Raw genomic sequence first — 43,100 nt, forward strand, 5'->3', positions numbered from 1 at the left:
ACCACATTTTCAACGGGAACGGTTGGCACAAAAATCTGTTTATCCTGATATTGAACTGTTGCACCAAGTGAGCCTTGTTTGACTACGATAGTTTCGATGCCATATTGAGCAAGGCGGGTAAGGGTCGCTTGCTCGTTCGCATCGCTCCAAAGCAGATGTTCATCATCAAAGGTAACAAGGGCTAAATCGACTAAGGAAAGTAAGTTAGCATAATGCTGTTGAGCGGTCTCAGCACTTTCCCACAGTTTAGGGCGATAGTTACTGTCAAAAGCGATTTTCACTCCTTGCTTTTTCAGCTCACGAAGTTGTTCGACAAGCTGAATGCGGTCATTTTCAGGCAAAATCGCCAATGAAATACCGCTCAGATAAACCATATCCGTTTCCGCCATTGCGTGTAGAGCTTTTGGATAATCAGCGTGCTGCAACAGATGACGAGCAGCGGATTGATTTCGCCAGTAGAGGAACGTCCGCTCTCCCTGATTATCTAGCTGAATGAGATAAAGCCCCGGCTGGCGTTGTTCATCACGCAAGACAAACTCCGTATTGATATTATCCTCCTGCCACGCTTCCAACATACCTTGACTGAGTTTATCCGTACCAAGAGCAGAGATATAACGTACCTCAATCTGCTCAGGCGATGTTACCCGAGCCAGATAAGTAGCGGTATTGAGTGAATCACCGCCATAAGTTTGACGCATATTCCCAAACGGCTCACCATTTAACTCAATCATACATTCGCCGATGATGGAGAGTTTTTTCATTGTTATCTCCTATTTGAAATAACGCTTAGCATTGCCGTAACAGATGTCTTTCACCATATTACCTAATAAATTTAGGTCGTTTGGTGCTTCACCTTTTTCTACCCAACTACCGATTAGCTCGCAAAGAATGCGGCGGAAGTATTCGTGGCGAGTATAGGATAGGAAACTACGAGAATCAGTGAGCATTCCAACAAATTGGCTGAGTAAGCCTAATTGTGAAAGTTGCTGTAATTGGCGTTCCATTCCATCTTTTTGGTCATTGAACCACCAGCCTGAACCGAATTGGATTTTGCCTGCAACGCCGCCTGTTTGGAAATTGCCGATCATACTGCCTAACATTTCGTTATCACGAGGATTTAAACAGTACAAAATGGTTTTTGGTAATTGGTCGGTTTGATCCATACTATCCAATAAGCGAGAGAGTGCTTCGGCAAATGGACGATCGCCGATGGAATCAAAGCCGGCATCTGCACCCAATAATTGGAACATTCTCGTATTATTGTTACGGATTGCCCCAATGTGCATTTGCATTACCCAATTTCGTTTATGATATTCTGTACCTAACCAAACTAATAAAGCGGTACTAAATTGAGCAATTTCCTCTTCTGCAAGCGGTTGATTTTGTAATCTTTTTTGCAAGATGTGATCGAGAGTTTTTTCATCAGGGATAGGTGCAAAAGGGACGATTTCAATACCGTGATCGGCCGATTTACAGCCCTGTTGATCAAAATGCTCAATGCGTTTTAGTAAGGCTTGTTTTAATTTATCAAAGGTATTGATCTCAATATCGGCCACTTTACCTAGCTGTTCAAGATAGTCATTGAATAATGGTAACTCGATTTTGAATGCTCGATCTGGTCGGAAACTTGGCACGACTTCAATATCAAACGTGTTGTCTTGGGCAATCGCTTTGTGGTGTTCTAGTGAATCAATAGGGTCATCAGTTGTTCCTACTAATTTCACATTCATCTGCTGCATAATGCCACGAGCTGAAAATTCAGGTTGTTGCAGTAATTCTTTGCCTTGATGCCAAATTTTTTCTGCTGTTTCGGGCGAGAAAAGCGTGTTTGTAATGCCAAATGGACGGCGTAATTCTAAGTGTGTCCAGTGATAAATTGGGTTACCGATACATTTTGGCATAGTGCTTGCAAACGCTAAGTATTTACTGTATTTGTCGGCATCGCCCGTGATTAAACGCTCTTCAATGCCTGCCGAACGCATTGCCCGCCATTTATAGTGATCACCCTCTAACCAAATTTCGGCTAAATCGTTGAATTGACGATTTTCTGCAATCTCTTTTGGATTAAGGTGGCAGTGATAGTCAAAGATGGGTTGATCTTTTGCATAATCGTGATAGAGCTTTTGAGCGGTTGGCGTTGAAAGCAAAAAATCTTCACATAAAAATGGTTTCATAAAGACCTCGCTTAGTTATACGCCGCTATAGGCAGAGAACCCACCATCAACAGGTACAATCACTCCATTGACGAAACTTGAATATTGGCTATCCACCAAAAATAGTAATGCACCTAATAATTCTTCTGGTTCACCAAAACGCCCCATAGGCGTATTAGTTAAAATTTTATTCGCACGGGCAGTAGGATTGCCTTCGCTGTCAAAGAGTAGTCCACGATTTTGATTGCTCACTAAGAAACCCGGTGCAATCGCATTACAACGAATTCCCACTTTAGAGAAGTAAACGGCAAGCCATTGCGTAAAGTTACTAATCGCCGCTTTTGCACCCGAATAAGCCGGAATTTTGGTTAATGGGGTGAAGGCATTCATACTTGAAATGTTAATGATGTTAGCTCCCTCTTTACCAATCATATCTTTGGCAAAAATTTGGGTAGGGAGTAACGTGCCTAAGTAATTTAAGTTAAACACAAACTCAATACCGCTTTTATCTAATTCAAAGAATGATTTGGTATTTTCCGGTAAATCTACCTCGTGAAATTCATTGTCGGTAGTCGCTTTCGGATTATTGCCGCCAGCCCCGTTGATTAAAATATCGCAAGTTCCGAAATCAGCCGTAACTTGGTCGCGTACGGCTTTAATATTATCTAATTCTAGAACGTTTGTTTGGTAAGCTTTAGCAATTCCGCCCTCAGAAGAGATTTCATCTGCTATTTTTTGTGCAGCTTCTAAATTTAAATCAAGCAAAGCAATTTTTGCTTTCGTTTTAGCTAATTCTTTGGCTAAGAAAGCACATAAAACACCGCCAGCACCTGTAACAACAATAACTTTATCTTTTAAATTGTGATTCTGTGCAATATTCATTAATTTATCCTCTCTATTTATTTTTTATAAAAATCTATTGCTACCTTTGGTAGCAATAGATTTATGCTTGTTTTGAATTATTTAGCTGTTGGAGCTAAAGCATCAATTTTTTCGATTAAGCCACCAATTACAGGATTCGCTTTTGCTTCATCTTTCATTGGTTTAGTTGCATCAATAAACGGTTGTTTTTCAACTGTGATGAATTTAACGCCCATTTGTTCTTGTGCTTTTTTCTTCTCCTCCTCAATCATTTTTGCCCATAAATCTTTATGCGACATCATTGAGTTATCAGCAGCTATTTTGATTGCTTTTTGTTGTTCAGGTGTTAATTTAGCCCACGTTTTTTCACTGATTAATAACACATCTGGGATCATTGTATGTTCATCTTGGCTAAAGATTTTTGACACCTCGCCGTGACGAGCAAGTGTTAATGCGGTTTCATTGTTTTCTGCCGCATCAACCACTTTTTGTTGTAAAGCGGTATAAAGCTCACCGTATGCTAAAGGTGTTGCTGAGCCGCCAAGAAGCTCCATCATTTTTACCGCACTTGGGCTTGGTTGAACACGAACTTTTAAGCCTTTTAAATCAGCCGGTGTTCTGATTTCTTTATTTGCATAGAAACTACGAGCACCACCATCATAATAGGTTAAACCTAAGAAACCTTTTCCTTTAGAAGCTTCTAAGATTTTTTGACCTACTTCAGGATCTTTTAATGCGGTGTAGTAGTGATCTACGTTATGGAATAAGTAAGGAATATTAAATGCTCCATAGGTTGGTTCGAATGATTCCATTTCACTTGCGTTTGATTTTGCCATATCTAGTGAACCTGCTTGTAGTAATTCGATAGACTCACGTTGTGTACCTAATTGGCTATTTGGATAAACACGAATGACGACTTCTCCATTGGTTAATTCTTTGACTTCATCTGCCATTTTTTGCATAGAAATATGGACTGGGTGAGTTTTATCATTATTATGATTTAACTTTAATGTTGTTCTTGCTGAAGCAGAAAATGCTAGACCTAAAGATAAAGCTGTTGCTAAAGAAGCTGAAAGAAGTGTTTTTTTAGTGAGCATATTGAGTTCTCCTAGATAAATATAAAATTTCAAAATCTACAACAAATCTACAATTCATGAATGTACCTATTTGCTGAATTGTTGAACTATCATACAAATCTATTTTGGACATATCAAACCAAAATTTTCAAATTGGTGATCCAGATCACAAAATTAATAATTAATTATTGCAAAAAACAATCAAATTTATCAAAATTGGTTTACCAATTATTTTGGTATCACTACATTTTAAAAGAGGGTTGTATGGATAATTTTGTATCTAAGATTGATAAAGTCTTATCTGCCTTATGTGTAATCATCAGTATTCTTCTTGTTGTGTGTGTTGTTTGGCAAGTATTTTCGCGCTTCGTTTTACAAGATCCGAGTGTGTATACCGATGAATTAGCTCGTTTTTCATTTATTTGGGTAGGTTTAATTGGGGCAGCTTATGCGTTCGGTCAGAAAAAGCATTTGGCTATTGATTTATTGGCAACGAAATTAGAATCTTCACCAGATAAATTAAGACGATTAAATTTTGTTGTGAACTTAATTAGTTTATGTTTCATTGCGCTGGTTATGTGCTATGGAGGTATTAAATTAGTTAATAGCACAATAGATGCTGGACAAGTTTCACCTGTCCTTGGTATTGAAATGGGATTAGTTTACAGCGCTATTCCTCTCAGTGGTTTTTTCATGGTGATTTATGTTATTCGCGATCTATTTGCATTAGCTAAATCAGAATCTTCGTCAAATTAATACAGGAGAACATATTATGGAATGGTCCGTTGTACTTGTTCTTTGTTCCACATTCTTTCTTTTCCTTTTTATTGGTGTACCAATTTCATTTTCGATTGGTCTAGCATCCCTTATTACGGTGATGATGTCTATTCCGTTTGATGCTGCTATTACAGTAATTACTCAAAAAATGGCTTCAGGTTTAGATAGCTTCTCATTACTTGCTATCCCATTCTTTATTCTTGCAGGTAATATTATGAATAGAGGGGGTATTGCTTTACGTTTAATTGAATTTGCTAAAGTGATTGGTGGTCGTTTGCCAGGTTCTTTAGCTCACGTAAACGTTCTGGCAAATATGATGTTCGGCTCAATATCTGGTTCTGCAGTTGCTTCTGGTGCTGCGATGGGAGGCATTATGGCTCCTTTACAAAAGAAAGAAGGCTATGATCCTGCATTTTCCGCAGCGGTGAATATCTCATCTTGTCCTACAGGCTTATTAATTCCACCAAGTAATACGTTTATTGTTTATTCTTTGGTAACAGGTGGTACATCAATTGGGGCTCTATTTTTAGCTGGATATATTCCTGGCATCATCATGGGATTATCTATTATGTTGATTGTTGGATATATAGCTAAAAAGCGTAATTACCCTGTTTCTCCGAAGGCAAAGACATCAGAAGTTGTGAAGAAAACATTAGATGCTTTACCAAGTCTTGGACTAATTGTCGTTGTTATGGGCGGAATTATTGGTGGTGTATTTACAGAAACAGAAGCTTCAGCATTTGCGGTTGTTTATACCTTAATTCTCGCAGTACTAATTTACAGAGAAGTATCTATTAAAGAATTACCAAAAGTGATTTTAGAGTCTGTGGTAACGACAGCAATTGTTCTTCTTTTAATTGGAACATCAATGGGGATGTCTTGGGTAATGGCAAATGCGGATATCCCTTATATGATCAGTGATGGTTTACTTGCAGTATCAGATAACCCTATTGTTATTCTATTAATCATCAATATTATTTTATTAATTGTTGGTGTGTTTATGGATATGACCCCAGCATTGCTTATCTTTACTCCAATTTTCTTCCCTATTGTTACTGATTTAGGTATAGACCCAGTTCACTTTGGTATTTTAATGGCATTTAATTTATCAATCGGTATCTGTACACCTCCAGTTGGTAGTGCTCTATTTATAGGTTGCTCGGTAGGTGGAGTGAAAATTAATCAAGTGATTAAGCCACTATTACCATTCTATTTTGCATTAATTTTTGCTTTATTGCTTGTTACTTATGTTCCAGCAATCAGCCTGACATTACCAAAATTAATTTTAGGATATTAATTTAAGGATGACTCAATGAAAACATTAAAAAACTGGAAGTTTATCAAAAGTAAAAATAATCGAGTGGATATTCAATGTGAACGTGATGTTGGATTACATATTTTTGTTCTGGAAGAGGATATTTTCCGTATAGCCTTTGCTCGTGATAATGAGTTTAAAGTTCCTGCAACTTGGGCAGTTAGCCCTAATGCCGATGATGTGCAATGGGAAGGTAGAGATAAGTGGTCTGTAGAAGGTTTTTCATTACCAGATTACAGTATAAGTGAATTTGCAAATTCTTTAGAAATTTCGACCACTTGTTTAAAAGTGATTGTTCATCAGCCCCTTTATTTAGAATGGCAACATAAAGTGGATGGGGAATGGAAAACCTTTGCATCAGATAGAAAAACAGGTGCTTACCTATTCGGTATTTCTAAAACTAATGTTACGCATTATTTAAATCGTAGTGTGAATGAACAATATTATGGTTTAGGGGAAAAAACAGGGAATTTAAATCGACACGGTCGCCGTTTTGAAATGCGTAATATTGATGCAATGGGCTATAACGCAGAACATATGGATCCGCTTTATAAACATATTCCGTTTTATATTACCCATTCAGAAGAAGCGAGTTACGGTATTTATTACGATAACTTAGCTCCTTGTTGGTTTGTTTTAGGTAGCGAGATTGATAACTACCACGCCTATTATCGTAACTATAAAGCGGAAGATGGCGATCTAGATTACTATATGATTTTAGGCCCACAAATTTTAGAAGTAACTAAAAAATATGCCAAATTAACAGGTGGTACAATTTTTGGTCCTCGTTGGAGCTTAGGCTATAGCGGTTCAACGATGAGTTATACTGATGCTCCAGATGCTCAAGAACAGCTGAAAAAATTTGTTGATTTATGTCGTGAGCATAATATTCCGTGCGATTCATTCCAATTATCGTCAGGCTATACCTCTATTAATGGTAAGCGTTATGTATTCAACTGGAATTATGACAAAGTTCCTCAGCCTAAATTAATGAGTAAATACTTCTTAGATGCTGGAATGAATTTGGCGGCGAATATTAAGCCTTGTTTATTGCAAGATCATCCTCGTTATAATGAAGTAGCGGAAAAAGGCTTATTTATTCAAGATTCAGAATCTGATAATCCAGAGCGTTCAATGTTTGGGATGATGAAGGTTCGCACTTAGATTTCACTAACCCCGCAACGGTAGATTGGTGGAAATCTAATGTGAAAACTCAATTAATAGAAATGGGTATTGGTTCAACGTGGAATGATAATAATGAGTACGAGGTTTGGGACGATTATGCTAAATGTCATTTCTTTGGTAAAGGGCTACCGATTAAACTTATTCGCCCACTTCAGCCATTGTTAATGATGAAATCGTCCTTTGAGGCTCAGAAAGAGTTTGCTCCAAATATCCGGCCTTATTTGATCTCTCGTTCCGGCTCATCAGGAATGAACCGTTATGTTCAAACGTGGTCTGGCGATAATCGTACTAGCTGGCATACATTGAAATACAACATCAAAATGGGCTTAGGTATGAGCTTGTCGGCTTTATATAATGTTGGACACGATGTGGGTGGTTTCTCTGGCAATAAACCTGAGCCAGAACTATTTGTACGTTGGGTTCAAAATGGCGTAATGCAACCACGTTTTACAATCCACTCTTGGAATGATGATAAAACAGTAAATGAGCCGTGGATGTATCCTGAAGTCACGAATATTATTCGTGACACTATTCAGCTTCGTTATCGCTTAATGCCTTATATCTACAATTTGCTATGGCAAGCACATACACAAGCAGAGCCAATGCTACGTCCGACATTCCTAGATCACGAACAGGATAAAAATACCTTTGCTGAAAATGATGATTACCTATTCGGTAGGGATTTATTAGTTGCTTCTGTGGTAGAAGAAGGGCAACGTAAACGTGATGTTTATTTACCTCGTAACTATGCAGGTTGGTATGATTTTTATACACATCAATGGTATTATGGCGGCGAGACTATCACAGTTGATGCACCTTTAGAGCGTATCCCGTTATTCCTAAGAGCAGGTTCGATTATTCCTCTTAGCTCAAAAGGACGCTCTAATACATTAACAGATAATTATCGTGAATTATTCATTATGCCGTTTATTGATCAAGGTAAAACCACTTCCTCTATTTTTGATGATGATGGAGCAAGTTTTGACTATCTAAACGGCAAACACTTAACTTTAGACATTGAGTTAGATTGTTCAAATACCGCAATTAAAGTCAATTTAACGAAAACAGGTCAGTATGAGCCGCAATATAAAGAACTTGTCTTTAGCTTGCCTCATACGGAAAAACGTCAATTCATTGTGAATGGCAAACCTGTTGAAAATGGCTATAAGTTATCTATTTCAGATATTTAATTAGAGGCACTATTAGACACATTATGGCACCTGAAGAGCTACGTTCTTATAAAAAAATTGGACAAGAGTTAAAAGCAGAATTATTAAGTGGAGCTTATAAAGTAGGCGATAAATTACCTGCAGAGCGTGATTTATCGAATTACTTTAATGTAAGTCGCACCGTTATTCGTGAAGCACTGATTATGCTTGAACTGGAAAATTTAGTCGAAGTTCGTAAAGGTTCGGGTGTTTATGTGACTCATTTGCCAAAAGCAAATATTGAAGAAACAGATGATTTACCTGATGTTGGGCCGTTTGAATTGTTACAAGCAAGACAATTATTGGAAAGTAGCATTGCCGAATTTGCAGCAATTCAAGCAACTAGAGCAGATGTTTTACATCTGAAAGAAATTTTAGAGCGTGAGCGTAAGACATTGGAACACGGTGATGTAGATTATGTTGCAGATGAGGATTTTCATAAAGCGATTGCGGAAATTACGCAAAATGAAGTGATTATTCGTATGCAAAAAGATCTGTGGGAATATAGAACAAATAGCCCGATGTGGAAAGGCTTACATGCTCATATTCCTGATCAAAGCTACCGCTATTTATGGTTGAAAGATCACGAAAATATTATCGCCGCTATACAGCGAAAAGATCCTGTAATGGCGAGAAAAATGATGTGGCAGCATTTGGAAAATGTTAAGCAAAAGCTATTTGAATTATCGGATTTAGATGATCCAAACTTTGATGGATACTTGTTTAATGTGAGTCCATTAGCTGTCAATTTTTAATATAACGAGGAGTTTACTATGGAACAAGCATGGCGTTGGTATGGACCAAATGATCCTGTCTCTTTAGATGATGTAAGACAAGCGGGGGCAACAGGTATTGTGACTGCATTGCACCACATTCCAAACGGGCAGGTTTGGTCGATAGAGGAAATCAATAAGCGTAAGGCTTTGTTGGAAGAAAAAGGGCTGGTTTGGTCGGTGGTTGAGAGCGTGCCTGTTCACGAAGAAATCAAAACGCAAACGGGCAATTTCCAGCAGTGGATTGATAACTACAAGCAAACGTTGCGTAACCTTGCTGAGTGTGGCATTGATACGGTCTGCTACAATTTTATGCCTGTGCTGGATTGGACGAGAACCGATCTTGAATACGAAATGCCAGACGGCTCAAAAGCCCTGCGTTTTGACCAAGTTGCCTTTGCTGCCTTTGAGCTTTATATCTTAAAACGCCCAGGAGCAGAAGAGACCTATTCAGCGGCGGAGCGAGAAGAAGCGAAGGCTTATTTTGATAAGATGAGTGAAGCCGATATTACGAAACTCACGAAAAACATTATTGCCGGTTTACCGGGGTCGGAAGAGGGTTATACGCTCGAAGAATTCCAAGCTCAGCTTGATCGCTATAAAGGCATTTCTGCTGAGAAATTCCGCACTCACTTAGCCTATTTCTTAAATGAAATTGTACCGGTGGCTCAGGAAGTGGGTATTCGTATGGCAATTCACCCTGACGATCCACCACGCCCGATTTTAGGCTTGCCACGCATTGTTTCAACCATTGAAGATATGCAATGGTTTGTGGAAACTCAACCGCTTGCAGCCAATGGTTTTACGTTCTGTACAGGTTCATACGGTGTGTTGGCGGAGAACGATTTAGTCAAAATGGCAGAAACTTTTGCTGATCGTATTTACTTTACCCATTTGCGTGCCACACAGCGTGAAGACAATCCAAAAAGTTTCCACGAAGCCGATCACTTAGCGGGTGATGTGGATATGTTCGGGGTGGTTAAAGTGATTTTAGCTGAAGAACATCGCCGTAAGGCCAATGGCGATCACCGCTTAATTCCAATGCGTCCTGATCACGGTCATCAAATGTTAGATGACCTCAAGAAAAAGACCAATCCGGGCTACTCTGCGATTGGGCGTTTAAGAGGTTTGGCGGAAATTCGTGGTTTAGAATTAGCATTGAAAAGAGTTTATTTTAATGACTAAACTTTGTTGATCTAAAGGTTCTCTTTATTGAGAGAACCTTTTTCATTAGACGAAAAATATGTTTAAAAAACACTTCGGAGAAATAATCCTTTTCCTCGTAACTTTCATCGCAGCTTCAGGTTGGTTTTTCTCTAAAAATGCGTTAGCTGGCTTTCCGCCTATTGGTTTTATGGGAGTTCGTTTCCTTTTCGCGGCTGTGATTATGTTGCCATTTTCTTATAAGCAACTAAAAACACTCAATAAAACTCAATTCAAATATTCTGCTATTACTGGCGGAACTTATGGTATTTATATTATTTGCTGGGTGTTAGGGCTGGCGTTTAGCACGGTTTTTGGTGAAGGGGCATTTTTAGTTAGTCTTGCAATGCTTATTGCTCCTTTATTGTCTTGGATTATCTTTAAACACACACCTGCCAAAATATTTTGGATTGCGTTACCCATTGCCTTAGCTGGGCTTTATTGCCTTTCTATAGATAAAGACATATTCCGCTTTTCATTAGGCAGTTCCATTTTTCTCCTTTCTTCATTATCAGGTGCTTTGTATTTTGTGCTGAATAACCAATATGCGAAGCAAGTGAAATTATTGCCTTTAACGACGGTTCAACTGGCAATGGTAGGGATTATTTGCAGTATTTATTCTTTAATAATGGAAACTTGGACTTTCCCTATTCCCAATAGCGTTTGGATATGGTTTTTTGCTAGTGTACTCATTTCTACCAATTTGCGTTTTTTACTACAAACCATCGGGCAGAAGCATTGCCAGATTGCAACTTCATCACTCATTATGTTACTTGAACCGGTCTGGACATTATTGCTGAGCATTATAATTTTGGGAGAACAACTCAGTGCTATAAAATGGTTAGGCTGTAGTCTAATTTTGGGAGCGTTGATTATTTATCGATTACCTGCTATTTGGACAAGAAGAAAACCGTTTACCAGATGAACCTCACTCTTTAATAAGATATACAAGCGGTCGTTTTTGCAAAAAATCTCGCAAAATGACCGCTTGTTGTCTTACATCTTCCTAATCTATGTTAAAATTCTCTGTTTTTATGATATGAGAGAGAAATAAAGTGGAACAAAATTTAGTCGAATTTTTAACAAAAACCTTAGATGATTTAAAGGCAAAAGATATTCTAGCCATTGATGTGAAAGGTAAATCAAGCATTACGGATACAATGATTTTAGCGACAGGAACATCAAGTCGCCACGTGGCTTCAACAGCAGATCGTTTGATTAGTGAAGCGAAACAAGCGGGTTTTGAAGTGTTTGGCGATGAAGGTAAAGCAGTGGCAGATTGGATTGTGGTGGATTTCGGGCAAGCGATTGTTCACTTACTGCAAGAAGAGAGTCGTGAGATCTATCAATTAGAGAAACTTTGGGCGTAATTCTTGTTTAAATCACACTGCAAGCGGTTATTTTTGGTTGGTTTTTTGCAAATTTCTCGAAAAATGTAACCGCTTGCGAGCATCAGAAAAATGAAAATTCAATTAATTGCAGTTGGCACAAAAATGCCAGCTTGGGTAACAACGGGGTTTGAAGAGTATCAACGCCGTTTTCCGAAAGATATGTCCTTTGAACTCATTGAAATCCCCGCAGGAAAGCGAGGCAAGAATGCCGATACCAAACGCATTTTAGAGCTTGAAGGCAAAGCAATGTTGGCGGCGGCAGGAAAAGCAAAAATTGTTACTTTAGATATTCCGGGTAAGGCTTGGACAACCGAGCAGTTAGCCTCCCAGCTAGAAGGTTGGAAAAACGATGGGCGAGATGTTGCTTTGTTAATTGGCGGCCCGGAAGGATTATCCCCTGAGTGCAAAGCAGCTGCGGAGCAGAGTTGGTCGTTATCGCCTTTAACATTACCACACCCGCTTGTGCGTGTGGTGGTGGCAGAAAGTTTGTATCGGGCGTGGTCAGTAACCATTAATCACCCCTATCATCGAGAATAGTTATTAGAGATATGTTTGGCAAATTAGCAAAATTCACTTCATCAAATCAGCGAGAAAAGGTACGAGACGGGCAGGCAGAAAGCAATCTGTATGCCCGCCGTGCCTTAGTTGCGTTTGTGGGGGTGCTTGCCTTAACGGGCGTGTTGTTAGCTAATCTGTATCATTTACAAGTGGTTAATTATGATGACTACCAAACACGCTCAAATGGCAACCGTATTAAATTATTACCAGTGCCACCAGCTCGAGGCTTAATTTATGACCGTAATGGCAAAGTATTAGCAGAAAATCTGACCTATTTTGGGCTGTTTATCGTGCCGGAAAAAACAGAGAATATTGAGCAGACATTGGAAGAACTCAAGGAAGTGGTTGGGCTAACAGACGAAGATATCGAGAACTACAATAAAGAGAAAAAACGTACCTCTCGTTATACGCCGATTATGCTCAAAGGTAACTTGAATGAAACCCAAATGGCACGTTTTGCGGTAAACCAGTATCGTTTTCCAAGTTTAGATGTGCAGGCATATTACAAGCGTAATTATCCTTATGGTGAATTATTAACCCATATTATCGGTTATGTAGCGAAAATTAACGAAAATGATAAGAAAAAGCTGCAAGAAGAAGGGAAATTCGGTAATTATGCAGGTTCGCACGATATGGGAAAACTCGGTATTGAGAAATTCTACGAAGACCAGTTACACGGTGTAACAGGTTTTGAGGAAGTAGAAATTAACAATCGAGGTAAAGTAATCCGTAAATTGCGTGACCAACCGGGTATTGCTGGCAGTAGCATTCGCTTAAGTATTGATGTGGAATTGCAACAATATGTGATGTCATTAATTTCCGATCATAAAGGTGCGGTTGTAGTGCTAGATCCTCGTGATAGCAGCATTTTGGCGATGGTGTCTAACCCAAGTTATGACAATAATTTATTTGTTGGCGGCATTTCAAGTAAAGATTACAAAGCCTTGCTTGATGACCCTGACAGACCGCTTTATAGCCGTGTAACACAAGGGACTTATCCACCAGCATCGACTATCAAAGCATTTATGGCGGTAGCTGGTTTGGAAGAGGGGCTGATTACGCCAACCACCACGATTTCTGATCCCGGCTATTGGATTTTACCCGGCACAACTCAACGCTATCGAGACTGGAAACGCAGCGGACACGGTGCAACCAATGTGAATAAAGCGATTACTGAATCGTCAGATACTTTCTTCTATCAGTTAGCATATAAAATGGGGATTGATAAAATGTCGGATTGGATGAAGAAATTCGGCTTTGGGGTAAAAACAGGTATTGATATTTTTGAAGAGTCGGCAGGCATAATGCCAACCCGTGAATGGAAGCAAAAACGCTATAAAAAACCTTGGGTGCAAGGCGATACCATTCCGGTTGGAATTGGGCAAGGTTATTGGATTTCAACCCCATTGCAGCTAGCAAAAGCAACCGCAGTGTTAATTAATAATGGACGAGTGAACACCCCCCATTTAATGCTTGAAGTACAAAGCAGTAATTCCGTTACGCCTTATAAAGACCCATTACTCTACGAGGATATTAAAGGTGTGCCGGATTCTTACTGGAACTTAGCAAAACTTGGAATGTATAACGTAAACCACGCTTCAAACGGCACAGCTCGCAAAGTGTTTGCCAGTGCATTTTACCACTCAGCAGGGAAAACAGGAACAGCCCAGGTATTCAACCTAAATGGTAAAAACTACGACAAGAATGCAATTAAAAAAGAGTTGCACGATCACGCTTGGTATATCGGCTACGCACCTTATGAGAATCCGCAAATGGTGGTGGCGTTAATTTTAGAAAACGCCGGCGGAGGCGGTAGTGCAGCTGCGCCTGTTGCCCGAAAAATTATGGATTATGTGTTAAGAAAGGGCGTTGATGCAAAAACGGATTTGCAAAATGCAGAACAAAATAGACCGCTTGTAACAGAGGAAAATAATGAATAACAGAGTTAAAAAACTTTTTTGGAAGATTTTTTCGCTCGATCTTCTTTTATTAATCGGGTTATTAGCGGTTACGGGCTACGGTTTATTGGTACTGTACAGTGCAAGTGGAGGAAGCGAGAAAATGTTTACAAGCCGAGTGGTGCAAGTCTCACTTGGTTTGGGCTTAATGCTGGTGATGGCAATGTTTCCACCACGTTTTTATCAAAAAGTGTCGCCTTATTTGTATGTTTTTTGCTTAATATTATTGATTTTGGTGGACTTAGTTGGCGAAACCAGTAAAGGGGCTCAGCGTTGGTTAAATTTAGGCTTTGTTCGCTTTCAGCCTTCTGAAATTGCGAAGCTTGCCGTGCCGTTAATGGTTGCTACTTATTTAAGTAAGCGACCACTTCCGCCAAGCTTTAAAGATACCTTTATCGCTCTAGCAATTATTATTGTGCCAACCCTATTAGTGGCGATTCAGCCTGACTTAGGTACTTCTATTTTGGTTTGTTCGGCAGGGCTTTTTGTGCTGTTTTTAGCAGGACTGAGCTGGAAATTGATTGGTGCTGGCGTGGTGTTTTTGGCAGGCTTTATTCCGATAATGTGGTTTTTCTTGATGCACGATTACCAAAAAACAAGGGTAATGACGCTCATTGACCCCGATAAAGACCCGCTCGGGGCAGGCTATCATATTATCCAATCGAAAATTGCAATAGGCTCCGGTGGTATTAACGGTAAAGGTTGGATGGAAGGCACGCAATCGCAACTGGAATTTTTGCCTGAACCGCACACTGATTTTATTTTTGCCGTTTTAAGTGAAGAACATGGTATGATAGGCGTCTTGATTTTGCTGGCTATCTATTTGTTTATTATTGCTAGAGGCTTAATGATTGGTACAAAATCAGATTCCGCCTTTGGGCGTATATTATCGGGCGGTACAGCCCTATTGTTCTTTGTTTACGTTTTTGTAAATATTGGAATGGTAAGTGGTATTTTACCCGTAGTCGGTGTACCATTACCGCTCTTTAGCTATGGTGGAACATCTTATGTTACTCTGATGGCTGCGTTTGGCTTGATGATGTCTACCTATGTGCATCGTAAACGTACAGGGAGTAATAACCCTTACGACAAGCTGAAATAAATAGGGTATCAACGCCCTGAACTTTTGCTTTTTTGTGGTATCAAAAAGCAGTGAAACTATCATCGTTACAAACAATAGCGACATCCACATAGAGGAAAAACTTATATGAGATTAGGTAAAATTGTAACCCTGTTGTTAGCTGGACTTCTGACTTTTAGTTCATTAAATGCTTTGGCTGCGACAAAGAATACAAAGGCTAAGTCGAGTATCTCAACAAAGAAGCAAACAGCTTCTAAAGCAACAAAAAAGACGGCAAAAACTGCCAAAAAAGTAACGGCTAAAGCCGTAAAAAAAGAGACAGCAGCGATTAAAAAACAATCGCCAAAGAATCTCCATAAACAGGTTACCAGTAAACATTTTCAAACAGGTGTAGCGAGCTATTATGCGAATAAATTTAATGGACGCCGCACAGCAAACGGGGAAATCTTTAGCAATGCAAAATTAACAGCAGCACATAAAACATTACCTTTTGGTACATTAATTGAAGTAACCAATATACGTAATGGGCGTTCTGTTATTGTGCGTGTAAATGATAGAGGTCCGTATGCTCACGCTAGAGTAGTGGATTTATCTTCTGCAGCAGCTAAAAAAATTGGTATGCACCATTCAGGTATAGCTAAAGTGAAGATTGCAGTAGTAAATAAAAATGCAAATTTAACCAAAGACCTTTATGCTCTGTATTAATTGAAGAGGAATTTAGACGAATTTATGAAAAAAACATTAGTGAAAGCCATCAGTGTTGTTAGCCTTGCAGTATCAAGCATTGCTTACGCTGATTTGAATACAGACTTTAACCTACAAGCTCCACAAATTAATGCACAAACTTATATTTTGATGGATTATACTTCTGGAGAAGTATTAGCGAGCTTAAACCCTGACCAACGCCAATACCCTGCATCATTGACAAAAATGATGACGAGCTATGTAGTGGGCGAAGCATTAAGGGAAGGGAAGATCAGCAATAGCGATATGGTTACAGTAACGGAAAACTCTTGGGCACAAAAGTTTCCAGGTTCGTCATTAATGTTCTTAGAGTTGAACACGAAAGTATCTGTTGCAGATCTAATGAAAGGCTTGATTATCGTATCAGGTAATGACGCTTCTGTAGCGCTTGCTGAACATGTTTCTGGTTCAGAAGCCGCATTCATTAATGAAATGAACAAATATGTACAGCAGTTCGGGTTGAAAAACACGCATTTTACGACGGTACACGGCTTAGACCACCCGGAGCAATATTCTTCAGCTCGTGATATGGCAATCATTGGGGCTCATATTATACGTGACCACCCAGAAGAGTACAAAATTCATGCAGAAAAAGAGTTTCAATATAATATTAAAAAACCACAACCAAACCGTAACGGTTTATTGTGGGATAAAACCATTCAAGTTGATGGCTTGAAAACAGGTCATACAAATAAAGCAGGTTATAACTTGGTCGCTTCGGCGGTTAATCCAAATACCCGTTTGATTTCGGTGGTAATGGGCGTACCAACTTACAAAGGTCGTGAAGTTGAAAGTAAGAAATTACTCCAATGGGGATTTGCTAACTTTGAAACCATCAAATCACTCCCGGCTGCACAATCTGTTGCAGAGCAAAGCGTTTATTATGGTGAAGTGAATAAAGTACAGTTAGGGTCGATGCAAGATAGCTTTGTCACTATTCCAAAAGGTAGAGTAGCAGACTTAAAAGCACGCTATGAGTTAGAGAAGAAAAACCTCGAAGCCCCTTTAGCAAAAGGGCAAGTAGTGGGTAAAATGATTTACCAATTAGACGGTAAAGATGTGGCAAGCACTAACTTACAAGCCTTACAAGATGTGCCTGAAGCCGGTATTTTCGGCAAAGCGTGGGATTGGATTGCTTTAACAGTGAAGAGCCTTTTTGACTAATCTTGTAATTTAGTATTTTATCCCCATTTTAGGTGGAGCAGATCAAGCGGTGTGATTTTGCAAAAAATTTGCAAAATTTCACCGCTTACCGTTTTAGATTAGTATATAGAAAATATAGGGGCGAAAAATCTTTCGCCCGAAGAAGGAGAAAAAAATGTCTCAATCAAAAGCAATTAACTTACAAGATTTACCACAAGCTAAATTAAAAGATTTATTAGAGTTTCCGTGTAATTTCACCTTTAAAGTGGTGGGGGCAAACCGAGAAGATTTAGTGGATGACGTGGTTGTTGTTACCCAAAAATATGCCAAAGGCGATTACAACCCTCGTGAGCAAAAAAGTTCTAAAGGAACTTACAACTCTGTTTCTATTGATATTATTGCGGAAAATATCGAACAGGTAGAAACGCTCTACACAGAACTCGCTAAAATTAATGGCGTGAGAATGGTGTTGTAACCTAATTCTTTTAGATACAGGCGGAATAATATTGACGTAGGGGCGGGTCCAGTGCCCGCCCGAATATCAGCGGATAGGCGTAGGTTCCCTCCTACAATAATTTAGAATTTGTATAAAAAATGAAATTAATTATTCGCCAGCTCGGCATTCAACCTTACGAAGATGTATGGCATCAAATGCAATCTTTCACAGATCATCGTGATGAAAATACCGATGATGAAATTTGGCTGGTTCAGCACCCTGCTGTGTTTACGCAAGGCTCTGCGGGTAAGCCCGAACATCTGCTTAATCCAACGAATATTCCTGTAGTGCAAAGCGATCGTGGAGGTCAAATTACTTATCACGGCGAAGGGCAGCAAATTATGTATGTGCTGATTGATATCAAACGGCTGAAATCTCAAGGTAGAGAGGTGTCGGTGCGAGATTTGGTTACAGCCCTTGAGCAAACAGTGGTGAGAACGCTTGCTGATTATGGCATTGAGAGCTACCCAAAAGCAGACGCACCGGGTGTTTATGTGAATGAGCGGAAAATCTGCTCACTCGGTTTACGCATTCGTAAAGGCTGCTCTTTTCACGGCTTGGCACTGAATATCAATATGGATTTAACGCCATTTAGAAACATTAACCCGTGCGGTTATGCAGGGCTTGAAATGTGCCAGTTAAGTGAATTAATCAATCAAAACGATTTAGATTGCTCGGACATTTCGCCTAAATTAGTCGAGCACTTTAGTGCGATTTTGGACTATAATGATAAACAATTTATTAACAACTAGGATATAGATTTTAATGGTTACGGCTACAGCTCAAGTTTCGGCAAAAAAAATGAGCCCTTTTAAAATGGAAAAAGGGGTGAAATATCGTGATGCCGCTAAAACCTCAGTAATTCAAGTTAGAAATATCGATCCAGACCAAGAACTACTTAAAAAACCGGAATGGATGAAGATCAAATTGCCGGCAAACTCGGTAAAAATTGATAGCATTAAAAATGGTATGCGCCGCCACGGTTTACACTCAGTGTGTGAAGAGGCTTCTTGCCCAAACTTACACGAATGTTTTAATCACGGCACGGCAACCTTTATGATTATGGGGGCAATTTGCACCCGCCGTTGTCCGTTCTGTGATGTGGCACACGGCAAGCCACTTCCGCTTGATCCTGAAGAACCACGCAAAGTAGCAGAAACCGTTCAGGATATGAAACTCAAATATGTGGTAATTACCTCTGTGGATCGTGATGATTTGCCGGACCGTGGTGCCGCCCATTTCTCGGCAACAGTGCGTGAAATCAAAGCCTTAAATCCAAATTGCAAAGTGGAAATTCTTGTGCCGGACTTTCGTGGACGTGTGGAACAAGCGGTCGCTATTTTAAAAGAAAATCCACCTGATGTGTTTAACCACAATTTAGAGAATGTACCACGTTTATATCGTGAAGTTCGCCCGGGTGCGGATTATCAATGGTCGCTGACATTGCTTAAAACCTTCAAAGAAGAATTTCCGGATATTCCAACTAAATCAGGCTTAATGGTAGGGCTTGGTGAAACGAACGAAGAAATTTTAGAAGTAATGCAAGACTTACGTGATCACGGTGTAACAATGCTGACTATCGGTCAATATTTACAACCAAGCCGCCACCACTTAAAAGTAGAACGCTATGTGCCACCGGCGGAGTTTGATATGTTCCGTGAAGAGGCCGAAAAAATGGGCTTTGAACACGCAGCTTGCGGACCGTTTGTCCGATCTTCTTACCACGCTGACTTACAAGCGAAAGGTGAGTTAGTTAAATAAATTTCGAATATTAAACAAAAGGGAGAGCAAGTCTGTTCTCCCTTTTTATTTGCAAAAATTCAGCTGAAAAGAACCGCTTGTAACTTCTTCTGATTTATCCTTCCAAAAGAGACAAGATAGTATAAATCTGTTGTTGCGAATTATTTTCATTGACTATTTGTTATAGACAGTTACAATTCAACTTTCCATTTCTTTTTGGCTGGAGTTCCAATGAAAAAATTACTATTAAATAGTGCCTTTGCTGCCACATTACTCGCATTTGGTGCAAGTGCCAATGCTGAAATCAAAACCATTACTGATATATTAGGGCGTGAGGTAAAGGTTGATGTGCCTGCTAAACGTGTTGCACTAACTTTCTATTATCCTGACTATATTGCGGTAACTGGTGCTGAAAATTTCGATAATGTAATAGGCATTTCCCGTGAGTTTTGGGAAAAATTCAACCCGGGCAGTTGGGCATTATTTGCAGAAAAAATGCCAAATCTAAAAAATATCGCGGATCTTGGCTATGTGAATAGTGGTACTTTCTCAACAGAAAAAACCATTGCATTAAAACCTGATGTGTTAGTGCTACCTGAAATTCAATATCAAGCCTTAGCCAGTGAAATTCCTCGCATTGAGCAAGCTGGTATTCCTGTTGTAGTAGTAGATTTCAACAAGCAAACTGTTGAAAATCACACAAAAAGTGTAAGAGTTTTTGGTCAGCTTGCAGGTACTGAAGAACGAGCCGAAAAAATTGCCAAAGAGTATGAAGAAGGCATTACTGATATTCAGAGCCGTATTGATAACGTAAAATTAGCAAAACCAAAACTTTATGTTGAGTTTGGCAACAAAGGGCCGAAAGAGCATAGTTTTACCTTTGGTAAAAATATGTGGGGAGCGATTGCTGAAACAGTGCGAGGCGATAATATTAGTGCTCCGTTTGTGGAAAACTGGGGGCAAATTAACCCTGAGCAAGTGTTAGTCTCTAAACCAGAGGTAATTATGATTTCAGGTACGGAATTAGGTAATGATACAAACCCTGAGATTATGTCGATGGGAATTAATATTGAAGAAGCTGATGCTCAAAAACGTTTGAAAGGCTTTATGGAGCGTACAGGTTGGAAAGAGTTGCCAGCGGTAAAATCGGGGCGTGTTTATGGTTTATATCATACAGCATCTCGCTCAATTTCAGATTTGGCGAGTGCTCAATTTATGGCAAAAGCACTTTATCCTGAATTGTTTAAAGATATCGATCCTGAAAAGACGTATTCAGATTTTCATAAAAATTACTTACCAATTACGCCAACAGGCACATTCTTTATTCAACTGAAATAAAAACAACAAGCGGTCATTTTGCAAAATAAATCTGCAAAATGACCGCTTGTATTTTCTCTGACTATTTGCGATTCAAACAGCAATCAATATTTAAACATTTTCTTAATGGGCGGATAATCGGAGAGCCGTTGCCATCATATAAAATCTCAATATTAACATTATACAACCGCTTAATTAGCTCGCATTCCAACACATCACAAGCTCTACCTTGTGCTTGAATTTTCCCCTCGCTTAATAATAGCACGCTATCAGAAAATTGAGCCGCAAGGCTTAAATCGTGGAGTACCATAATAGTGATTAAGTTATTGGCTCGAGTGTATGCGTTCACATATTCAAGTAAGTTGATTTGATGATACATATCTAACGCACTTACAGGCTCATCAAGCAGTAGAATATGGGGTTTACGCAGCAATACTTGGGCGAACATCACCATCTGCCGTTGCCCGCCACTTAGTCGCATAATATCTTGATGAGCTAAATGTGAAATGCCGAGTTTATCCATAATATCAACGGCTTCATTGAGTAACTCATCGCTAATATACATATTTAGACTATCAAGCTGACCTAATAAAATGACCTCTAAAGCACTGAGTGAGGCTTCCACCTGTGTATCTTGTGGCATATAGCCAATTTGCTTACGCCAACTATGCAAGTGGCTTGAGGTTAATTTATTACCATCAAAATCAATTGTGCCTTGATGAGCAATTTCCCCAAACAATGTTTTAAGGAGAGAGGATTTCCCCGCGCCATTTGGGCCAAGCAAAGTATAGATTTTGCCTTGTTTAAAATGTAGATTGATTTTATCAGCCACCACTAAGTTTCCACGCTTAATAGTCACATCGTTTAAGTTGAGCATAGAAAATCCTTATCGTTTAGCTAATACAATCCAGAAAAAGAACGGTACACCAACTAACGCTGTAATGATACCGACCGGAAATAATGCACCCGGCACAAGGCTTTTTGATAGCACGGAGGACATCGAGAGAAATGCCGCACCCACTAACATTGAACCGGGCAGGAAAAAACGCTGATCTTCACCCAATAACATTCGAGCAATATGCGGAGCAACTAAGCCAATAAAACCGATAATGCCCACAAAACTGATGCAAGTTGCGGTCATCACAGACACAATCAGCAAGGTTTTCATTCGTAACCAGGTTAAGTTAATGCCTAAACTTAATGCTCTGGCTTCGCCCAAACGCAGGGCGGTGAGCTTCCACGCATCTTTAAGTAACAATAAAATACAGACTGTAGTTACGCCAAAGGCAATTGAGATAGTCTGCCAAGTAGCTTTAGTTAAATTACCGAATAGCCAAAACAGAATTTGTTGGGATATCTCAGGTGCAGAAATAAATTGCACCAATGACAGTAAAGACTGAAATAAAAACAATAAGGCAATTCCTACCAGCACTAATATTGCCGAGCTAAAACGTCCTAAAGAGGAGAAGGCAAATAAAATGGCAGAGGAGAAAAGTGTCATCACAAAAGCCCCGATGGGTACAGCAATTTTGGTTGGTAAACCAAAGCCACCAAAGGCAATCACAATTGAAGCCCCAAAGCCCGCAGCAGCCGCTAAACCCAGCGTATAAGGGCTTGCCATTGGGTTATTAAGCAGGGTTTGAATTTCAGCTCCGCCAACACCAAGTGCAGCTCCAACCACCAATGCCATTATCGCCATTGGTAAACGTAGCTCATAGACAATCACTTTGGTGGTTTCTTCAATTTCGCCTAATTGGAATAAAGCTTTCCAAACTTCATTAAACGGCAGCAGGGAAGGCCCGGTCATAATATCGAAAATGAGGCTGAGTAAACAAATAAGTAAGAAAAAGAGTAATAAAAAACTGCGTTTCTTTTCGATGGTTCGCTGTTTTTTAGCTATTTGTTGAGGAGAAAGCATTGTTGGCATAAAAACATAATGTTTGAGAATTATTATCAGACAGGATAAGAGAAAAGGGCGATAAATTCAAGGATATCCGAGTTAATGGCTAAAGTATTCAGCCAAACTCTCGAATAACCCTTTCTTTTACCGTAAAAAACTCCTGAATAGCGGCTTCTTCTAAAAGAGTATAATTTTGCCGAATTTCGGTTATGGCATTTCTCAAAATCTCTCCTTTCTTCACTCGTGATGACATTCCCAAGAATACTCTTTCTAAGAAATTCAAATCTGTATAACTACTTAACGCATTGCGAGATGTCAGCCAATTAAACATTGGGATGAAGTTTTCAGGAAAAATTGCTTGATGTTGATTGATGCGTTGAAAGATGTCTCTTTGAATAGCATTCAGCTCTTTGCCAAATAAGGATTGAAAATGTTTAGCCAAAAAGTGATCAATTATAATATCTGACACAATACCTTTATAAAGCCCAAAGTTCTCTCGAAGCAATCTAGTCGTTACACTATCTTGCCTGTCGCAAATTTTATCAATCAAGCGGTGTAATACAACACCGCTTTTTAAATCATCGGCTAAATTGAGATTTTGAATTAAGCCTTTATAAAAATCGCCGGAAAAATTGCCATATAAGGTTTGTTGATTGGCTTTTGCATCAATTTCAAGTGAAATTAGAGAGTGAGCCAGAAAATTCATTTATGCTCCCAGTTCCGTTTGTTGGTACTCATACCCAAATTCATTGGTTTCCCCCTTCGGCACAAACTCAAACAAATGCGTAATGCAATTCGGAGCATCGCTATCTTGGTGTGAAACAAACAGCAGTTGGGTTTGGCTATTGGTGACTAATTGCTCGATAAATTGTTTTACTAGCTTGCGATTCACGCCATCTAAGCCTTGCAGTGGTTCATCTAAAATCAAAATGGGCGGGTGTTTTACCATTGCTCGGGTAATCAGTAGTAAGCGTTGTTGCCCCCACGAAAGTGAACGGAACGGTTTTTTAGCAAATGTTGCTAGGTTTAAACGTTCCAACCATTCCATCGCTTTTAATTTTAGGGCGTTGGGTACTTGTTGATAAACGCCGATACTGTCAAAAAAGCCCGAGAGAATTACGTCCATTGCTGAGCAGTTTACCCGATAATCCATATGTAATTGGCTGCTTACATAACCGATGTTTTTCTTAATATCCCAAATGGTTTCGCCTGTACCACGCTGGCGACCAAATAGTCGCACTTTATTGGCATAAGATTGTGGGTGATCGCCTGTAATAATCGAAAGTAAGGTTGATTTACCTGCTCCATTCGGGCCTTTAATCCACCAATGTTGTTTAGGCTGAACCGTCCAACTCAGATTATCTAAAATTTTCTTGTCGCCATATTGGATATTCACGTTTTCCAACTCAAACGGATTGATATGTTCAGCCAGAGAAACAAGCGGAGCGGCACTTTCAGGCAGTGGCACATTGACATTCTCTTCTGCAAATTTTAGCTGAGAATAGACCGCTTGTTGTTCAATTTCAGCCCGTTTTCCTTGAAGAATGAGCGATAAGTTATCCAATAACGCAATATGATCAGCCGCATCGGGAATATCATTGAAGCGGTTTACAATCAGCACTAACGCCATTTTGGCGGGCAGGTCGGAAATTAATTGCGTCCAATATTGTACCGATTGCTGATCTAACCCCTCGAAAGGCTCATCTAAAATTAATAAATCAGGCTCACTAACTAACATTTGGCAAAATAGCACTTTGCGGCTTTCGCCCGTAGAGAGATGAATAAATGGGCGATCTAGCAAGTGCTGAATGTGCAGCTTTTCTGCATATTCTTCACATAATGTGGCTTTATCACTGCCATTTAAAATCACTTGGCGAGCGGTTAAGCCGAAGTCATCGGGCGAGATAGTGTCGTTGTTACGATCTTTGAAAATCTGCTCAATAATTTTTTGCTGCTGTTCAAAAGAAAGCAGTTGAATATTCTGAAAGCTGTTTTCATATTCTCCTGAATAGAGCGAGAGCTTGCCTTGTAAAGCAAGGGAAAAGGCTGTTTTACCCGAACCGTTTCCGCCCATTACCACCCAGAAATTGTGTGGTTGGATAGTCAGATTTTCTACTGTTAATTTTTGCTGTTTTTGGAGCGAAAATAAGGCATTTGAAATATGTAGTGTTTGCATAGTGTGTATGTGTTTGTAAGGGCGAATAACATTCGCCCGTTATAATATTTCGATGGAGGATACTCTCTGACAGATTACAGAATTTTCCCAACTATAAACCAATCTGCTCTACCATTAAGGAAATCTTGTACCGACATCGGTTTTTTCCCGGCTGGTTGCAGTTGAGTGATGTTCAGCACGCCCTCTTGGGTGGCAATTTGAATACCTGTTTTATCTACGCTTAAAATTGTACCTACAGGTTTGTTTTGATGAGGTAAAACAGTGGCTTGGTAAACTTTAATACTTTGCTCAACACCTTCCACCTCTAGCGTTAAAAAACTGATTGGCCAAGGGGTGAAAGCACGGATATTTCTCTCTAATTGAGCAGCCGATAAATTCCAATCTAATTTCGCCTCTTCTTTTGATAATTTTTCCGCATAGTTGGATTGGTTTTCGTCTTGCTTTTCAGCTTTAAATGTTTGGGTTTCTAAGCCGTTTAATACGTAAAGTAATGCAGGTGGAGCAAGCTCTGCCAGTTTGGCATAAAGCGAAGCAGAGGTTTCGTTTGGCTCAATCGGTGTAGTAACTTTATGTAGCATATCACCTGTGTCTAAGCCTACGTCCATTTGCATAATGGTTACGCCCGTTTCTGTATCGCCTGCCCAAATTGAACGCTGAATTGGGGCAGCCCCACGCCAACGTGGTAAAAGTGAACCGTGAACATTTAAGCAGCCATATTTAGAGGCATTTAGCACCGCTTCAGGTAAAATTAAACCGTAAGCGACCACCACCATTACATCGGAATTTAAGGCTTTCAGTTCTGCTTGCGCCTCTTCTTTACGAAGAGATTTTGGCTGATAAACGGGAATGTTATGAGCTTCCGCTAGCTGTTTCACAGGGCTTGCTTGTAATTTTTTACCTCGCCCAGCGGGTTTATCAGGCTGGGTATAAACGGCGATCACATTGTGTTCAGAATCAAGCAAGGCTTGTAAATGTTGAGCGGCAAAATCAGGTGTGCCGGCGAATATAATATTGAGTTTTGACATTGTTAAGTTCTTAAAAGTAGTAATCAAAAGGTTATGGAATAACTTCATTGTGTAAGACACAGGTGAAGTATCTCCCCTCTTTGCTAAAGAGGGGGACTAGATAGAGAGTTAAATATTTTAGCTGTGCTAAACCCTATTAAACCACTAAACCGCATAAATAAAAAGTGGCTTTAGTGTGGTATTATTGCAAGGTTAATATTAAGAGAAGTAAACAATGGAATTTTTTATCCCCAAAGCGGATACTATTTTTGAAGAAGAGATCAAAAAAAGCCGCTTTATTACCTATCTCCGACATACGGAAGGAATGGAGCAGGCGAAGGCGTTTTGGCAAGAGCTGAAAATGCAGCATCCGCACGCTCGCCATTGGTGTTGGGCAACGGTGGCAGGCACGCCGAATGATTCCCAGCAGTACGGCTTTTCTGATGATGGCGAACCCTCTGGCACGGCAGGTAAGCCAATGCTTAATTACTTATTAGGTTCAGGCTTGGGCGAAATTACCGCCGTTGTGGTGCGATATTATGGCGGTATTCAGCTTGGCTCGGGGGGCTTGGTAAAAGCCTATGGTAATGGCGTTCAACAGGCATTATTGCAGTTAGAGCGAATTCGCAAAGTTTTGCGAAAAAACTACCGCTTGCAGTGTGAATATGAGCATTTTAACACTCTTTCACATATGATAAACGGGCGAGATATTGATATTGTAGAACAACATTTTGGAGAAAAAGTGGATTTGCTACTCGCTTTCAACCCAACAGAGTTTGAGCCATTTTCTGATGAGCTAACCCAGCGTTTTTCGGGCAAACTGACCTTAATTAAAGAAGATACCTAATTTATGCAATTTTTTTCTATTATTCGCATTGTTGGCATTTTAGTGATGTGCTTTTCATTCACAATGCTTGTGCCGGCAACAGTTGCCCTGATTTATGGTGATGGCGGTGGGCGAGCCTTTTTAGAAGCCTTTGTGCTGAATTTTGTGGTTGGTACACTGCTTTGGTGGTTTTGTCGCCATAATAAAAATGAGCTACGCTCCCGAGAAGGCTTTTTGATTGTGGTCTTATTCTGGGTTGTACTGGGGCTATTAGGGGCTGTGCCGTTCATTATTTTAGAAAATCCTGATCTCAATGTGGCAGAGTCGATTTTTGAATCCTTTTCTGGTTTAACCACCACAGGGGCAACCGTAATTACAGGGCTAGATACTCTGCCGAAAGCGATTTTGTTCTACCGCCAATTTTTACAATGGCTCGGTGGAATGGGGATCATCGTATTAGCGGTGGCAATTATTCCATTACTGGGTATTGGCGGAATGCAGCTCTACCGTGCAGAAATGCCCGGCCCGCTCAAAGAACAAAAAATGCGACCTCGTATTGCTGAAACGGCTAAAGCCTTGTGGATGATTTATTTAAGTTTAACCTTATTATGTGCTTTCGCTTTTTGGCTGGCTGGAATGAGTGCCTTTGATGCCATTTCGCATAGTTTCTCAACAGTTTCGATTGGCGGATTTTCCACCCACGATGCAAGCATCGGCTACTTCAACAGCCCTGCGATCAACTATATTACTGTCTTTTTCTTACTGCTTTCTGCCTGTAACTTCGCCTTACATTTTGCAGTAATTGACCGCTTGCGTGATAAGCAATCCAGAAAACGAGGGGACATTCTCAGCCGTCTTTATTGGGGTGACTATGAATTTCGCTTCTTCTTAATGGTGCAATTGGGGTTGTTTTTAATTTGTACGCTGGTGCTAATGGCGTATAACTATTTTGATAATACATCGGTAACGATTACACAGGCGTTATTCCAATCCGTTTCAATTTCGACCACTGCAGGCTTTACCACTAATGATTTCAGCCAATGGTCTTCATTTTTACCGACCTTGTTAGTGCTGGCTTCTTTTATTGGCGGTTGTGCCGGCTCAACAGGTGGAGGTTTGAAAGTAATCCGTGTGTTATTGCTTTATTTACAAAGTAAGCGAGAAATCCACCGCTATATTCACCCTAATGTAATTCAGCCCATCAAATTAGGTAAACACGTTTTATCAGAACGAGTGGTTGATGGCATTTGGGCGTTTTTCTCGGCATATTTCTTTGTATTTGTGATCTGCTGGCTTGGCTCAATTGCGTGCGGAATGGAAACTTTCGATGCGTTAAATGCGGTAATTGCTACACTCAACAACTTAGGCCCTGCATTAGGTAATGTGAGCAGTAACTTTACCCAAGTGCCGGACAGTGCAAAATTGGTGCTCACGTTTGCAATGGTGTGTGGACGTTTAGAAGTATTTACCTTGCTGGTTATTTTAAGCCCTGTATTTTGGAAAGACTAATGAAAACCTTAATTCTCTATTTTACGACCGATGGTCAAACAAAAAAGATTGCTGAACGATTGGCAGAAACGATTACGCACGAGGTTGAGCTGATTTCGCTAAAAGATCAAGCGGTCAATTTTGCTGAAAAAATTGCAAATGCCGATCAAATTGTGATTGGCGCTTCTATTCGATATGGGCATTTTAGTCCGTTGGTTTATCAGTTTGTAGAACAGCACTATGTGGCGTTAAATCAAAAGAAAACCGCTTTTTATGGAGTGAACCTTACCGCTCGCAAAGAAAATAGAAATACACCAGAAACCAATACCTATGTGCGTAAGTTTCTAGCCAAAGTGAAATGGCAGCCTAACCACGCTGAGGTGATTGCAGGGGCGTTGTTCTACCCACGTTATAAGACGTTCGACCGTGTGATGATTCGTTTTATTATGAAAATTACCAAAGGCGAAACAGACACCAGCAAAGAGTATGAATATACAAACTGGCAACAGGTGGAAGAATTCGGCAAAAAATTAAGCGATCAGTTAATTTAACAATGATCTAAATCAAACCGATTTAGCGGTTGTATAAATTTTAATTTAGATTATAATTTGCCACTTTCGATCTCGGTGTAGATTATTTGTTCTCCCTTATAAATTAAAGGAAAGCCCAATGAGTATTTTAAAAGAATTCCATGAATTTGCGGTAAAAGGTAATGTTGTGGATATGGCTGTCGGTGTAATCATCGGTGGTGCATTCGGTAAAATCGTTTCATCATTAGTAAATGACATCATTATGCCACCAATTGGTATGTTAATCGGTGGGGTAGATTTCAAAGATTTAGCTATCGTATTAAAAGAAGCACAAGGCGAAGCCGAAGCGGTAACGTTAAAATACGGTGCTTTTATCCAAAACGTATTTGATTTCTTAATCATTGCTCTTGCAGTATTCGGTATGGTAAAAATGCTGAATTCATTGAAAAAAGCCCCTGTTGAAGAACCTGAAAAACCAGCAGAGCCTTCAGCTGAAGAGAAATTATTAACTGAAATCCGTGATTTACTGAAAAAATAATTTGCTGATTTAAGATAGGGCGATTTTAGATTTAACTAAAATCGCCCTTTGCTTTTTAGGTTTTCTTTACGCTAAAAACGAAAAAACCGACTATTGCTAGTCGGTTTTTCATATCTATTCGATATTACGCTAATTTTTTGATTTGTGCTGCTAATTTAGATTTGTGGTTAGCTGCTTTGTTAGCGTGGATTAAGTTTTTAGACGCCATACGGTCTACAACTTTTTGCATTTCAACGAAAGCGGCTTGAGCTGCTGCTTTATCGTTTGTTGCTACTGCTGCATATACTTTTTTGATGAATGTACGCATCATTGAGCGTTGGCTTGCGTTGTGTTGGCGGCGTTTTTCAGATTGAACCGCACGTTTTTTTGCTGACTTGATATTAGCCAAGGTCAAACTCCTAAAATATCTGTGTAAAAATTAGATATAAACCGTTTTGGTTTATATTGCCTATCGATAGTTTTTAATTCATTTTCAACGAGACACGTGCTTGAAAATAACACCGTTTTTCTGATAGAAAACGATAGGGCGAGATTTTAACAGTTTTTTTCTGATTTTCCTATAACAAACTGCTAAAATTATGATCGATTTTTAGGATCGCACAACAAGCGGTCTGATTTTTAGTATTTTTTACAAAAATATGTTGATTTATGATGTAGGGGCAGGTCCCGTGCCTGCCCTTTGTTTCTATGTTTTCGGACTGGCACAGGACCCGTCCTTAAAATTATTAATGTTATGAGCAAAAAACTTTTAAGATCAGGAATGATCGTGAGCTTTATGACCCTAATTTCACGCGTTTTAGGGTTAATTCGAGACATTGTGGTAGCCACTTTGCTAGGTACAGGCGTAAGTGCCGATATTTTCTTATTCGCAAACCGTATTCCGAATTTTCTTCGCCGTTTATTCGCCGAAGGGGCGTTTTCAAAAGCCTTTGTTCCCGTGCTGGCGGAATATAACGCCGATAACGACCCAAATAAAACGAGAGAGTTTATCGCAAAAGTATCGGGTACATTGGGCGGCTTAGTTACCATTGTTACCCTTGTGGCAATGATTGCCTCGCCTGTAGTGGCTGCTTTGTTCGGTACAGGCTGGTTTTTAGATTGGCTTTATGATGGCCCGAATGCAGAAAAATTCACTCAAGCCTCCTTTTTGCTAAAAATTACTTTCCCTTATTTGTGGTTTATTACCTTTGTGGCATTGTCTGGAGCGGTGCTTAATACTATCGGGAAGTTCGGGGTAATGGCATTTTCGCCTGTGCTGCTGAATGTGGCCATTATTGGTGTGGCGTTGCTCGGCAAAGATTATTTTGATTCGCCCGATGTTGCCCTTGCGTGGGGGGTATTTTTAGGCGGATTGCTGCAATTCTTATTCCAAATTCCGTTTATGAAAAAGGAAGGATTGCTGGTTAAACCAAAATGGGCGTGGAAAGATGAGGGCGTAACCAAAGTCCGTAAATTAATGATTCCAGCCTTATTTGGTGTTTCAGTTACCCAATTAAATTTATTGCTCAACCAAGTGATTGCGTCATTTTTGATTACAGGTTCAATTAGCTGGATGTATTATGCCGATCGTTTAATTGAGTTTCCACTTGGCTTATTTGGCATTGCAATTTCTACTGTGGTGTTACCAAGTCTTTCTCGCATTGCCAAAAATAAAGATCTCACCGAATTACAACGCGGCGAAAACTTCCAAAACACAATGGATTGGGGCGTTCGTATGGTGTTGTTGCTTGGTATTCCTGCAATGATTGGTATGGCAGTGCTGGCTCAACCCATTATTATGACAATGTTTATGCGAGGCAAATTTGGTTTTGAAGATGTGCTGGCAACCTCTTATCCGCTTTATGTAATGTGTTTGGGCTTGAACAGCTATATGTTAATTAGCGTGCTGGCAAATGGCTTCTATGCGAACCAAAATACTAAAACACCTGTGAAAGTGGGGATTATTGCCGCTATCAGCAATATCTTTTTCGGCTTGGCATTTGCTCCATTTTTGGGCTATATCGGCTTGGCATTGGCATCGGCTTGTTCAGCCTTGGTGAATGTGAGTTTGCTTTACTTCCATCTTACAAAAAGCGGTTATTATAAAGTAAGTCGAACAACCCTTATTTTTGTGCTAAAACTGTTGATTTCCGCTTGTGTGATGGGGGCATTATTGGCGTATTTCACTCCAGAGATCGAGCTTTGGGCGTTAATGACACTCTGGCAGAAAATCTATTGGTTGGTTTGGTTGATGATTTTAGCAGCAGGTAGTTATTTTGTAGCCATTATTACCTTAGGTATTCGCAAGAAAGATTTCAGAGCGGCGGAATAAATGCTGAAATTGAAAATACCGCCGCCCGTTTGGTTTCTCCTTTGTGCAGCGTTAATGTGGTGGATTGCACGGCTTCTGCCTGCCTATTTACCCAATTATCAACATTCCGTGATATTGATGTTAGCAATGGTAATTGTGGTCATAGGATTACTCATTGCTATATCAGCAATAATTACGATAAGAAAAGCAAAAACAACCTCAAGCCCTTTTCAGCCACAAAATACTATTCAGTTGGTGGATTGGGGGATTTATCGCAAAAGCCGAAACCCAATGTACCTTTCCTTGCTTTTAGGTTTAATTGCGTGGGCGTTGTGGCTTGGTTCTATTTTTGCGTGGATTATTCCACCACTCTTTATTTGGCTCATTACCCATTTTCAAATTCAGCCTGAAGAACAAATCCTTACCCAAAAATTTGGACAGCGTTATTTAGATTACGCACGCCAAGTAAGGCGTTGGCTTTAACATACAAGCGGTTAGATTTTCGGGAAATTTTGCAAATTTTTATCTAATTTACTACAGAAAGTTATTCGTTTAGTTTCATTCATATTGAGTTTGAATTAATTTCATCAGAGTGAAACTTGTTCGATTCAGGAAATATTGTTATATTTTTGTATAAGAACTATACAAAAGGAGAAAGGTTTATGAGACCAGAAACAATCGCATTACACAAAGGCTTTCACACTGACCCGACAACCAATGCGGTAGCAGTACCCATTTATCAAACAACAAGTTACGCATTTAATGATACTCAGCATGGTGCAGATTTATTTAGTTTAAAAGTAGCGGGTAATATTTATACACGATTGATGAATCCAACGACGAATGTATTAGAAGAACGCTTGGCAGCATTAGAAGGAGGTGTTGGTGCGGTTGCAACGGCAAGTGGAATGGCTGCAATTTCTTATGTAGTCGAAACTTTAACCGAAGCTGGGGATAATATTATTTCCTCAAACCGCATTTATGGTGGTACTGTTACCTATTTTACCCAAACATTAAAACGCAGAGGGGTTGATGTTCGTTTTGTTGATCTCAGTAAACCCGAAGAGATTTTAAAAGTTTCTGATAGCAAAACTAAATTAGTATTTTGTGAGAGTATTTGTAACCCGACTATTGATGTCGCTGATTTACCTCAATTTGCAAAATATACTCATCAAGCTGGAGTACCACTTGTTGTGGATAACACAGTGGCAACGCCGTTGATTTGCCGTCCAATTGAATTAGGTGCAGATATTGTTGTACATTCTTTGACCAAATATATCGGTGGGCACGGTACAACTATCGGTGGCTGTATTGTTGATAGTGGTAAGTTTGACTGGAAAGCACAAGCAGAAAGATTCCCTATTTTAACTCAGCCAGACCCTTCTTATAACGGCGTAGTTTATGCAGATGCGTTAGGTGCTGCTGCCTTTATTGGATATGTGCGTGTAGTTGGTTTGCGTAATACAGGGGCTGCGATGACACCTATTGCTGCTTTTATTTTCCAACAAGGTTTAGAGAGTCTTGCGGTACGTTTAGAACGCCACTGCCAAAATGCGTTGAAAGTAGCGGAATATTTGCAGGCACACCCTCAAGTGAGCTGGGTTAATTATCCAGCACTACCAAATGCACCACAATATTCGTTGGTTCAGCGTGATTGTGGTGGTCGAGCATCAGGATTATTGAGCTTTGGTATTAAAGGCGGGCGAGAGGCAGGTGCAAAATTTATTGATGCGTTAAAATTAGTGCTACGCTTAGTGAATATTGGAGATTCTAAGTCTCTAGCTTGTCACCCTGCTACAACAACGCATAGTCAAATGACAGATGAGGAGTTAGAAACAGCTGGAGTAACTAGCGATTTAATTCGTTTAAGTGTTGGACTAGAGCATATTGACGATATTATTGAAGATTTGGAGCAAGCCTTTGCTGCGGTAAAATAATATCAATCAAAAAGTGATAACGTTGAATTAAAATACAAGCGGTTAGATTTTACTCGGGATTTGCAAAATTTTCCGAAAATCTAACCGCTTGTTTAATATTGGAGGCTTAGTCTAAATTATTGACATCAGCCGTCATTAAGTTGTGCGAGTTATCCATTGCTAAATTGATAAAGCGTTCATACTGTTGTAGAACATCAGCAATCAATTCTTCTTTCGTCATATATTGCACGTCATAGCCTTCTCGTCCATCTAGGAAGTAGGTGATCGGCTCATAAATGGTGTTTTCTTCGATATTTGGTAAGTTTTCATCACCAACCACTAAATCAGATAATTGACGAGGCACGCTTTCAATACCATAAACGAAGTTGCGTAAGTTTTCTTTTACGACTTCAAATTCCAATTTTGGATTTTTTTCATTGGTAAAATTCATTTTTGCGGTTAAACCGTAGCTTTCGAATTCATCAATTAATTCAAGGAAAGCAGGTCTTGCAACTTTAATAAAGAAGTGGCGAACATCTTGTTGCTTGGTTGGATTAATAATTTTCTCCAAACGCTGTTTCCAATCTTTACCTGCCCAGTTTTGACTACCTTGCGAGAATTTTTTGTTGAAGTATTGGTTATCTACCATTAAGCCTTTCCATAAGCCAAAGCAGAGAATCAGCATAATAAAAGTAAATGGCAGAGCGATAATCAGTGTCATTGTTTGTAGAGATGATAATCCACCCGAATAAAGTAGCGACAAGGCTAATACCGCCAATACCACGCCCCAAAGAATCGTTTGCCATTTTGGGGCTTTTTCTTCGCCTTGTGAGGCAATGCTGTTAAGTACAAAAATTCCTGAGTCGGCTGAAGTAATGAAGAATATGGAAATCACAATAACAGCAATGAAAGAGGCAATTGTACCGAATGGTAGTTGATCAAAGAATGTAAAGAGCAGTTGTTCAGTATTGCTGCTTACCTCAGCTAATGCACCAACTGTTTGTTGATCGAACCAAATTGCCGAGCTACCAAAGCTGGTCATCCATAAAATATTAAACAGTGATGGTACGAACAATACACCTAAAATGAACTCACGAATGGTTCTGCCTTTTGAGATTTTTGCAATAAATAAACCGACAAATGGTGCCCAAGAAGCCCACCATGCCCAATAAAGCACGGTCCAACCACTTAACCAGCCTTGATGTTCAGGCTCATAAGCGAATGTACGGAAACTAAGTTCTAATAATGAACTAAAATAATAACCTAAATTCTCGGTTAAACTTGAAAATAGGAATAATGTTGGACCTGTAATAATAACAAAAATGAGTAATAATCCAGCTAAGGTCAAGTTGATTTCACTTAAGATTTTAACGCCTTTACCAACCCCTGTGATAGCAGAGAATACAGCGAGAGACATTGCAACAAGGACAATCACCATAAGTACACCGAAATTACTGTTTTCGATTAGCCCTAAGCTATTAAAGCCTGCACTGACTTGCATAACCCCAAAACCAAGTGTAGTTGTTAGACCAAAAATAGTGCTACAAAGGGCTATAATATCAATCAAGTGTCCCCAAAAACCTGAAATACGGTGTTTTAATAAAGGATAAAAACCAGAACGAACAGTTAGCGATAATTTATATCTAAATCCGAAGTAAGCAAGAGCAAGAGCAATTACACCATAGATTGCCCAAGCGTGAATCCCCCAATGGTAGAAGGTAGTCATCATTGCTTCCTTCATTCTTTCCGATTCACTCAGGTTTTCGTAGACAGGTTTGAGATAATGCAAAACAGGTTCTGCAACACCGAAGTACATTAACCCGATCCCCATACCTGCGGCGAATAACATCGCAATCCAAGAGCCAAAACCAAACTCAGGCTCATCAGTATCTGCCCCTAATTTGATATCGCCCAAACGGCTGAATGAAAGAAAAATCAGAAATAGAAAAAATACCGATCCTGCAAAAATATAAAACCAACTAAAATTTGCAAAAAGGATATTTTTAATAGTGTCAAGTGAAAGCTGAGCTTGTTGTGGGAAAACGATACAGAATATTGCAACAAAGCTAACGAAAATTAAGCTAGGAAGAAATATGGGAGCTTTAAAGGTGCTACCTGCCTGCAATTTTTTAAAGAAATCCAATGGTATATTCCTCGTATAGTTGTTATTAAAGTACCCAAATATATCAAAATACCATAAAGATTACAAATTAAACAAAATGAGTAATAAGATAATTTTATAAGAAATGGTTGATATTTACTCACAATAATCGTTCGTAATTTTTTCTGCTTGTTAGTAAAGCCAAAAATTAAAAATGGTGTGTTGATAAGGTTTGCAGATTCATTATTTGTGAGTAGAATATTTTTATTTATAAAAACAAGACAATGCACACACAACATAATGCTCAAAAAATGGTTCTGCCGATTTTACTGCTGATCTCCCTTTCTCATTTGCTGAATGATTTAATTCAAGCGGTGATGGTCTCAATTTACCCAATGCTTAAAGAGAATTACCAACTGAGTTTTGCTCAAATTGGTATGATTTCGTTAATTTACCAAATTACTGCCTCTATTATTCAACCGGGTATTGGGCTTTATACCGATAAATACCCAAAACCGAATTTATTGCCTGTCAGTATGCTGATTACTCTGCTTTCTGTGATTTTACTCGCCTTTTCGCCGAATTTTGGTGTGTTATTGATAGCAGCGGCGTTAATGGGGATTGGTTCTGCTATTTTTCACCCTGAAGCTTCTCGGGTAGCTCGAATGGCATCGGGCGGTAAATTTGGTACAGCACAGTCGCTTTTCCAAGTAGGTGGAAATAGTGGCTCGGCGTTAGGACCGCTCTTGGTAGCATTGTTTATTGTGCCGTTAGGACAAAATGCGGTAATTTGGGTGGTTGCCTTTGTATTATTAGCCTTGTGGATTTTATATAAAGTGAGCCGTTGGGTGAAATATGAGGCTAAGTCGCTTGTTGTTTCATCAGGTCATATTCAACAACGCTTGCACGGCAAATTATTAGCCAGAGCCTTGTTAATTATCGCGTTATTAATGCTGGCGAAGTTTATTTATATCGCCAGCCTCAGTAACTATTTCACTTTCTATTTAATGGAGAAATTCCAGCTAAATATGGCAACCGCACAGCTTTACTTGTTTGTCTTTTTAGGGGCGGTGGCAGTAGGTACTTTTGCGGGAGGGCCGATTGGCGATAAGATTGGGGGAAACGCAGTCATTTGGTTCTCTTTCTTAGGAATGGCACCTTTTGCGTTATTGCTGCCCCACGCCGATCTATTTTGGACGATTGTGTGTGCGATTTCTGCTGGCTTTATTATGTCATCAGCTTTCTCGGCAATGGTGGTTTACGCTCAAGAAGCGGTGCCGGGTAGAGTTGGATTAATTTCAGGCACAATGTTTGGATTAATGTTTGGTATTGGCGGCTTAAGTGCCGCCGTGTTAGGTTTTTTTGCTGATGAATATGGCTTGGACACCATTTTTAACGTCTGTGCTTATTTACCTATACTCGGTTTTGCCGCCTTAGGTTTACCGAAACGGAATATTTAAGCTGTTCCCTTTATTATTGTTGAGCTTTGGCTCTGGCTTTTTTCATACTCAGTAAGAAGATGGCAACGCCAATCCATACTAAAATATAGCCAACCGAACGTTCGGCGGAGAGTTTTTCATTAAAAATCAGCACACCGCATAAAAATTGCAATGAAGGCGAGATGTATTGCAACATACCGAGTAACGACATCGAAATGCGTTTCGCCCCCATTGCAAACCATAGTAACGGAATAGTGGTAGCCGCACCTGAGCAGAGCAGTACCGTCATTTGTAAACTATTGAGTTCGCTAAATACTAAATTGTTTTGGTTATAACAAAAGCATAGATAGGCAATTGCAAAAGGCGACATCAGCAAGGTTTCAAGAGCTAAGCCTGATAACGGCTCCATTGGGGCAAGTTTGCGGATCAAACCATAAATGCAGAAACTGGCAGCTAAAATGAGTGCCACCCACGGCACTTGCCTGGCAGGAATTGCCAGCCATAGAATACCTGCAATAGCAAAGACAACAGAGAGCAGTTGAGCTTTAGTGTATCGCTCTTTTAATACGATATAGCCCACAAAGACATTTAAAATCGGGTTGATAAAATAGCCGAGACTGGCATCTAAAATATGTTCGTTTGTAATCGCCCACAAATAAACCAGCCAGTTTACCCCAATCATAAAAGAAGAAAGACAGAAGATCCCCAGCACTTTAGGCTGTTTAAAAGCATTGATTACCGCCCGCCCTTGTTGGAAAATCAGCAATAGAATAATAGCAAAAACCGCAGACCAAACCACTCGTTGAGCTAAAATCTGCTCTGCAGGCATTCCCGATTGATTAATCGGATACCAATAGATCGGAAACGTCCCCCACGTTAAATAACATAACAGAGCGTAATGCCAACCTTGTAATTTGCCTGAAATATTCATTTTGCTTTCCTAAAAGAGTGTGTACAAGCGGTCATATTTGTTGATTTTTTTGCAAATTGCAAATAATAATATGCTATAAGAAATTAGGCTTTTTCGACGCTAAATGAAATAACCTCTTCAATTTTTTCCGCATTCATCACAAGCATTAATAAACGATCTACCCCAAGTGCGACCCCCGAACAGTTTGGAAAGCCTGCTTTAAGTGCAGCCAGAAAACGCACATCGAGTTGCTGTGGCTCAAGCCCCATTTTTTCACGCTGAATATTGTCTTGTTCAAAGCGATGGATTTGCTCGTTTGCATCGTCTAATTCGTGGAAGCCATTACAGAGTTCTAATCCTTTGTAATAAAACTCAAAACGCTCAGCAACACGGTGATCTTCCGAGCTGATTTGTGCTAACGCAGCTTGGGCGGAAGGAAAGTGATAAACCGCAGTTGGGCGATCTTGCCCAATATTCGGTTCAACTACTTCGCTGAATAAAAATTGGAGTAGCGTATCTCGGTTTTCATCATCTTCACATTGCAAACCGTACTTTCTCGCTTTTTCGACTAATTGAGTTTTGGTGGCAGAAAGCGGATCTAACCCAACGTGGGTTTGGAATACAAATTGATAGCTAAAGGATTCTGCCGGTTCGCAGTCTAAAATCTGTTGCAGTAAATCATCCACTTCATTGATGAGGCGATACATATCAAAATGTGGACGATACCATTCCAACATTGTAAATTCAGGATTGTGGTATTTGCCTGCTTCTTCATTACGAAACACTTTGCAAAGCTGGAAAATCGGTCCGCTGCCCGCAGCGAGCAAACGCTTCATATGATATTCAGGGCTTGTCATCAAATGGAGTGTTTTTGCCTCACTGCTAAATGGCGATAAGAATTGAGTGCTGAATGTTGAAAGATGAACATCTGTTACTGAAAATTCACTTAAAATCGGCGTTTCAACTTCTAAAACGCCACGTTCTGTAAAGAATTTTCGCAGTTCAGCAATAATTTTTGAGCGTTGGATAAGGTGAGGGATAGTAGCAGTTGGTTGCCAATCAATGTTATCGAGTTGTAAATTATTCATAAAAAATGACCGCTTGAAAATGTACCGCTATTTTAGCTTAAAAAAGCGTATTACCCTAGTTGCTGATCAAGAAAAAATAAAGCAGGTTTTTTAACTTTTATGCAACAAATTAAATTTTCTCATTTAAAACATTAGAAATTTTTTCTCTATTACTCTCCAATTAAGAGCCATTCTCAATACCTTCATTGTGCTCGTTACCTTTTTTGAGGTAGATCACAAAATTACACTTTTTATGTTAAAAATTTGTAAAATCAGCTTATCTGATTGATTAAATAGTGGCACAATATCATCACTTTTAATGAATAAGTTTTTTAACTTTCGGAGTGCATTATGCAAAGTGTTAATTTTGATGTGGCTATTATCGGTGCTGGTGGTGGCGGCTTGCGTGCTGCTATTGCAGCGGCTGAAGCAAATCCAAATCTGAAAATTGCTTTAATTTCAAAAGTTTACCCAATGCGTAGCCACACGGTGGCGGCAGAAGGTGGCTCGGCAGCGGTCATTAAAGATACGGATTCTTTTGACAATCACTTTAACGACACCGTAGGCGGTGGCGACTGGTTATGTGAACAAGATATTGTGGAGTATTTTGTTGAGCATTCTCCTATTGAAATGACACAGTTGGAGCGTTGGGGTTGCCCTTGGAGCCGTCGTGAAGATGGCGAAGTAAACGTTCGCCGTTTCGGTGGTATGAAAATTGAGCGTACTTGGTTCGCCGCCGATAAAACAGGCTTCCACATCTTACACACTTTGTTCCAAACTTCGATTAAATATCCGAATATTGTTCGCTTTGATGAACATTTCGTGTTAGATATTTTAACCGACAACGGCGAAGCTCGTGGCTGTGTGGCAATGAATATGATGGAAGGTACGCTTGTTCAAATCAACGCAAATGCGGTTGTGATTGCAACGGGGGGTGGCTGCCGTACTTATCGTTTCAACACGAACGGCGGTATTGTAACGGGCGACGGTTTATCAATGGCATATCGTCACGGTGTGGCTTTGCGTGATATGGAGTTCGTTCAATATCACCCAACAGGATTGCCGAATACGGGTATCTTGATGACTGAAGGCTGTCGTGGTGAGGGTGGTATCTTAGTGAATAAAGATGGCTACCGTTACTTACAAGATTATGGCTTAGGGCCTGAAACGCCAATCGGCAAACCGGAAAACAAATATATGGAGCTAGGTCCTCGTGATAAAGTATCTCAAGCGTTCTGGCAAGAATGGCGTAAAGGCAACACCTTAAAAACCGCAAAAGGTGTTGATGTGGTTCACTTAGATTTACGTCATCTCGGCGAAAAATATTTACTTGAGCGTTTACCGTTTATTTGTGAATTAGCGAAAGCCTATGAAGGGGTCGATCCGGCTAAAGCGCCGATTCCTGTTCGCCCTGTTGTTCACTACACAATGGGTGGTATTGAAGTGGATATGAATGCAGAAACCTCAATTAAAGGCTTATTTGCGGTGGGCGAATGCGCGTCATCAGGCTTACACGGGGCAAACCGTTTAGGGTCTAACTCTCTCGCAGAATTAGTGGTGTTTGGTAAAGTAGCGGGTGAAAACGCCGCTCGCCGTGCATTAGAAGTAACTGCCCGTAACCAACCACAAATTGATGCTCAAGCAAAAGATATTGTGGCTCGCTTACACGCATTGGCAAACCAAGAAGGTACTGAATCTTGGTCACAAATTCGTAATGAAATGGGCGATTCAATGGAAGAAGGTTGTGGTATCTACCGTACACAAGAGAGTATGGATGCAACCGTGAATAAGATCCAAGAGTTAAAAGAGCGTTATAAAAATATCAGCGTTAAAGATAAATCAAGTGTATTTAACACCGATTTACTCTACAAAATTGAGTTAGGCTTTATCTTAGATGTTGCTCAATCTATTGCTTGCTCTGCGGTGGAACGTAAAGAATCTCGTGGTGCACACCAACGTTTAGACTATGTTGAGCGTGATGATGTGAATTACTTGAAACATACTCAGGCGTTCTATAATGCAGATGGTACACCAACGATTAAATACAGTGAAGTGAAAATTACCAAATCACAACCACAAAAACGTGTGTACGGTGCAGAAGCGGAAGCACAAGAAAAAGCAAGAAAAGCAGCAGAAGCTCAAGCACAACAATAGAGAAGGAGCAGTAAAATGGCAAATTTAGATAAAATGACCATCGAAGTGCTACGCTACAACCCAGAGTCAGATAGCGAGCCACATTTAGATAGATATGAAGTGCCTTATGACAGCCAAACTTCACTATTAGATGCACTTGGGTTTATTAAAGACGAGTTAGAACCAGAGCTTTCGTATCGCTGGTCTTGTCGTATGGCGATCTGCGGATCGTGTGGTATGATGGTAAACGGTAAACCAAAACTAGCGTGTAAAACGTTCTTGCGTGATTACAGTGGCTTTATGCGAATTGAACCGCTTGCTAACTTCCCGATTGAGCGTGATTTAGTGGTGGATTTAAGCCATTTCATCGATAGTTTAGAGGCAATTAAACCTTATATTATTGATAACAAAGCCCCTGAAGGACAACGCACTAAACAAACCCCAGCACAGTTAGAGAAATATCGTCAATTCTCAATGTGTATTAACTGTGGTTTATGTTATGCGGCTTGTCCACAATTTGGTTTAAACCCTGAGTTTATCGGTCCTGCGGCAATTACATTAGCTCATCGTTATAATCTTGATAACCGTGATAATGGCCGTGAAGAGCGAATGAAATTACTCAGCAGCAAAAATGGGGTATGGAGTTGTACTTTCGTGGGCTACTGCTCAGAAGTTTGTCCGAAACACGTTGGGCCGGCCTCAGCAGTGAATCAAGGCAAGCTAGAAAGTGCAAAAGATTATGTTATCTCAATGATTAAACCGAGATAGGAGGAAGAGATGTCAGCGACAAAACGTAGACCTTATGTTCGAGGAATGAAAGCGAGCTGGTGGAAAAAACTCGATTTCTACAAAATGTATATGGTGCGTGAGGCAACCTGTCTTCCAACGGTTTGGTTCTGTATCGTACTATTTTATGGTGCAGTTGCATTAAGCAAAGGCACATTTGCAACTGACTTTGTGGATTTCTTACAAAATCCATTTGTGGTTGTACTAAATATTATCTCACTTGGTGCGATTCTTTATCACGCTGCGACTTTATATGTGATGACACCAATGGTAATGCCACTGATTGTAAAAGGGCAGCGCTTACCGAATACGGTTGGCAGAAATATCCTTTGGGCAGCCACTGGTGTGATTAGCTTAATTGCATTAATCTTAGTTTATATTTAATAAGGGGAATAAAATGAGTCTTGATCAAAACCCAAAACGTTCAAATGAACCACCTGTATGGCTATTATTCAGTGCTGGCAGTATGGTAAGTGCATTATTTTTCCCTGTAGTGATCTTTATTATTGGCTTATTACTGCCGTTTGGCTTAGTTTCCCCAGACAATATTATTGCTTTTGCACAAAGTTGGATCGGAAAACTTATCATTATGGTATTAGCGATTTTCCCAATGTGGACGGGTATGCACCGAATTCATCACGGTTTGCACGATCTGAAAATTCATACGCCAGCGGGTAGTGTGATCTTCTATGGACTATCTGTATTGTTTACAATTTTAGTCATTATTGCTATAGTACAGATCTAAAAATGTAAGACCATCTTTTTAAAAGATGGTCTTTTATCTTTTTTGCAAGCGATCGAATTTACAAATAAATTTACAAATAAATTTACAAATATCAGAAATCTTGATGATAAAACGATCGTTTTGTATTAAATATCTGCAAAAAAGATCTTTTTTAAAATTTTTTACAAAAAACACTTGCGTTCATTTCAGATTTCTCTATAATGCACCCCACACAACGACGCGCTGTTGTGAACGGTTAGGTTTTAAGTTCAGTGCGTCGTTCTTTTTTGTTC

40 protein-coding genes and 1 pseudogene are annotated in these 43,100 nt (G+C 39.7%); 28 read left to right on the top strand and 13 right to left on the bottom strand.

All coding sequences use genetic code 11. The features are described from left to right. From ACERCF_RS08555 to ACERCF_RS08570, 4 genes are all read right to left on the bottom strand, one after another. Positions 1 to 761: sugar kinase (locus ACERCF_RS08555; RefSeq protein WP_373625315.1), on the bottom strand; the 761-nt coding region annotated here is incomplete at its 3' end. A gap of 9 nt (positions 762 to 770) precedes the next feature. After that, positions 771 to 2,174, bottom strand: coding sequence for a glucuronate isomerase (uxaC, locus tag ACERCF_RS08560; protein ID WP_373625316.1), 1,404 nt, complete (start codon positions 2,172 to 2,174; stop codon positions 771 to 773). A 15-nt stretch (positions 2,175 to 2,189) separates the two neighbouring features. After that, positions 2,190 to 3,035 carry an SDR family oxidoreductase gene (locus ACERCF_RS08565; RefSeq protein WP_373625317.1) on the bottom strand — a complete coding sequence of 282 codons (846 nt, stop codon included), beginning with the start codon at positions 3,033 to 3,035 and terminating at the stop codon, positions 2,190 to 2,192. A 77-nt stretch (positions 3,036 to 3,112) separates the two neighbouring features. After that, positions 3,113 to 4,111: a TRAP transporter substrate-binding protein gene (locus ACERCF_RS08570; RefSeq protein WP_373625318.1), complete on the bottom strand. Its 999-nt coding sequence runs from the start codon at positions 4,109 to 4,111 to the stop codon at positions 3,113 to 3,115. A 243-nt stretch (positions 4,112 to 4,354) separates the two neighbouring features. Here ACERCF_RS08570 and ACERCF_RS08575 point away from each other — a divergent pair, with 243 nt between their 5' ends. The 16 genes and pseudogenes from ACERCF_RS08575 (at position 4,355) to ACERCF_RS08650 (ending at position 21,000) form a co-directional block, all read left to right on the top strand. Next, on the top strand, positions 4,355 to 4,846 hold the full coding sequence (locus ACERCF_RS08575) for a TRAP transporter small permease (RefSeq protein WP_373625319.1): 492 nt from the start codon (positions 4,355 to 4,357) through the stop codon (positions 4,844 to 4,846). A 16-nt stretch (positions 4,847 to 4,862) separates the two neighbouring features. Next, positions 4,863 to 6,164, top strand: a complete 1,302-nt coding sequence (locus ACERCF_RS08580) for a TRAP transporter large permease (RefSeq protein ID WP_373625320.1) — start codon at positions 4,863 to 4,865, stop codon at positions 6,162 to 6,164. A gap of 15 nt (positions 6,165 to 6,179) precedes the next feature. Further along, positions 6,180 to 8,557 (top strand): annotated as a pseudogene (locus ACERCF_RS08585) (glycoside hydrolase family 31 protein). A 23-nt stretch (positions 8,558 to 8,580) separates the two neighbouring features. Beyond that, positions 8,581 to 9,330, top strand: coding sequence for an FCD domain-containing protein (locus ACERCF_RS08590; RefSeq protein WP_373625321.1), 750 nt, complete (start codon positions 8,581 to 8,583; stop codon positions 9,328 to 9,330). Between the two features lie 18 nt (positions 9,331 to 9,348). After that, the gene (uxuA, locus tag ACERCF_RS08595; RefSeq protein ID WP_373625322.1) at positions 9,349 to 10,533 is read left to right on the top strand and encodes a mannonate dehydratase; all 1,185 of its coding nucleotides are present in this window, start codon (positions 9,349 to 9,351) and stop codon (positions 10,531 to 10,533) included. A 58-nt stretch (positions 10,534 to 10,591) separates the two neighbouring features. After that, entirely contained in the window at positions 10,592 to 11,476 is an 885-nt protein-coding gene (locus ACERCF_RS08600) for a DMT family transporter (protein WP_373625323.1), read from the top strand. Positions 11,477 to 11,606: 130 nt separating this feature from the next. Next, positions 11,607 to 11,921, top strand: a complete 315-nt coding sequence (rsfS, locus tag ACERCF_RS08605) for a ribosome silencing factor (protein ID WP_373611911.1) — start codon at positions 11,607 to 11,609, stop codon at positions 11,919 to 11,921. 90 nt (positions 11,922 to 12,011) lie between these two features. Then, complete coding sequence (gene rlmH / locus ACERCF_RS08610) at positions 12,012 to 12,479, top strand: 23S rRNA (pseudouridine(1915)-N(3))-methyltransferase RlmH (protein WP_373611909.1); 468 nt, start codon at positions 12,012 to 12,014, stop codon at positions 12,477 to 12,479. A gap of 11 nt (positions 12,480 to 12,490) precedes the next feature. Continuing rightward, entirely contained in the window at positions 12,491 to 14,440 is a 1,950-nt protein-coding gene (gene mrdA / locus ACERCF_RS08615) for a penicillin-binding protein 2 (protein ID WP_373611908.1), read from the top strand. After that, positions 14,433 to 15,560 carry a rod shape-determining protein RodA gene (rodA, locus tag ACERCF_RS08620; protein ID WP_373625324.1) on the top strand — a complete coding sequence of 376 codons (1,128 nt, stop codon included), beginning with the start codon at positions 14,433 to 14,435 and terminating at the stop codon, positions 15,558 to 15,560. Before mrdA ends, rodA begins: the two co-directional genes overlap by 8 nt. A gap of 105 nt (positions 15,561 to 15,665) precedes the next feature. Further along, complete coding sequence (locus ACERCF_RS08625; RefSeq protein ID WP_373625325.1) at positions 15,666 to 16,244, top strand: septal ring lytic transglycosylase RlpA family protein; 579 nt, start codon at positions 15,666 to 15,668, stop codon at positions 16,242 to 16,244. A 24-nt stretch (positions 16,245 to 16,268) separates the two neighbouring features. Then, positions 16,269 to 17,447 carry a serine hydrolase gene (locus tag ACERCF_RS08630; protein ID WP_373625326.1) on the top strand — a complete coding sequence of 393 codons (1,179 nt, stop codon included), beginning with the start codon at positions 16,269 to 16,271 and terminating at the stop codon, positions 17,445 to 17,447. Positions 17,448 to 17,601: 154 nt separating this feature from the next. Next, the gene (ybeD, locus tag ACERCF_RS08635; protein WP_373625327.1) at positions 17,602 to 17,901 is read left to right on the top strand and encodes a DUF493 family protein YbeD; all 300 of its coding nucleotides are present in this window, start codon (positions 17,602 to 17,604) and stop codon (positions 17,899 to 17,901) included. Between the two features lie 119 nt (positions 17,902 to 18,020). Next, complete coding sequence (lipB, locus tag ACERCF_RS08640; protein ID WP_373625328.1) at positions 18,021 to 18,674, top strand: lipoyl(octanoyl) transferase LipB; 654 nt, start codon at positions 18,021 to 18,023, stop codon at positions 18,672 to 18,674. A 13-nt stretch (positions 18,675 to 18,687) separates the two neighbouring features. Next, positions 18,688 to 19,683: a lipoyl synthase gene (lipA, locus tag ACERCF_RS08645; protein ID WP_373625329.1), complete on the top strand. Its 996-nt coding sequence runs from the start codon at positions 18,688 to 18,690 to the stop codon at positions 19,681 to 19,683. A 210-nt stretch (positions 19,684 to 19,893) separates the two neighbouring features. After that, a complete protein-coding gene (locus ACERCF_RS08650; RefSeq protein ID WP_373611901.1) occupies positions 19,894 to 21,000 on the top strand; it encodes an ABC transporter substrate-binding protein in 1,107 nt (368 codons plus the stop codon). Positions 21,001 to 21,061: 61 nt separating this feature from the next. Here the strand turns inward: ACERCF_RS08650 and ACERCF_RS08655 are convergent, their stop codons facing one another. From ACERCF_RS08655 to fmt, 5 genes are all read right to left on the bottom strand, one after another. Continuing rightward, on the bottom strand, positions 21,062 to 21,856 hold the full coding sequence (locus tag ACERCF_RS08655; protein ID WP_373611899.1) for an ABC transporter ATP-binding protein: 795 nt from the start codon (positions 21,854 to 21,856) through the stop codon (positions 21,062 to 21,064). Between the two features lie 9 nt (positions 21,857 to 21,865). After that, positions 21,866 to 22,906 (bottom strand): FecCD family ABC transporter permease, encoded by a 1,041-nt coding sequence (locus ACERCF_RS08660; RefSeq protein ID WP_373625330.1) that lies wholly within the window; start codon positions 22,904 to 22,906, stop codon positions 21,866 to 21,868. A gap of 88 nt (positions 22,907 to 22,994) precedes the next feature. Next, positions 22,995 to 23,585, bottom strand: a complete 591-nt coding sequence (locus tag ACERCF_RS08665; RefSeq protein ID WP_373625331.1) for an acyl carrier protein phosphodiesterase — start codon at positions 23,583 to 23,585, stop codon at positions 22,995 to 22,997. Next, a complete protein-coding gene (gene modF, locus ACERCF_RS08670) occupies positions 23,586 to 25,055 on the bottom strand; it encodes a molybdate ABC transporter ATP-binding protein ModF (RefSeq protein WP_373625332.1) in 1,470 nt (489 codons plus the stop codon). A 74-nt stretch (positions 25,056 to 25,129) separates the two neighbouring features. Next, on the bottom strand, positions 25,130 to 26,080 hold the full coding sequence (gene fmt, locus ACERCF_RS08675; protein ID WP_373625333.1) for a methionyl-tRNA formyltransferase: 951 nt from the start codon (positions 26,078 to 26,080) through the stop codon (positions 25,130 to 25,132). 214 nt (positions 26,081 to 26,294) lie between these two features. Between fmt and ACERCF_RS08680 the strand changes: the two genes are divergently transcribed. The 4 genes from ACERCF_RS08680 (at position 26,295) to mscL (ending at position 29,441) form a co-directional block, all read left to right on the top strand. After that, on the top strand, positions 26,295 to 26,906 hold the full coding sequence (locus ACERCF_RS08680) for a YigZ family protein (RefSeq protein ID WP_373625334.1): 612 nt from the start codon (positions 26,295 to 26,297) through the stop codon (positions 26,904 to 26,906). 3 nt (positions 26,907 to 26,909) lie between these two features. Then, positions 26,910 to 28,394 carry a TrkH family potassium uptake protein gene (locus ACERCF_RS08685; RefSeq protein ID WP_373625335.1) on the top strand — a complete coding sequence of 495 codons (1,485 nt, stop codon included), beginning with the start codon at positions 26,910 to 26,912 and terminating at the stop codon, positions 28,392 to 28,394. Next, positions 28,394 to 28,924: a menaquinone-dependent protoporphyrinogen IX dehydrogenase gene (gene hemG / locus ACERCF_RS08690; protein WP_373625336.1), complete on the top strand. Its 531-nt coding sequence runs from the start codon at positions 28,394 to 28,396 to the stop codon at positions 28,922 to 28,924. The genes ACERCF_RS08685 and hemG overlap by 1 nt, the downstream gene beginning before the upstream one ends. 118 nt (positions 28,925 to 29,042) lie before the next feature. Then, positions 29,043 to 29,441, top strand: coding sequence for a large-conductance mechanosensitive channel protein MscL (gene mscL / locus ACERCF_RS08695; protein ID WP_373625337.1), 399 nt, complete (start codon positions 29,043 to 29,045; stop codon positions 29,439 to 29,441). 124 nt (positions 29,442 to 29,565) lie between these two features. Here mscL and rpsT read toward each other — a convergent pair whose 3' ends face one another. After that, positions 29,566 to 29,829, bottom strand: a complete 264-nt coding sequence (rpsT, locus tag ACERCF_RS08700) for a 30S ribosomal protein S20 (protein WP_373625338.1) — start codon at positions 29,827 to 29,829, stop codon at positions 29,566 to 29,568. A gap of 345 nt (positions 29,830 to 30,174) precedes the next feature. Here rpsT and murJ point away from each other — a divergent pair, with 345 nt between their 5' ends. The 3 genes from murJ to ACERCF_RS08715 all read left to right on the top strand — a co-directional run bounded on the left by murJ (position 30,175) and on the right by ACERCF_RS08715 (position 33,668). Beyond that, positions 30,175 to 31,752 (top strand): murein biosynthesis integral membrane protein MurJ, encoded by a 1,578-nt coding sequence (gene murJ, locus ACERCF_RS08705; RefSeq protein WP_373611886.1) that lies wholly within the window; start codon positions 30,175 to 30,177, stop codon positions 31,750 to 31,752. Then, the gene (locus ACERCF_RS08710) at positions 31,753 to 32,214 is read left to right on the top strand and encodes a methyltransferase family protein (RefSeq protein WP_373611885.1); all 462 of its coding nucleotides are present in this window, start codon (positions 31,753 to 31,755) and stop codon (positions 32,212 to 32,214) included. Between the two features lie 179 nt (positions 32,215 to 32,393). Beyond that, a complete protein-coding gene (locus ACERCF_RS08715) occupies positions 32,394 to 33,668 on the top strand; it encodes an O-acetylhomoserine aminocarboxypropyltransferase/cysteine synthase family protein (protein WP_373625339.1) in 1,275 nt (424 codons plus the stop codon). A gap of 106 nt (positions 33,669 to 33,774) precedes the next feature. On the opposite strand, the gene ACERCF_RS08720 is transcribed toward ACERCF_RS08715, so the two are convergent. Next, positions 33,775 to 35,790 carry a BCCT family transporter gene (locus ACERCF_RS08720; protein WP_373611883.1) on the bottom strand — a complete coding sequence of 672 codons (2,016 nt, stop codon included), beginning with the start codon at positions 35,788 to 35,790 and terminating at the stop codon, positions 33,775 to 33,777. A gap of 242 nt (positions 35,791 to 36,032) precedes the next feature. Here ACERCF_RS08720 and ACERCF_RS08725 point away from each other — a divergent pair, with 242 nt between their 5' ends. Next, entirely contained in the window at positions 36,033 to 37,208 is a 1,176-nt protein-coding gene (locus ACERCF_RS08725; RefSeq protein WP_373625340.1) for an MFS transporter, read from the top strand. 13 nt (positions 37,209 to 37,221) lie between these two features. Here ACERCF_RS08725 and rarD read toward each other — a convergent pair whose 3' ends face one another. Beyond that, positions 37,222 to 38,118, bottom strand: a complete 897-nt coding sequence (rarD, locus tag ACERCF_RS08730; protein WP_373625341.1) for an EamA family transporter RarD — start codon at positions 38,116 to 38,118, stop codon at positions 37,222 to 37,224. Between the two features lie 83 nt (positions 38,119 to 38,201). Beyond that, positions 38,202 to 39,185 carry an elongation factor P--(R)-beta-lysine ligase gene (gene epmA, locus ACERCF_RS08735; protein ID WP_373625342.1) on the bottom strand — a complete coding sequence of 328 codons (984 nt, stop codon included), beginning with the start codon at positions 39,183 to 39,185 and terminating at the stop codon, positions 38,202 to 38,204. A gap of 330 nt (positions 39,186 to 39,515) precedes the next feature. Between epmA and frdA the strand changes: the two genes are divergently transcribed. Genes frdA through frdD form a run of 4 tightly spaced genes read left to right on the top strand, consistent with a single transcriptional unit; the run spans position 39,516 to position 42,828 of the window. Continuing rightward, entirely contained in the window at positions 39,516 to 41,318 is a 1,803-nt protein-coding gene (gene frdA, locus ACERCF_RS08740) for a fumarate reductase (quinol) flavoprotein subunit (protein WP_373611879.1), read from the top strand. Positions 41,319 to 41,333: 15 nt separating this feature from the next. Continuing rightward, positions 41,334 to 42,065 carry a succinate dehydrogenase/fumarate reductase iron-sulfur subunit gene (locus ACERCF_RS08745; RefSeq protein WP_373611878.1) on the top strand — a complete coding sequence of 244 codons (732 nt, stop codon included), beginning with the start codon at positions 41,334 to 41,336 and terminating at the stop codon, positions 42,063 to 42,065. Between the two features lie 9 nt (positions 42,066 to 42,074). Then, the gene (gene frdC / locus ACERCF_RS08750) at positions 42,075 to 42,467 is read left to right on the top strand and encodes a fumarate reductase subunit FrdC (protein WP_373611877.1); all 393 of its coding nucleotides are present in this window, start codon (positions 42,075 to 42,077) and stop codon (positions 42,465 to 42,467) included. Positions 42,468 to 42,480: 13 nt separating this feature from the next. Next, positions 42,481 to 42,828 (top strand): fumarate reductase subunit FrdD, encoded by a 348-nt coding sequence (gene frdD, locus ACERCF_RS08755; protein ID WP_373611876.1) that lies wholly within the window; start codon positions 42,481 to 42,483, stop codon positions 42,826 to 42,828. The last annotated feature ends 272 nt before the right edge of the window (positions 42,829 to 43,100 follow it).

Origin of the sequence: Mannheimia kashgarensis, from assembly GCF_041807705.1 — a bacterium.
In the GTDB taxonomy this organism is placed as follows: Bacteria; Pseudomonadota; Gammaproteobacteria; order Enterobacterales; family Pasteurellaceae; genus Mannheimia.

Coding starts and splice junctions, on each gene's coding strand:
- lipB (WP_373625328.1), top strand. CDS start 18,021: ATGAAATTAATTATTCGCCAGCTCGGCATTCAACCTTACGAAGATGTA.
- rarD (WP_373625341.1), bottom strand. CDS start 38,118: ATGAATATTTCAGGCAAATTACAAGGTTGGCATTACGCTCTGTTATGT.
- hemG (WP_373625336.1), top strand. CDS start 28,394: ATGAAAACCTTAATTCTCTATTTTACGACCGATGGTCAAACAAAAAAG.
- ACERCF_RS08660 (WP_373625330.1), bottom strand. CDS start 22,906: ATGCCAACAATGCTTTCTCCTCAACAAATAGCTAAAAAACAGCGAACC.
- ACERCF_RS08580 (WP_373625320.1), top strand. CDS start 4,863: ATGGAATGGTCCGTTGTACTTGTTCTTTGTTCCACATTCTTTCTTTTC.
- ybeD (WP_373625327.1), top strand. CDS start 17,602: ATGTCTCAATCAAAAGCAATTAACTTACAAGATTTACCACAAGCTAAA.
- murJ (WP_373611886.1), top strand. CDS start 30,175: ATGAGCAAAAAACTTTTAAGATCAGGAATGATCGTGAGCTTTATGACC.
- epmA (WP_373625342.1), bottom strand. CDS start 39,185: ATGAATAATTTACAACTCGATAACATTGATTGGCAACCAACTGCTACT.
- ACERCF_RS08650 (WP_373611901.1), top strand. CDS start 19,894: ATGAAAAAATTACTATTAAATAGTGCCTTTGCTGCCACATTACTCGCA.
- uxaC (WP_373625316.1), bottom strand. CDS start 2,174: ATGAAACCATTTTTATGTGAAGATTTTTTGCTTTCAACGCCAACCGCT.
- mrdA (WP_373611908.1), top strand. CDS start 12,491: ATGTTTGGCAAATTAGCAAAATTCACTTCATCAAATCAGCGAGAAAAG.
- frdA (WP_373611879.1), top strand. CDS start 39,516: ATGCAAAGTGTTAATTTTGATGTGGCTATTATCGGTGCTGGTGGTGGC.
- ACERCF_RS08625 (WP_373625325.1), top strand. CDS start 15,666: ATGAGATTAGGTAAAATTGTAACCCTGTTGTTAGCTGGACTTCTGACT.
- ACERCF_RS08685 (WP_373625335.1), top strand. CDS start 26,910: ATGCAATTTTTTTCTATTATTCGCATTGTTGGCATTTTAGTGATGTGC.
- ACERCF_RS08710 (WP_373611885.1), top strand. CDS start 31,753: ATGCTGAAATTGAAAATACCGCCGCCCGTTTGGTTTCTCCTTTGTGCA.
- modF (WP_373625332.1), bottom strand. CDS start 25,055: ATGCAAACACTACATATTTCAAATGCCTTATTTTCGCTCCAAAAACAG.
- ACERCF_RS08590 (WP_373625321.1), top strand. CDS start 8,581: ATGGCACCTGAAGAGCTACGTTCTTATAAAAAAATTGGACAAGAGTTA.
- ACERCF_RS08665 (WP_373625331.1), bottom strand. CDS start 23,585: ATGAATTTTCTGGCTCACTCTCTAATTTCACTTGAAATTGATGCAAAA.
- lipA (WP_373625329.1), top strand. CDS start 18,688: ATGGTTACGGCTACAGCTCAAGTTTCGGCAAAAAAAATGAGCCCTTTT.
- frdD (WP_373611876.1), top strand. CDS start 42,481: ATGAGTCTTGATCAAAACCCAAAACGTTCAAATGAACCACCTGTATGG.
- ACERCF_RS08655 (WP_373611899.1), bottom strand. CDS start 21,856: ATGCTCAACTTAAACGATGTGACTATTAAGCGTGGAAACTTAGTGGTG.
- ACERCF_RS08565 (WP_373625317.1), bottom strand. CDS start 3,035: ATGAATATTGCACAGAATCACAATTTAAAAGATAAAGTTATTGTTGTT.
- mscL (WP_373625337.1), top strand. CDS start 29,043: ATGAGTATTTTAAAAGAATTCCATGAATTTGCGGTAAAAGGTAATGTT.
- rlmH (WP_373611909.1), top strand. CDS start 12,012: ATGAAAATTCAATTAATTGCAGTTGGCACAAAAATGCCAGCTTGGGTA.
- fmt (WP_373625333.1), bottom strand. CDS start 26,080: ATGTCAAAACTCAATATTATATTCGCCGGCACACCTGATTTTGCCGCT.
- ACERCF_RS08575 (WP_373625319.1), top strand. CDS start 4,355: ATGGATAATTTTGTATCTAAGATTGATAAAGTCTTATCTGCCTTATGT.
- rodA (WP_373625324.1), top strand. CDS start 14,433: ATGAATAACAGAGTTAAAAAACTTTTTTGGAAGATTTTTTCGCTCGAT.
- ACERCF_RS08725 (WP_373625340.1), top strand. CDS start 36,033: ATGCACACACAACATAATGCTCAAAAAATGGTTCTGCCGATTTTACTG.
- frdC (WP_373611877.1), top strand. CDS start 42,075: ATGTCAGCGACAAAACGTAGACCTTATGTTCGAGGAATGAAAGCGAGC.
- ACERCF_RS08745 (WP_373611878.1), top strand. CDS start 41,334: ATGGCAAATTTAGATAAAATGACCATCGAAGTGCTACGCTACAACCCA.
- ACERCF_RS08680 (WP_373625334.1), top strand. CDS start 26,295: ATGGAATTTTTTATCCCCAAAGCGGATACTATTTTTGAAGAAGAGATC.
- ACERCF_RS08630 (WP_373625326.1), top strand. CDS start 16,269: ATGAAAAAAACATTAGTGAAAGCCATCAGTGTTGTTAGCCTTGCAGTA.
- uxuA (WP_373625322.1), top strand. CDS start 9,349: ATGGAACAAGCATGGCGTTGGTATGGACCAAATGATCCTGTCTCTTTA.
- ACERCF_RS08570 (WP_373625318.1), bottom strand. CDS start 4,111: ATGCTCACTAAAAAAACACTTCTTTCAGCTTCTTTAGCAACAGCTTTA.
- ACERCF_RS08600 (WP_373625323.1), top strand. CDS start 10,592: ATGTTTAAAAAACACTTCGGAGAAATAATCCTTTTCCTCGTAACTTTC.
- ACERCF_RS08715 (WP_373625339.1), top strand. CDS start 32,394: ATGAGACCAGAAACAATCGCATTACACAAAGGCTTTCACACTGACCCG.